The 55,491-nt window shown below is 67.5% G+C and carries 53 protein-coding genes and 1 tRNA gene (2 of these 54 only partly in view); 15 read left to right on the top strand and 39 right to left on the bottom strand.

What is annotated here, in order from left to right; all coding sequences use genetic code 11:
* The 12 genes from OR600_RS00795 to OR600_RS00740 form a co-directional block, all read right to left on the bottom strand.
* Window positions 1-614, bottom strand: partial view of an ABC transporter permease gene (locus tag OR600_RS00795; RefSeq protein WP_204406442.1) — the 5' portion only. The gene continues 199 nt to the left of window position 1, outside the view; only the first 614 of its 813 coding nucleotides appear in the window; it begins with the start codon at window positions 612-614; its stop codon lies beyond the left edge, outside the window.
* The gene (locus tag OR600_RS00790) at window positions 611-1,300 is read right to left on the bottom strand and encodes an ABC transporter ATP-binding protein (protein WP_265590463.1); all 690 of its coding nucleotides are present in this window, start codon (window positions 1,298-1,300) and stop codon (window positions 611-613) included. The genes OR600_RS00795 and OR600_RS00790 overlap by 4 nt, the downstream gene beginning before the upstream one ends.
* Window positions 1,301-1,431: 131 nt before the next feature.
* The gene (locus tag OR600_RS00785; RefSeq protein ID WP_265590462.1) at window positions 1,432-2,655 is read right to left on the bottom strand and encodes an MFS transporter; all 1,224 of its coding nucleotides are present in this window, start codon (window positions 2,653-2,655) and stop codon (window positions 1,432-1,434) included.
* 128 nt (window positions 2,656-2,783) lie between these two features.
* A complete protein-coding gene (locus tag OR600_RS00780) occupies window positions 2,784-3,644 on the bottom strand; it encodes a PTS system mannose/fructose/sorbose family transporter subunit IID (RefSeq protein ID WP_265590461.1) in 861 nt (286 codons plus the stop codon).
* Window positions 3,634-4,404 (bottom strand): PTS mannose/fructose/sorbose/N-acetylgalactosamine transporter subunit IIC, encoded by a 771-nt coding sequence (locus tag OR600_RS00775; protein ID WP_265590459.1) that lies wholly within the window; start codon window positions 4,402-4,404, stop codon window positions 3,634-3,636. Before OR600_RS00775 ends, OR600_RS00780 begins: the two co-directional genes overlap by 11 nt.
* Before the next feature lie 39 nt (window positions 4,405-4,443).
* Window positions 4,444-4,914 (bottom strand): PTS sugar transporter subunit IIB, encoded by a 471-nt coding sequence (locus OR600_RS00770; RefSeq protein ID WP_204406437.1) that lies wholly within the window; start codon window positions 4,912-4,914, stop codon window positions 4,444-4,446.
* A 64-nt stretch (window positions 4,915-4,978) separates the two neighbouring features.
* Window positions 4,979-5,395 (bottom strand): PTS sugar transporter subunit IIA, encoded by a 417-nt coding sequence (locus OR600_RS00765; RefSeq protein WP_204406436.1) that lies wholly within the window; start codon window positions 5,393-5,395, stop codon window positions 4,979-4,981.
* A 48-nt stretch (window positions 5,396-5,443) separates the two neighbouring features.
* Window positions 5,444-6,505 (bottom strand): SIS domain-containing protein, encoded by a 1,062-nt coding sequence (locus OR600_RS00760; protein ID WP_251173403.1) that lies wholly within the window; start codon window positions 6,503-6,505, stop codon window positions 5,444-5,446.
* Window positions 6,506-6,576: 71 nt separating this feature from the next.
* Entirely contained in the window at window positions 6,577-7,731 is a 1,155-nt protein-coding gene (locus OR600_RS00755; protein ID WP_265590458.1) for an SIS domain-containing protein, read from the bottom strand.
* Window positions 7,732-7,917: 186 nt separating this feature from the next.
* On the bottom strand, window positions 7,918-8,649 hold the full coding sequence (locus OR600_RS00750) for a GntR family transcriptional regulator (protein WP_265590457.1): 732 nt from the start codon (window positions 8,647-8,649) through the stop codon (window positions 7,918-7,920).
* Window positions 8,634-9,401, bottom strand: a complete 768-nt coding sequence (locus OR600_RS00745) for a GntR family transcriptional regulator (RefSeq protein WP_265590456.1) — start codon at window positions 9,399-9,401, stop codon at window positions 8,634-8,636. The genes OR600_RS00750 and OR600_RS00745 overlap by 16 nt, the downstream gene beginning before the upstream one ends.
* Window positions 9,386-9,913, bottom strand: coding sequence for a hypothetical protein (locus OR600_RS00740; RefSeq protein WP_265590454.1), 528 nt, complete (start codon window positions 9,911-9,913; stop codon window positions 9,386-9,388). Before OR600_RS00740 ends, OR600_RS00745 begins: the two co-directional genes overlap by 16 nt.
* An 86-nt stretch (window positions 9,914-9,999) precedes the next feature.
* Here OR600_RS00740 and OR600_RS00735 point away from each other — a divergent pair, with 86 nt between their 5' ends.
* Together OR600_RS00735 and OR600_RS00730 are read left to right on the top strand one after the other, a co-directional pair.
* On the top strand, window positions 10,000-10,689 hold the full coding sequence (locus OR600_RS00735) for an HAD family hydrolase (RefSeq protein WP_135977994.1): 690 nt from the start codon (window positions 10,000-10,002) through the stop codon (window positions 10,687-10,689).
* Between the two features lie 422 nt (window positions 10,690-11,111).
* Window positions 11,112-12,065: an NAD(P)-dependent oxidoreductase gene (locus tag OR600_RS00730; protein ID WP_135977993.1), complete on the top strand. Its 954-nt coding sequence runs from the start codon at window positions 11,112-11,114 to the stop codon at window positions 12,063-12,065.
* Window positions 12,066-12,217: 152 nt separating this feature from the next.
* Here the strand turns inward: OR600_RS00730 and ftsH are convergent, their stop codons facing one another.
* Genes ftsH through tilS form a run of 3 tightly spaced genes read right to left on the bottom strand, consistent with a single transcriptional unit; the run spans window position 12,218 to window position 16,488 of the window.
* Complete coding sequence (ftsH, locus tag OR600_RS00725; RefSeq protein ID WP_265590453.1) at window positions 12,218-14,356, bottom strand: ATP-dependent zinc metalloprotease FtsH; 2,139 nt, start codon at window positions 14,354-14,356, stop codon at window positions 12,218-12,220.
* Window positions 14,357-14,410: 54 nt separating this feature from the next.
* Window positions 14,411-14,959 carry a hypoxanthine phosphoribosyltransferase gene (gene hpt / locus OR600_RS00720; RefSeq protein ID WP_251164226.1) on the bottom strand — a complete coding sequence of 183 codons (549 nt, stop codon included), beginning with the start codon at window positions 14,957-14,959 and terminating at the stop codon, window positions 14,411-14,413.
* Between the two features lie 26 nt (window positions 14,960-14,985).
* Window positions 14,986-16,488, bottom strand: a complete 1,503-nt coding sequence (gene tilS, locus OR600_RS00715; RefSeq protein ID WP_265590452.1) for a tRNA lysidine(34) synthetase TilS — start codon at window positions 16,486-16,488, stop codon at window positions 14,986-14,988.
* Between the two features lie 93 nt (window positions 16,489-16,581).
* Here tilS and OR600_RS00710 point away from each other — a divergent pair, with 93 nt between their 5' ends.
* Entirely contained in the window at window positions 16,582-17,388 is an 807-nt protein-coding gene (locus OR600_RS00710; RefSeq protein ID WP_204408010.1) for an MBL fold metallo-hydrolase, read from the top strand.
* A 90-nt stretch (window positions 17,389-17,478) separates the two neighbouring features.
* Complete coding sequence (locus OR600_RS00705) at window positions 17,479-18,087, top strand: hypothetical protein (protein ID WP_265590451.1); 609 nt, start codon at window positions 17,479-17,481, stop codon at window positions 18,085-18,087.
* A 150-nt stretch (window positions 18,088-18,237) separates the two neighbouring features.
* Here OR600_RS00705 and OR600_RS00700 read toward each other — a convergent pair whose 3' ends face one another.
* The 3 genes from OR600_RS00700 to OR600_RS00690 all read right to left on the bottom strand — a co-directional run bounded on the left by OR600_RS00700 (window position 18,238) and on the right by OR600_RS00690 (window position 21,629).
* Entirely contained in the window at window positions 18,238-18,447 is a 210-nt protein-coding gene (locus OR600_RS00700) for a hypothetical protein (protein ID WP_135977987.1), read from the bottom strand.
* Window positions 18,444-20,120: a PASTA domain-containing protein gene (locus OR600_RS00695; protein ID WP_265590450.1), complete on the bottom strand. Its 1,677-nt coding sequence runs from the start codon at window positions 20,118-20,120 to the stop codon at window positions 18,444-18,446. Before OR600_RS00695 ends, OR600_RS00700 begins: the two co-directional genes overlap by 4 nt.
* Window positions 20,121-20,333: 213 nt before the next feature.
* The gene (locus OR600_RS00690) at window positions 20,334-21,629 is read right to left on the bottom strand and encodes an AAA family ATPase (protein ID WP_251164223.1); all 1,296 of its coding nucleotides are present in this window, start codon (window positions 21,627-21,629) and stop codon (window positions 20,334-20,336) included.
* Between the two features lie 439 nt (window positions 21,630-22,068).
* On the opposite strand from OR600_RS00690, the gene OR600_RS00685 reads away from it, so the two are divergent.
* Together OR600_RS00685 and OR600_RS00680 are read left to right on the top strand one after the other, a co-directional pair.
* Entirely contained in the window at window positions 22,069-22,698 is a 630-nt protein-coding gene (locus tag OR600_RS00685) for a DUF4417 domain-containing protein (RefSeq protein ID WP_168354025.1), read from the top strand.
* 392 nt (window positions 22,699-23,090) lie between these two features.
* Window positions 23,091-23,687, top strand: coding sequence for a hypothetical protein (locus tag OR600_RS00680; protein ID WP_135977983.1), 597 nt, complete (start codon window positions 23,091-23,093; stop codon window positions 23,685-23,687).
* A gap of 65 nt (window positions 23,688-23,752) precedes the next feature.
* On the opposite strand, the gene clpB is transcribed toward OR600_RS00680, so the two are convergent.
* The 5 genes from clpB to dnaK all read right to left on the bottom strand — a co-directional run bounded on the left by clpB (window position 23,753) and on the right by dnaK (window position 30,733).
* The gene (gene clpB, locus OR600_RS00675) at window positions 23,753-26,413 is read right to left on the bottom strand and encodes an ATP-dependent chaperone ClpB (RefSeq protein WP_135977982.1); all 2,661 of its coding nucleotides are present in this window, start codon (window positions 26,411-26,413) and stop codon (window positions 23,753-23,755) included.
* Window positions 26,414-26,484: 71 nt separating this feature from the next.
* A complete protein-coding gene (locus tag OR600_RS00670; protein WP_135977981.1) occupies window positions 26,485-26,913 on the bottom strand; it encodes a heat shock protein transcriptional repressor HspR in 429 nt (142 codons plus the stop codon).
* A gap of 40 nt (window positions 26,914-26,953) precedes the next feature.
* On the bottom strand, window positions 26,954-27,949 hold the full coding sequence (locus OR600_RS00665; RefSeq protein WP_135977980.1) for a DnaJ C-terminal domain-containing protein: 996 nt from the start codon (window positions 27,947-27,949) through the stop codon (window positions 26,954-26,956).
* A gap of 151 nt (window positions 27,950-28,100) precedes the next feature.
* Window positions 28,101-28,748: a nucleotide exchange factor GrpE gene (locus OR600_RS00660; RefSeq protein ID WP_251164221.1), complete on the bottom strand. Its 648-nt coding sequence runs from the start codon at window positions 28,746-28,748 to the stop codon at window positions 28,101-28,103.
* 74 nt (window positions 28,749-28,822) lie between these two features.
* Entirely contained in the window at window positions 28,823-30,733 is a 1,911-nt protein-coding gene (gene dnaK / locus OR600_RS00655) for a molecular chaperone DnaK (protein ID WP_265590449.1), read from the bottom strand.
* A 427-nt stretch (window positions 30,734-31,160) separates the two neighbouring features.
* Between dnaK and OR600_RS00650 the strand changes: the two genes are divergently transcribed.
* The 3 genes from OR600_RS00650 to OR600_RS00640 all read left to right on the top strand — a co-directional run bounded on the left by OR600_RS00650 (window position 31,161) and on the right by OR600_RS00640 (window position 33,233).
* Window positions 31,161-31,349 carry an ATP-binding protein gene (locus OR600_RS00650; RefSeq protein WP_135977978.1) on the top strand — a complete coding sequence of 63 codons (189 nt, stop codon included), beginning with the start codon at window positions 31,161-31,163 and terminating at the stop codon, window positions 31,347-31,349.
* Between the two features lie 168 nt (window positions 31,350-31,517).
* Window positions 31,518-32,105: a TetR/AcrR family transcriptional regulator gene (locus OR600_RS00645; protein WP_135977977.1), complete on the top strand. Its 588-nt coding sequence runs from the start codon at window positions 31,518-31,520 to the stop codon at window positions 32,103-32,105.
* A 12-nt stretch (window positions 32,106-32,117) separates the two neighbouring features.
* Window positions 32,118-33,233, top strand: coding sequence for a DUF5692 family protein (locus OR600_RS00640; RefSeq protein ID WP_251164220.1), 1,116 nt, complete (start codon window positions 32,118-32,120; stop codon window positions 33,231-33,233).
* Window positions 33,234-33,441: 208 nt separating this feature from the next.
* Here the strand turns inward: OR600_RS00640 and OR600_RS00635 are convergent, their stop codons facing one another.
* Together OR600_RS00635 and OR600_RS00630 are read right to left on the bottom strand one after the other, a co-directional pair.
* The gene (locus tag OR600_RS00635) at window positions 33,442-34,713 is read right to left on the bottom strand and encodes an O-acetylhomoserine aminocarboxypropyltransferase/cysteine synthase family protein (protein WP_265590448.1); all 1,272 of its coding nucleotides are present in this window, start codon (window positions 34,711-34,713) and stop codon (window positions 33,442-33,444) included.
* Between the two features lie 164 nt (window positions 34,714-34,877).
* Window positions 34,878-35,393, bottom strand: a complete 516-nt coding sequence (locus tag OR600_RS00630; RefSeq protein WP_204407529.1) for a DUF5067 domain-containing protein — start codon at window positions 35,391-35,393, stop codon at window positions 34,878-34,880.
* A gap of 355 nt (window positions 35,394-35,748) precedes the next feature.
* Here OR600_RS00630 and OR600_RS00625 point away from each other — a divergent pair, with 355 nt between their 5' ends.
* Window positions 35,749-36,186: an XRE family transcriptional regulator gene (locus tag OR600_RS00625; protein WP_135977974.1), complete on the top strand. Its 438-nt coding sequence runs from the start codon at window positions 35,749-35,751 to the stop codon at window positions 36,184-36,186.
* Window positions 36,187-36,244: 58 nt separating this feature from the next.
* The gene (locus tag OR600_RS00620; protein WP_168354024.1) at window positions 36,245-37,447 is read left to right on the top strand and encodes a serine/threonine-protein kinase; all 1,203 of its coding nucleotides are present in this window, start codon (window positions 36,245-36,247) and stop codon (window positions 37,445-37,447) included.
* Between the two features lie 267 nt (window positions 37,448-37,714).
* On the opposite strand, the gene OR600_RS00610 is transcribed toward OR600_RS00620, so the two are convergent.
* The 5 genes from OR600_RS00610 to OR600_RS00590 form a co-directional block, all read right to left on the bottom strand.
* Window positions 37,715-39,487 (bottom strand): [FeFe] hydrogenase, group A, encoded by a 1,773-nt coding sequence (locus OR600_RS00610; RefSeq protein WP_135977972.1) that lies wholly within the window; start codon window positions 39,485-39,487, stop codon window positions 37,715-37,717.
* On the bottom strand, window positions 39,481-41,304 hold the full coding sequence (locus OR600_RS00605; protein WP_265590447.1) for an NAD(P)-binding protein: 1,824 nt from the start codon (window positions 41,302-41,304) through the stop codon (window positions 39,481-39,483). The genes OR600_RS00610 and OR600_RS00605 overlap by 7 nt, the downstream gene beginning before the upstream one ends.
* A 250-nt stretch (window positions 41,305-41,554) precedes the next feature.
* Window positions 41,555-42,169 carry a hypothetical protein gene (locus OR600_RS00600; RefSeq protein WP_251173385.1) on the bottom strand — a complete coding sequence of 205 codons (615 nt, stop codon included), beginning with the start codon at window positions 42,167-42,169 and terminating at the stop codon, window positions 41,555-41,557.
* A 127-nt stretch (window positions 42,170-42,296) separates the two neighbouring features.
* Window positions 42,297-43,700: an asparagine--tRNA ligase gene (gene asnS / locus OR600_RS00595; RefSeq protein ID WP_265590446.1), complete on the bottom strand. Its 1,404-nt coding sequence runs from the start codon at window positions 43,698-43,700 to the stop codon at window positions 42,297-42,299.
* Window positions 43,701-43,851: 151 nt separating this feature from the next.
* Entirely contained in the window at window positions 43,852-44,874 is a 1,023-nt protein-coding gene (locus OR600_RS00590) for a Gfo/Idh/MocA family oxidoreductase (protein ID WP_265590445.1), read from the bottom strand.
* 218 nt (window positions 44,875-45,092) lie between these two features.
* Here OR600_RS00590 and OR600_RS00585 point away from each other — a divergent pair, with 218 nt between their 5' ends.
* Both OR600_RS00585 and yfcE read left to right on the top strand, forming a co-directional pair.
* Complete coding sequence (locus tag OR600_RS00585; RefSeq protein WP_204406553.1) at window positions 45,093-45,578, top strand: hypothetical protein; 486 nt, start codon at window positions 45,093-45,095, stop codon at window positions 45,576-45,578.
* Between the two features lie 121 nt (window positions 45,579-45,699).
* A complete protein-coding gene (gene yfcE / locus OR600_RS00580) occupies window positions 45,700-46,224 on the top strand; it encodes a phosphodiesterase (protein WP_251173382.1) in 525 nt (174 codons plus the stop codon).
* A gap of 222 nt (window positions 46,225-46,446) precedes the next feature.
* On the opposite strand, the gene OR600_RS00575 is transcribed toward yfcE, so the two are convergent.
* Both OR600_RS00575 and OR600_RS00570 read right to left on the bottom strand, forming a co-directional pair.
* Window positions 46,447-47,001, bottom strand: coding sequence for a LemA family protein (locus OR600_RS00575; RefSeq protein WP_135977965.1), 555 nt, complete (start codon window positions 46,999-47,001; stop codon window positions 46,447-46,449).
* A gap of 59 nt (window positions 47,002-47,060) precedes the next feature.
* Window positions 47,061-47,150, bottom strand: a tRNA-Ser gene (locus OR600_RS00570).
* Between the two features lie 52 nt (window positions 47,151-47,202).
* On the opposite strand from OR600_RS00570, the gene tadA reads away from it, so the two are divergent.
* Window positions 47,203-47,769 carry a tRNA adenosine(34) deaminase TadA gene (gene tadA, locus OR600_RS00565; protein WP_239654448.1) on the top strand — a complete coding sequence of 189 codons (567 nt, stop codon included), beginning with the start codon at window positions 47,203-47,205 and terminating at the stop codon, window positions 47,767-47,769.
* 16 nt (window positions 47,770-47,785) lie between these two features.
* On the opposite strand, the gene OR600_RS00560 is transcribed toward tadA, so the two are convergent.
* From OR600_RS00560 to OR600_RS00540, 6 genes are all read right to left on the bottom strand, one after another.
* Window positions 47,786-48,898: an ATP-binding protein gene (locus tag OR600_RS00560; protein WP_265590444.1), complete on the bottom strand. Its 1,113-nt coding sequence runs from the start codon at window positions 48,896-48,898 to the stop codon at window positions 47,786-47,788.
* Window positions 48,895-49,584 (bottom strand): response regulator transcription factor, encoded by a 690-nt coding sequence (locus OR600_RS09940; RefSeq protein ID WP_373871638.1) that lies wholly within the window; start codon window positions 49,582-49,584, stop codon window positions 48,895-48,897. Before OR600_RS09940 ends, OR600_RS00560 begins: the two co-directional genes overlap by 4 nt.
* A 446-nt stretch (window positions 49,585-50,030) precedes the next feature.
* Window positions 50,031-51,320 (bottom strand): class I SAM-dependent rRNA methyltransferase, encoded by a 1,290-nt coding sequence (locus OR600_RS00555; RefSeq protein WP_265590443.1) that lies wholly within the window; start codon window positions 51,318-51,320, stop codon window positions 50,031-50,033.
* Between the two features lie 114 nt (window positions 51,321-51,434).
* Window positions 51,435-52,706 (bottom strand): DEAD/DEAH box helicase, encoded by a 1,272-nt coding sequence (locus OR600_RS00550; RefSeq protein WP_135977961.1) that lies wholly within the window; start codon window positions 52,704-52,706, stop codon window positions 51,435-51,437.
* 150 nt (window positions 52,707-52,856) lie between these two features.
* A complete protein-coding gene (locus tag OR600_RS00545; RefSeq protein WP_135977960.1) occupies window positions 52,857-53,315 on the bottom strand; it encodes a hypothetical protein in 459 nt (152 codons plus the stop codon).
* Between the two features lie 15 nt (window positions 53,316-53,330).
* Window positions 53,331-53,705 carry a hypothetical protein gene (locus OR600_RS00540; protein WP_265590442.1) on the bottom strand — a complete coding sequence of 125 codons (375 nt, stop codon included), beginning with the start codon at window positions 53,703-53,705 and terminating at the stop codon, window positions 53,331-53,333.
* A gap of 263 nt (window positions 53,706-53,968) precedes the next feature.
* Here OR600_RS00540 and OR600_RS00535 point away from each other — a divergent pair, with 263 nt between their 5' ends.
* Complete coding sequence (locus OR600_RS00535) at window positions 53,969-54,943, top strand: homoserine O-succinyltransferase (protein ID WP_135977958.1); 975 nt, start codon at window positions 53,969-53,971, stop codon at window positions 54,941-54,943.
* A gap of 180 nt (window positions 54,944-55,123) precedes the next feature.
* On the opposite strand, the gene OR600_RS00530 is transcribed toward OR600_RS00535, so the two are convergent.
* A protein-coding gene (locus OR600_RS00530; protein WP_135977957.1) for a transaldolase family protein crosses the window boundary here: on the bottom strand, window positions 55,124-55,491 show its 3' portion. The gene runs 301 nt beyond the window's last position; the window shows 368 of its 669 coding nt (coding positions 302-669); its start codon lies beyond the right edge, outside the window — the gene reads right to left on this strand; its stop codon occupies window positions 55,124-55,126.

The raw sequence follows: 55,491 nt of genomic DNA, 5'->3' as shown, positions 1-55,491 counted from the left end.
CCCGGGATCTGCACGATACCCGCAGCGCACATGGTGGCGAGCGTGGGTGCCATGCCGGCGGAGACCGCGGCCTTGATGGACGGGAAGGCGGCCTCCCGCGGCGTGGCGCCGAGGGCCACCATGGCGTACATCTCCTGGCTCCGGGCGTCCATGCTGGAGAAGAGCCGCTCGATGGCCACGGAGACCGACGAGAGCGCGTTTCCCATCACCATGCCGAGGATGGGCACGAGCTGCTGCGCGTTCCACCACGGCTGGGCCCCGATGACGCCGTCCACCACCACGAGGGCCACGGAGACCGACGGCACGAAGATCGAGACGAACACGCTCGGGGCGACCCCACGCACCGTCTTGCGCGTGCGGTCGCAGGCAATCTGCGTGGCAGCCAGCGACATCACGGCCACGGCGAGGGCCACCCACCACACCGTCTGGTATCGGAACAGGTAACCGAGCACGAACCCGAGGGCCAGCAGCTGCACGAGGAGCCGCGCCGTGGACACGGCGATGGACCTCACGAGCCCCAGGCGCAGCCTCCACGACACGACGAGGTCCACGCCCATGAGCGCCACGGCCATGAGCAGCTCCGGGTACCCGATGTCGACGACTCCCCCGGTCATGACGCATCCCCTCCCCCGGTCTCGGTGCGGTCGATGACGCCGTCGGCGAGCACGAACACGGCGTCGGCCATGCCGTCGGGCGGCCGGTGGCGGATGCGCAGCACCGCACAGCCCTCCTCGGCAGCCAGGGAGCGGCAGAGCCGGCCCACGGCCATGGCGGAGTCGTCGTCCAGCGCGGCGTCCACCTCGTCGAGGAGGAGCACCCGCGGGCGCGTGGCGAAGGCCCGGAGCAGCGCCACGCGGGCCTGCTGGCCGCCGGAGAGCTGGGAGGCGTCCGTGCCGCACCCGACGTCGCCCAACTCCACGGCGCGGAGAAGGCGGGCGAGCTCCGCGTCATCCGGCGGCCTGGAGCCGGCGTTGATCCTGAGTGTCCAAGGGAGGCGCAGGTTGTCGCCCACGGTCCCGGGCACGAGCGTGCACTGCTGGGGGACGAGGCACACCCGCCGGCGCCACTGGGCCGGGGGCATCGACCCGGCATCCGCACCCTCGATCCTGAGGGTGCCGGAGGTTCTCGGCAGCATGCGGGCACACACCCTGAGCAGCGTGGTCTTGCCCGATCCCGAGGGACCGGTGAGGTCGTAGACACCGCCGGCCGAGAGCTCGAACGACACGTCGTCGAAGGGCGCGTGCGGCTCTCCCCGGCTCATGTAGGTCGTGCTGAGGTGCTCCGCATCGAACAGCGCCATACGGCCTCCCGTCTGTGGGCATCCCCAGAACGATAGCCCTCCCGGATGGCCCCCACAACGGGACGCGTGTGACAGATGGGTCAGGCACCGCTCTCGCGCGCGGCAGGCCGGCACCGGGCACCGCCCCTGGGTCACCTCTCCCGGCCGAAGCGCCACCACAGGCAGAACGCCGCACCCACCACCGCGATGACGCACGACGCCCCGAAGAGCACCGGTTGGACGCCGAAGGCGTCTGCCAGGAACGGGGCCGCCAGCAGGGGCAGCACGCCGGCGCTCATGAGGCCGAAGCGCACGAATCCCATGACGCGGCCAAGGGAGGCGATGGGCGTCTCCTGCTGCACCAGAGTCATCTGCACCGGCTCCAGGAAGCCCCAGGCGAACCCGTTGACGGCCTGACCGAGGACGGCCACCCACAGAATGTCGGTCCCCACGTAGACCATGGACCCCACACCCACCGCTAAGAGCGACTCCAGCAACAGCCCGAGGTCGACCCGGGAGGAGGGGACGCGGGTGAGGACCCACGCGCCCACCGACGAGGTGAGGCCCACCACGGCGGAGAGCCAACCCAGCCACACGATGTCGACCCGCAGCACGTCGCGGTAGAAAAGCGACTCGAGCGAGTCGAAGGCGCCGAAGGCGAAGAACCCCAGGAACCCGGAGACGAAGATGATGAGCAGGTCGTGGTTGGAGAAGGTGATGCGCGCACCCTCCATCATGCCGGAGACCACGCCCGCAGGCGCGTCGCCGTTCCCGGCGGGCCTCACCCGCTCCCGGCAGTCGCGGGCGAACAGGAAGGTCACGGCCATGACGGCCGCCATGAACAGGTAGACCGAGTTGGTGGGGAGCACGCCCACTAGAAGCCCTCCCGCAACCGGGCCCAAGGTGAAGGCGATGTTACTGTAGAACACCAGCAGGCCATTAAGCCGCTGCCTACCGTGCTCGTCCGGCTGGAGGTAGCCGGGGTACGCATGGGTGGTGGTGTTGAGAAACCCGCCGCAGAGCCCGAGGAAGACCGCCGCGAAGACAAGGGATGGCACACTGATGGGCACCACGCCCATCACGAGGCTCGACACCGCCGCCGCGGCCACCGTGACCATGGCCACCCGGCGCGGCCCGACCCGGTCGATGGCCGGCCCCGCCAAGGCGTTGCCCGCCGAGACGCAGAGGTTTCGCACGAGGGTGACAGCGGCGACGAGGAACGCCCCGCCGGCGAGATCGTAGGTGGCGGCACCGATGAGCCCCAGGAAGTAGACGGCGTTGTTGGCGCACCACTGGAGCGACTCGATCCAGATCAGGTCGACCTCCGCCCTCGAGAGGCGGTGCTCCGCCGTGGTGCCGTCGACGGTTCTTCTCATCTCATATCACGCGGCGCAGAGGCGCCCCTTTCCGCGGTGTCCCGCAACCCGTAGGCCGCATCCCTGCGGCCCGTTTCGGCAAAAAGGGCGGCGGCCGGCCCCAGCCGACCGCCGCCCGTCCTGGGGGGCTATGCCAAGAACCCGAAGTAGACGCCCACCACGCCGAGCAGCATCGAACCGACGATGAGCCAGGAGGGGCTGATCTTCTTGGAGAGAAGCCAGTAGTAGAGCCAGAACGCGGCCATGCCCAACATGCCCGGCATGATGCCGTCGAGGATGTCCTGGACCGTCTGCACGTTCTCGCCCACGCCGATCTCGATGGGGATGGACGCCCAGAACATGTCCACGCTCATGGCGCCCACCACCATGACGCCCACGATGGACACGGCCGTCATCACCTTGGTCATGAGGCCGTTCTCCTGGGTCTTGGCGAGGAAGTCCACGCCGAGGTCGTAGCCCTTCTGGACGCCCCAGACCCTCAGCCAGAAGCCGGGGACGTTGTAGATGAGCAGGAAGGCGATGGGGCCGAAGGGGTTGCCCGCCTGACAGAGGGCGATGCCCACAGCGGCGGCGATGACGCGGATGGTGGCAAGGAAGATGGAGTCACCGATGCCGGAGAGCGGGCCCATGAGCGCCGCCTTGACGTCGTTCACCGACTCCGGGTCGATCTCGCCCCTGGCCACGCGTTCCTCCATGGAGATGGCCACGCCGCCCACGAAGGGGGCGAACTGCACCGTGATGTTGAAGAAGGCGAGGTGCCGCTCGAGGGCGGCCTTGTAGCCCTCGGGGTCGTCACGGTAGATCTTCTTGAGCATATTGGCGATCATCAGGCAGAAGGCGATGTTCATCTGCTTGTAGTAGGTCCAGGAGAACTCCATGCCCAGGGACCCCACACCCAGGGCCGACTTGACGAGGTCCCTGTGGGTGATCTTGCCGTCGTCCTCGACCGTCGCGCCGGTGGCGCCGAGGTTCATCGCATCAGAAGTCATCGTCGTCATCCCCCTCGAGGGCCATCTGGGCGCCCGTGTTCATATTGATAAGGTCGAACTTTTCGATGCCGATGATGATGGCGAGGATGGCCACGCCCAGGACCGGCACCCCCATGTAGCTGCAGAGCAGGAAACCCAGGAAGTAGAAGGGGACGAGCTTCTTCGTGATCACGAGGCGGCCGAGCATGGCGAAGCCCATGGCCGGCAGAAGGTTCGCGGCCACTCCGAAGCCGTCGAGGATGAAGCTGGGGATCCAATCGAGGATGCCTTGCACGGCGTCCACGCCGAGGAGAAAGGCGCCCCCGCAAAGCAGGAAGTACTCGACGCAGCCCCACAGGCCGATACCCCAGTGCAGCGCGTAGATGCCCCTGAGGTCCCCCTTCTTGGCAAAGGCGTCGGCCTTGTCGACGAAGAAGGGCCAGATGGGCTGGAGCAGGTTGCCGATGGCCAGGGAGAGCACCGCGATGGGCATCGCCAGGGCGATGGCCGCCTCGGTCCCCTCGCCGAGCGAGATGGCGAACGCGCAGGCCAGCACGCCGCCGATGGTCTCGTTGGGCGGCACGTAGGCGCCGATGGAGATGGACCCCATGAACAGCAACTCGAGGCTGGCGCCCACGGCGAGGCCGGTCTGGAGGTCACCCAGGGCAAGGCCCACGAGGGGGCACATGACGATGGGCCTGAACATGTAGAGCGTTCCCAACTGGTAGTCGAGACACCCGAGGGCCCCGATGAGGCCGACGAGCACGGCTTGTACGATCATGGTTCCGCCAATCTGTGGAGTGGATGCAAAGGAGTGGCCTCAGAGCACGGAGGCGGCGTCGACCTTGGGGTCGTCGGCCAGGGGCCTGATCTCCACCTCGACGCCGCGGTCGACGAGCTCGCGGATCATGGCCTCCTCCTCGGGCTCGAGGAAGACTTGGCGGGAGACCTCCCGGGTCGTGGGGCTCGCCTTGGTGTTGCCGAGGTTGATGCTGGTCACCACCGGGCAGCGGTCGGCCAGCTCCTTGGCCTCGGCGATGGTCTGCACGCTGACGACCATGCGGTACTTGTCGGTGACGCCGGAGTTGATGGCCTCGACGGCATGGTCCATGTCCTTGATGACGAGCTTGCAGCCCGCGGGCTTGCCCAGCTTTAACGTGGTCTTCCACACGGGATCGTTGGCGACGTGGTCCCCGACGCAGAAGACGCAGTTGGCGCCCAGCCCCTGACACCACGACACGGCGACCTGCCCATGGAGCAACCGGTGGTCGACCCTCAGCAAAAGAATCATAGTTGATACCCCCAGGAACTAGAGACGAACGGACGGACGTGCGGTCCCGGCCTCGAGGCCGTTCTCAGAACTCCTCCTCCTCGGCGCCCTCGAACGCCACGAGGTCGTTCACGTACTTGGGTGCCGTATCCGGCGAGGTCACGGCCCGGCGCACCACCTCTCCCACCGGCTCGGCCGAGTCGGAGAAGAGCAGGGAGATCAGGAGCGGGAGGCTCATGTTGGCCACCACATGGAGGTTGGGGTGCCCGGCAAGGAGCTTGGTGAACTCGTTGCACACCGACCCCCCGAGGATGTCGCAGCACACCACGACCTCGTCGTCCCCGTCGCCCACGGCCTCCGCCGCCACCGCTGCCACGTCGTCGTTGCCGTCGACGAACAGGCACGCCGTCGTGAGGTCCTCGCGCTCCCCGACAAGGAAGGCCAGGGCCTCGGCGATTCCCTGGGCGAAGTGGGCATGGGATGCGATAACGAACCTTCTCATGGGACCCCCCTGCCCGTGGCCGGCACCCCGGCCGGCCACGGCTGCTGGCTAGTACTCGAACTGGTGGTAGTAGCGGCGATAGTTGAGGTTGTGCTTCGTGACGGTCTCGTAGTAGGCGGACACGCGGTCGGTCACCAGGGACGAGAGGATCCACGGACTCACGATGGTGCGGAACTCCTTGTCGATCGAGGGCGTCGCGAACTCGTCGACGTCGATGACGACAACGTCGTCGTCACCGGTGCGGCCGCTCTTGAGGAACGCCTCGACGCGGTCGTCGAGCTTGCGGTACTCGTCGACGCCCTTGAAGAGCACGACGGGGACGCCCTCCTCCACGAGCTCGAGGGTGCCGTGGAAGAAGTCGGCGGAGCTGATGTAGCGGGTGCGCTTCCACTGCATCTCCTCGAGAATGCACATGGCGAACAGGATGGTCTCGCCCCATAGGGCGCCGGAGCCCACGAACATGGTGTAGGGGGCGAGGGCGTAGGAGCGCGCGATCCTCTCGGCGACGGGCTCGAACCTCTTGCGGATGTCGACGAGGTCCGCCCAAATTCCGCGGCACTGCTCGATGAAGCGGTCAAAGGCCGGGAAGCTGCCGCGACGTTCGAGAAGCTTGAGCCCGAAGCAGTCGGCGAGGTAGTACCCGCCCTCGCAGCCGCCGCACCCGTGGCTGGACGCCATGGCCACGCAGTTCTCGGCACCAACCGCCTTGCCGATGGGGCCGTCGGGCTTGGTCATGGCCACCACGCGCACGCCCATCTCCTTGAGCTTGGCCACCGCCTCGAGGATCTCAGGCGTGGTGCCGCTCTCGGATGCGGTGAGTACCACGGAGCGCTCGGTCATGCGTTTGTGGCCCGCCACGAGCCACTCGGCTGCGTGGATGAGGTAGACCTCGAGGTCCTTGTCGCCGTACTTGTTCATCATGTACTCGAGCTGCATGAGCTCGTCCCATGTGCCGCCGACACCCATGAGGAAGACGGCGTCGTAGCCCTCGTCGGCCACCTTGTCGGCCATGGCGGCCATGCGCTTGCCGGTCTCGTGGAGAGCCTCGCCGTCGGCGAGGTACCCCTCCTGGTCGAAGTGCATGATCTCGACCTTCTCAGTCTCTTTCACGGTGCTCCTCTCATTCTCTCTCCGGTGGTACGGGGCGGCCGGGTACCGGCGGCCCCCCAAGGGACAGGCGCCTAGGGACGCGCCGTGTCTGCAGAAGTGGATGCCCGGCGCTCGAGCTCTGCCACGGCCTCGTCGTAGCCGGGGGCCTTGCTGCCGAGCTCGCCCTCGTGGGCCGCCAGGAACGGGTGGATGTCCCAGGAGTCCGTCGCCTGGGCGACCGTCGCCGCCACGACCTGGAAGAACCCCAGGTTGGGGATGGCGGTGCAGAGCGGGTCGGCGCAGGAAGGCAGGCGCACCTCGTAGGGCTCGCCGGCCGGGCAGGCCGTGAGCAGCCACGCCGACGGCGTCACCTGGGCCATGACCCGGGCGCAGCGGGCGAGGCGCGGCGACCCTGCGGGGTCGTCCTGGATGAAGACGAGGTGTCCGGGGGCCACCTGCATCTCGGGGCCGTGCACGAACTCCTCGCCCTCGAAGGGGGCGGCGGCGATCTTGAGCGTCTCCTGGAACTTGAGGGCGGCCTCCTCGGCAACGCCCCATGCGGGGCCGTTGCCCACGACCAGGGCAGGGGAGCGGCGGGAGAGATCGCCCATATGCCGCTCGACGAAGGCGTCGGCCGCGGGCAGGCAGGCTCCGTGGGCGGCCACGGCGTCCTCGACGGAGGCGAGACCCTCCATGAGGGACCGCTGCCCGATGGTCCCCGCCGCCTCTGCCCCGTAGAGCGAGAAGAGCATGAGGAACTCGACCAGGGTGAGCATGCCCTGGGTGACGAAGTCCACCGCCTCCAGACCGCACCCGTAGTCCACCGCCACGTCGGCGCGGTCCGCGACGGGCGAGCCGAGGTTCGCGGTGAGGGCGACCGCCGGCTGCCCGCCGTCATGCAGGAAATCGAGGGCCGCGAGCACGTTGGTGGAGTAGCCGCTCTGCGAGACCACCACGTTGAACGCGTTGGCGGGGTAGTTGTGGTCGAACGCCATGAACCGCTCCGGGGTCACGACGCACACCTGCTCCCCGAGGGTCCGGGCCATGAAGTCGCGGGCGCAGTCGGCCGCGTGGCGGGAGGACCCGGACGCGACGATCCTGACCGCCGGGCCGCCGGAGCGCCGGAGCGTCGCGGCATAGGAATCCACCAGCCAGCAGGTGAGCTCCGCCGAACGCCCGAGGTTCTCGGCCATGCGGTTCTGCGCCGACCGGGCGTAATCGAGCATCGTGGGGGTCTGCGACTTCACTGCTGCCCCTTCCCTTGAATCGACGGTTGGCGATAATGAGAATACAAGTGGCGACTTTTTGTGACCATTTGCTATACACAAGCTAACACTGTTTTGATACCAATTCTCGGTAACCAAGGGATACCGGCGAGCGGTAGAAAATGAGGGACAAGCGGTAGCGGAACCGCCCCCACCGCCCAACGGGCGTCAGTAGGTGTAGACGTAGCCCCCGCGGTCGCCCAGGTTGAGGGCCCTCACGTACTCCACGGCACGGCCCTCGCCGTCGTAGCTCACGCAGTCGAGGGTCAAGGCGGGGTCACCGGCCCGCACGCGGAACAGGCCGGCGTCGCGCGCCGAGAGCTCGGTCAGGCCGAGGACCTCCTGGGTGCCCACGACCTCGTGCCCGTACATCGCGTAGGTCTCGTAGAGGCTGAAGACGGCCACGTCCACCCCCTCGATGTCGGGGAAGAGCGAGAGCGGGATGAGCGCGCTCTCGATGGAGATCGGGACACCGTCGACGATGTTGAGCCGACGCACGCAGTAGAGCTCGTCCTCGGGCGCCACCCCGAACAGGTCCGAGAAGAGGGGGCCGGCGAGGCGCCGCGAACGCGACAGGATACGCACGGAGGGCTCGGCGTCGTGGGCCCGTATCATCTCGCGGAAGCCCATGCCGGCGGCCTCGGCCCCGTCCCAGAGGCTCACGACGAAGGCCCCCTTGCCCTGGATGCGCCGCACGAGACCGCGGTCCACGAGTTCCCCCACGGCGTTGCGCACCGTGAGGCGGGTGCAGCCGAACTCGTCCGCCAGCTCGTTCTCGGACGGCAGGGCGAGGCCGGCAGGATAGTCGCCGCGCTCGATTCGCTCTGCGATGACCCTGCGGATACTGAGGTAGACAGGCTCGTCCTCGGACGGGGCCTCGTCGGTCACGAGAAGAGCCACGGCTTCTTGCCCACCTTCCCCTTGAGGCGCTCGGGCAGGTCGTTGCTGGCGAAGTGGTAGCGGTCGGCCCGGATGATGTGGCGGCCGAACTCCACAGGACGACCCTCGGCGTCCTTCTCGACCGCCAGGAAGTAGAGCGCGGCGTCGCCGGGGGCGAGACCCAGCAGGGGGGCCTCGTCCTCGCGGACCCTCGTCACCGAGATGCGCTCCTCGCCATGGGAGATGCGGACGCCGTAATCGCGCTCAAGCACCTCGTAGAGGCTCTCCCGGGCATAGTCGTGGGCCTCGATGCCCGGGAAGCGTCCATGGTCGATCCAACCGGTCTCGATGGAGCTGGGCCTGCCGTCGGCGGTCCTCACCCGCTTGAGGAAGAAGACCGGGTCGCCAGGGGTCAGGGAGAGACGCTCCGCCACGTCGGCCGGGGCCCCCTCCACCCCGAAGGCGACCAGGAGGCTGCCCGGCGACATGCCCACGTCGCGCGCCGCGGCACCGTAGTTGTAGGTCTCTTGGAAGACCAAGAGCACCCGTGGGTCTGCCACATAGGTGCCCGACCCTTGGCGGCTCTCGAGCACGTTGCCGGCCACGAGCTCGGCGATGGCGCCCCTCAGAGCCGTGCGCGACACCCCCACGAGCTCGCAGAGCTCCCGCTCGGCCGGCAGGCGGTCCCCGGGACCGAGCCCCCGGGAGGTGATGAGCCAGCGGATACCCTCGGATGCGCGGTCCTTGGCCGGTATGGTCAACCCTGAGCCCATCCCTCGTGCCCCGCTCCCCCGGCCACCGCGGCCCCTCGTTCGATCACGGCGTCCATGCGCCCCTTTATTTCCCCAGCATAGCCACTCAGGCTCTCGAACGCCGGTGAGTCGCGGCGAACCTCCCTCGTTATGACGGGAATCTCCAGACGGGCAACCCCCTCCTCGCCGGAGCGCACCGCGAGCACCACCGAGATCCCCAGGCAGCGGCCCTTCCCGGCCGCGTTGGTCCGGGACACCGCGGCCGGGTTGGCCATGATGCGCGCCGCCAGCCCACGGTCGCCGCCATCGTAGACATCGGGCGCACGCTCGACGATGCGGCAGTCGAGGAGCTCGGAGTCGCGGAACACAACGGGGTCGCACCCGGGAAAGCGCACGGCCCAGAGACCCCGGGAGGAGTCCTCGACCACCCACGGAAGCAGCGACAGGCGCGGCGGCTCGAACAGGACCGACGTCACCGTGAAGTCGGGGCCGTCGAAGGCCCTCCGTGGATCCCTGCACCCGAACAACCCCATGACAACCCCCTTGAACAAGTCCTTTCTTTCTGTGATTGTAGACAATATAGCTATTTCTTAATACCAATTTTACGACAGGAGGGTTCATGGACACTGTTGCGGCCGTCGTGTTCGACCTTGACGGGGTCATCGTCGATACCGAGGCGGCCTACTGCCGCATCCTCGTTGACTTCTTCGGACGCCACGGGGTCCCGCTGGGATGGGACGAGGCGGGTGCCATCGTCGGGTGCGCCGCCCCCGTGTACCGCGAGCACCTGGAGCGGTGGCTCGCGAGGGTACCCAGCCCCGACCCCGCATGGGAGGGCATGGGCGCCGAGGAGGTGGTGGAGCCGGCCTTCTCCGTCCTCGACGGGAGGCTCGGCGAGCTGGCCATGGCCGGGTTGCACCGTTGCCTCGACGGGCTGCGCGACCGGGACGTCCCCTGCGCCGTGGCGTCGTGCTCCTCGCCGGCGGAGATAGAGGCGGCCCTCGATGGTTGCGGCGTGCGCGACCGGTTCGCAGCCGTGGCGAGCGGCCACGAGGTGGCCCGCTCCAAGCCGGCACCCGACGTCTACCTCGAGGCGACGCGCCTCCTCGGCGTGGACCCGCGGCGGTGTGTGGCCGTGGAGGACTCCGACACGGGGATCGAGGCGGCGAGGAGGGCGGGGCTCTTCGTGGTGGCGAGGAGGGAGACGCGGTTCGGCTTCTCGCAGGAGGGCGCGCACCGCATGGTGGACCGCCTCGACGAGGTTCCGGCCGTGGTGGACGGGCTCTCCGCCGGCGCCGCGGTGCGATGACCTCTCGGCCGGGGGTGGATGGCCGGGGGCATCCGCGAGCCGCGACGGGCCGTCATGGGCCCACCGGAACCGGCCTTGGGGTCGGGGCACACCCGAACTGCCGCGGCACACACCGAGGCCGCCCGGTAAGGGCTTCTCTACACGAGGGGGCCTCACCGGGCGGCCGACCGCTCCCCACGGGCCCCGTGTGCCGGAGTCCGTCCGCAGGGCCCTTCTCGCGTCGGGAGGGGCCCTATGGACGCACGGCAAGCCGCACCTGCGTCGAGGGCCCCTTACCGCGCGGCCTTGGTGCGCATAGACCATCAATCGGGCAATAGGCGAAGTGACAGATGGGCCAGGCACCGCTGTCACGCGCCGTCAGCTCCCCGTTGATGCATTACGCAACCCGGTGCGCTAGGATGCATCAGACGAAAGGAGCCCCCGTGAACATCGCCCTACTCGAGCCCCTCTCCGTGCCCGACAAGATCGTGGCCGAGCTCTCGGCTCCGCTTGTGGAGGCCGGCCACAGCTTCAAGGCCTTCCCCACCCGCACCACCGACCCCAATGAGCTGAGGGAACGCGCCGAGGGCGCCGACGTCGTCATCATCGCCAACACGCCGTTCCCGGCGAGCGTCATCGGCGCCCTACCCAAGCTCAAGCTCGTGGACGTGGCCTTCACCGGCGTGGACCTCGTGGACATCGAGGCCTGCCGCAACCAGGGCGTCACCGTGTGCAACTGCGCCGGCTACTCCGACGCCGCGGTGGCCGAGCTCGTCATGGGCCTCACCGTGGACGTGCTGCGCCGCGTGCCGTCGGGCCAGCAGGCTGTGCGCGACGGGGGGACCTCCGAGGGCCTCATGGGCACCGAGATCGCCGGCAAGACCGTGGGCGTCATCGGCACCGGCCGCATCGGCACCCGGGTGGCCCGGCTCTTCTCGGCCTTTGGGGCCAAGGTGCTGGGCTACGCCCGCCACCCCAACCCCGCCTGCATGGATGCCGGAGTGAGCTACCGGGGCCTCGACGCCCTGCTGGCCGAGTCCGACATCGTCACGCTGCACCTGCCGCTCACCGAGTCCACCCGCGGCTTCATCGACGCCGAGAAGATCGCCGCCATGAAGAAGGGGGCCGTGCTCGTGAACTGCGCCCGCGGGCCCATCGTGGATGCCACGGCGCTGGCCGACGCCCTCGTCTCGGGCCACCTGGGCGGCGCCGCCGTGGACGTGTTCGACCAGGAGCCGCCGCTGGACCCGTCATGCCCGCTCCTCTCGGCGCCCCGCATGGTGCTCACGCCCCACGTGGGCTACTACACCGCCGAGGCCATGGAGCGGCGCGCCAAGATCGCCTTCGCCAACGTGACCGCGTTCTGCGAGGGCAACCCTCAGAACGTGGTGGCGTGACGGGGGCCCGCTGCATAAATTGCGCAATGTGACAGAAGTGCCCGACCATTGGGACAAAAGTGTCCGACCAATGGGACAGGGATGACAGGAGGGCGGGCGCGACCGGATCGGTTCCGGCCGCGCCCGCCCTCTTCGGTGACGCTGTGTGACGGCTAGTCCTCGGGGTCCTCGGGGCTCTTGGGGTCCTTGGGGTCGAGCTCGTGGTCGATCCCCTCCTCGGACTCATGGGCCTCCTCGCTGCCCAGCTCGTCCAGGCCGCCGTCGCCCGTGGCGTCGCCGGCGGGCGCGACCACGTGGCCCACCTCGGCGGCCTCCTCGTTGACCTTCTCCTCGGGATGGGCCGCCAGGTACTCGTCCCAGGTGTCGTCGAGCAGGGCCTGCACGGCCTCGCCCTCCACGGTCTCGCGCTCCAGCAGCACGCCGGCCATGGTACGGATTTGGTCCGCGTGCTCCTCCAGGATGGCCTTGGCCTTCTCGTGGGCCTGGCGCATGATGCGGCTCACCTCGCCGTCGATGCGCAGGGCGGTCTCGGGCGAGTAGTCCTGCCTGTCGGCGTAGTCGCGGCCCAGGAACACCTCGTGCTGGGCCTCGCCGAACACCTGGGTGCCCAGCACCTTGGACATGCCGTAGCGGGTGACCATCTGGCGGGCCAGCTTGGTGGCGCGCTCGAGGTCGTTGGAGGCGCCGGTGGTGATGTCCTCGCAGAAGAGCTCCTCGGCGGTGCGGCCGCCCAGCAGCACCGCGATCTGCTCGAACATGGCGTTGCGGGTCTGGAGGAAGTGGTCCTCCTCGGGCAGGGACAGGGTGTAGCCCAGGGCCTGGCCACGGGGCACGATCGTGATCTTGTGCACCGGGTCGGCGTTGGAGAGGTAGTGGCCCACCAGCGCGTGGCCCGACTCGTGGAAGGCGATGGTGGTGCGCTCGAGCTCGGACACCACGCGGCTCTTGCGCTCGGGGCCGGCGATGACGCGCTCCATGGCCTCCTCGATCTCCTCCATGCCGATGGCGTCCTTGTCGCGCCGGGCGGCGAGGAGGGCGGCCTCGTTCATGAGGTTGGCGAGGTCGGCGCCGGTGAAGCCAGGGGTGAGCTTGGCGAGGGCGCCGTACTCCACGTCCGGCTCCAGAGGCTTGTTGGCGCTGTGCACCTGGAGGATTCTCTCGCGGCCCTTGACGTCGGGGCGGTCCACCGTGATCTGACGGTCGAAGCGCCCGGGGCGCAGCAGGGCCGGGTCGAGGACGTCGGGACGGTTGGTGGCGGCGATGAGGATGACCGTGGCGTTGCCCTCGAAGCCGTCCATCTCCACGAGGAGCTGGTTCAGGGTCTGCTCGCGCTCGTCGTGGCCGCCGCCCAGGCCGGCGCCGCGCTGACGGCCCACGGCGTCGATCTCGTCGATGAAGACGATGGCGGGCGCAGCGGCCTTGGCCTGCTTGAAGAGGTCGCGCACGCGGCTGGCGCCCACGCCCACGAACATCTCCACGAAGTCGGAGCCCGAGATGGAGAAGAAGGGCACCTGGGCCTCGCCGGCCACGGCCTTGGCGAGCAGCGTCTTGCCGGTGCCCGGAGGGCCCATGAGCAGCACGCCGTGGGGAATCTTGGCGCCCATGCGCTGGAAGCGCTCGGGGTTGACGAGGAAGTCGCGGATCTCGCGGATCTCGGCCACGGCCTCGTCGATGCCCGCCACGTCGGAGAACTTCACCGTGGGCCGGGTCTCCTCGGTGGTCTTGGCCTTGGTCTTGCCAAACTGCATGGCCCCGGAGTTCTGCCCCTGCATGCGGTTCATGAAGTAGAACATGAACACGATGATGATCACCGTGGGCAGGAGCGCGAAGAGGAAGTCCATGCCGGCCCTGGCGTCGCTCGTGTCGACGGTGAAGTCAGTGTCGGGGTGGGCGGCCATGAGCTCCTCGAGGGAGTCGGCCCCGGCATAGGAGCTGGTGAACGAGACAAGGTCGGACTCGCTGCCCACCTTGTCCTGCTCGGCCCAGTAGGTACCCGTGACCGTGCCCGACGAGGACGACCAGGTGGCGGCCTTCACGCGGCCGGAGTCGACGGCGGCCACGAACTCGCTTGTGGACAGCCGCCCGCCGTTCTTGGGCGCGGCCTGCTGGCTCTGGCCGGCGGCGTCACCGGTGGTCTGGGTCCCCTGGGGCTGGCCGACGCCGCCCATGGACCAGAACAGGTAAGCCGCGCAGGCCACGAGGATGAGAACGTAGAGAAGGCTCGAGCGGGACGGGCCGGGCCCCTTGCCCGACGGCCCCGTAGGTCTTCCCGTGGGTTTTTGATCGGCCATGTGGTTACCCCCTGCCGGTCCGAAGGGCCCTCCCCGTTGCTGGGCGCGCTCGCCCTAGGAGTAGCACTCCGGCTTGAGAACTCCGATGTATGGAAGGTTGCGGTAGCGCTCCGCATAGTCCAGACCATACCCGACGATGAACTCGTTTGGCACGTGGGCGCCCACGAACCTGGGGACCACGGAGCAATCACGGTCGTCGACGTCCTTGACGAGGAACGCGGCCACCTCCACGGAGGCGGGGCCGCGGGACTGCAGCATGTTGATGAGGTACGACAGGGTGAGGCCGGAGTCGAGGATGTCCTCGACGATGATGACGTGGCGGCCCTCGATGCGGGAGTCGAGGTCCTTGAGGATGCGCACGACGCCGGAGGACGACGTGGCGTCGCCATAGCTGGAGACGGCCATGAAGTCGATGGTCAGCGGCGCCCTGATGGCCCGCATGACGTCGGCCATGACGACCACGGCGCCCTTGAGGACGCAGACGACCAGCGGGTTCTTGTCGGCGTACTCCTCGGTGATCTCGCGGCCCATCTTCTCCACGATGGCCGCGATGTCCTCCTCCGAGAAGACCACGCGCTCGATGTCGGGGTGCAGCTCTGCCATGACGGCTTCCTCTCCTCGATGCCTCCTCATGCGCCGTGCAGGTTCAATACTAACAGGGTCTTTGTGGCGGGCCCCACACGGCTGCGCTCGTCGGCCCGCACGCCGGCCACCCATACCACGGGGCCTGTGGCACCGGTGCGCACCACCGGCACGGAGGCGCGATCGCGGGCCGGCACCCGGACGTCCTGGAGGAGGTCCGAGAGCCGCTTGGACTGGCCGTGCATGCCCAGGGGGCAGAGCACCTCGCCCGGCTGCGGCGACGCCACCCAGAGCCGGCCGCCTGTGGGCGACACGCAAGAGGCCTCGGCGTCGAGCATGGCCGAGGACGCGCCGCGCTCCGAGGCGAACGTGTGGGCGAGGCCGGGCGGGTCGTCGGCGCCCGAGACGGCCACGAGCGACGCCGTGAGGGTGCGGCCGTCGCCGAGGTCGAGGGTGCCCGGGACGTCGAGCCACGCGCCACGGAGCACGGCGACCCCCTCGCGGCCGCGAATGCGGAGCAGCCCGTACTGCACCGAGACGTCCACGCCGAGGGGCGCCGTGAACGACCCCTCCCCCGCCGTCACCAGTGCCAGCACCCGGGCGATGTGGCGGGCCTCCAGCCGGGCGCCCGGAGCCACCTCGAGCAGGGCCATGCGCACCACGCGGCGGGCGACGGCCACGTCCATGGCGGCGAGGCGCCCGGCGTCCAGGGTGCGGGCGCCGGGGTCCGCACGGCGGCAGACGTCGCGGAGGGCCCGGGCGGCCACGGAGGTCATGAAGGAGTCCTCGTCGGCCATGAGGTCGCACGAGGTGGCCACGGCCTCCACGAGGCGGGGGTTGCGCTCGGCCGCGGCGGGCACCACGACGTGGCGCACGTAGTTGCGCAGGTAGCGGGTGTCGGCGTTGGTGGCGTCCTCGCGCCAGACCACGCCGTGCATGCGCAGGTAGTCGCAGAGGTCGTCGTGGGTGCGGTCCAGAAGCGGGCGCACGATGCGGTTGCGGCGCCGGGGGATCGACGAGAGCCCCGACGGGCCCGCGCCCTTGAGCGCGTTCATGAAGAAGGTCTCGCAGCGGTCGTCGGCCGTGTGCCCGGTGAGGATGCGCGCGGCCGATCGGGGGCAGCCCACCTCGGCGCAGAGGCGGTTGGCGAGCCCCGTGGCCTCCTCGTAGCGCACCTGACGCGCCACGGACTCGAACGACTCTCCCGGCGTGGCGTCGGCGAGGGCGGGCACGTCCACGAACCGCACCGTGCATGGGATGCCGTGGCGGGCCGCGAGGTCGGCCACGAACTCGGCATCCTCCTCGGCGTCGATGCCGCGGAGGCCGTGGTTCACATGGAGCACGTGCAGGCGCTCACGGGCGATGGGGGCGCAGCCGCGGCCGTCGTCGACGTCGAGGCTCGATGTAGCCGCCATGAGGAGCAGGGCACAGGAGTCCGCCCCACCGGAGACCATGAGCACCACGGGGGCGCGCAGGGCGGGGTCGCCGGCGGGAGCGGGGCGCGAGAAGCGCGCGGTACCGGTGCCGTAGCGTTTGGCGACGCTGGTCATGGGGTCCTCCTCGGGCGGACGCGGGGCTCAGGGACAGCATTGAAGTGTAGTCTTGTGGGGCCCGAGACACCGCCCCGCCCGCGAGGAGGCCCCATGGAACGCCTGCTGACCTTGCACGTCCTGGCCTCCGGGTCCAAGGGCAACGCCTACCTGGTCGAGGGGCCCGACGGCTCCCTGCTGGTGGACGACGGCCTCTCGCGCAGGGAGCTCCTGCGCCGCGGGGCCGAGCTGGGCGTGGACGTGGAGGCGGCCTCCGCCTGCGTGGTGACCCACGAGCACGGCGACCATGTGCGCGGCCTGGCCGTATGGTGCCGCCATTGGCGCGGTCGCCTGGTCTCGAGCGAGGGCACGGCCACGGCGCGGCCGGCCATGGAGGCCCTGCCCTTTGAGACCGTCGTGCCCGGCGAGGGCTTCTCGGTGGCGGGGCTGGAGGTCTCCACGTTCCCCACGAGCCACGACGTGCGCCAGCCCATGGGCGTGACGGTGCGCTGCGGTGGCGACGCCGTGGGCATCTGCACCGACACCGGCGTGCTGACCCCCGAGGCCGCCCGCGCCCTGGTCTCCGTGCGCATCCTCGCCCTGGAGTCCAACCACGACGAGGCCATGCTCCGGAACGGGTCCTACCCCGCCTACCTCAAGGCCCGCGTGGCCGGCGAGCGCGGGCACCTCTCCAACGCCCAGGCGGCCGCGGCGCTGCCGTCTTTGGTCACCCCCGAGACCGAGGCCGTGGTGGCCATGCACCTCTCGCAGGAGAACAACCGGCCCTCCGTTGCCGTGCGGTGCCTGGCGGCCGCGGTGGGCGCCGAGCCGCTGGACGCGCTGGGAGTGCACGCCGCCACGCCCGACGGCCGCCTGCGGGTGCTCGCGGCGGCGCAGGACGCGCCCGTGTCGGTTTTCTAGCGGGTGCCTGGAGGAGCGTCGCCCGCGGCGGGGCTCTTCTAGAATGACGTGAACACACCAAGCCGAGCGGCACCGGGGACGGGAGCGACCATGGCAGAGCACGAGCGGACCGAGCGACCCACCACGGGGCCCGCCATCCCCAACCTGGGGCGCACCCAGCGCGTCACCGGCCTCGACCTGCCGGACTTCGACGACGAGCCGCCCACCGTCTCGGTCCCCACGCCGGAGGACGACCTCTCGGCCGTGGACCCTGCCTTCGAGGGCGACCTCGACCACCGCTCCCCCGACCCCGAGCTCGCCCGTCCGACCAACGCCGCCCCGCGCCACGCCACCCCGGCGCCGTCCATGGGCCGCGGCCGCGAGGCCTTCGTGCGCGAGCCGGTGCCCCACGTGACCCAGCCCGCGGTGGACCTCATGGAGGAGGACGACACCGAGGGCGCCATCGACTACGCCCACGAGTCGGGCTTCACCACGCGCCGCGGTCCCGTGCTCTCCGGCGCCGGGTACCGCCGCAGCCGCGCCGACGAGAAGCGCTTCAAGAAGGACCTCAGGTACGGCCAGTACCTGAGTGTGCCCAAGGGCCGGCGCGACCTCTTCTCCTCCAAGCGCCAGACGCAGCGGCGCCGCGTGACCATGGCCCTGGCGGCCGTGATCGCCCTTGCGGTGGTGGCGCTGGTCGTGTGGCTGGTCGTCCGCTAGGACGCCGGGGCCGCCGCCGGCAGACGGCGCGTGCCAGCGGCGCCTCGTGACAGCGGTGCCTGGCCCATCTGTCACTTCGATTATTTTACTATTGATAAACCCCGTGCCCCCGGGCCTCGCACCCCGTCTTCTCTCAAGGGAGGCGGGCCGTCACGCCCAGGGGTCCTCCTCCCAGAGGGGCTCCGGCTCCGGCCGACGGTCGCTCCAAGGGTCGTAGCCGTCGTCGTCCTCGTTCTCCGCGCGGCAGAACTCCCGGTCGCGGCGTTCGGTCCCGCGGTGCTCGCCCTCGCTCCGCCGCCGGTCGCCGCCCGGCGCACCGGCGGCCCCCGGCACGGCCGCGGTCCCGTGGCCCGCCGTCACCGCCCAGCCTCCCCCACGATGTAGGACGCCGCCAGGTTGGCCATGGAGTCGCCGTAGTGCCCCAGGTCCACCGACTCCTTCTTGAGGTTGCCCTCCAGCGCCTCGGTGGGCGCCGCGCACACGGCGGCCTGCACCGCGTCGCCCTGGCGCCACACCACCACGGCCCACACGGTGTCGCCCGAGGTGCCGGCCTTGGCCACGAAGTCGGGGGCGTCCTTCATCTTGGGCGTCACGGTCTGCGGCGTGGCCACCGTCGTGGTGCCCGACGACGCCTTGAGGCCGCAAGCATTCATGAGCGCGTTGACGCACGACTGGTCCACCTTGAGGGTGCCGACGTCGGCGGGGGCGCTCTCCTGCGTGACCTGCAGGCGCACGCCGTCGACGGAGGCGCCGGCGGCCAGGGCGTCCGTGGCCCAGAACTGGAAGCCCTCGTAGCGGGCGAAGGGGTTGGGCCCCACCACGACCTCGGGGTCGGCCGCGGGTCCGGCCCACGTCATGGTGGCGGCGTTGTCCTTGGAGGCGCCGTAGCGTATGGAGTAGCCGCGATCGCGCAGGTAGGTGGAGAGGTCCTGCGGCCGGCAGGAGAGGTACTCGGTCACGGCGTAGGGGGTGGAGGGGTACGGCGAGCTCACGTTGAGCGTGACCGTGGCGCCCTGCTTGAGGGTGGCGCCGGCGCCGGGGTCGGTGGACACCACGGTGCCCGACTCCTCGTCGGAGGCCACGAGCACCTCCTTGGGCGTGAGCCCGGCCCGCGCCACGGCCTCATGGGCCTCCTCGCTCGAGAGGCCCGCGACGTCGGGCACGGTGTAGGGCTGGGCCACCACGAGGGTCACGACGTCGTTCTCGGTCACCACGGTGCCGGCGGCGGGCGACGCCGAGATGACCGTGCCCTCCTCGCTGTCGGAGTTCTCGTACTCGATGCGCAGGCGCGCGATGCCCCGCTTCTCCAGGGCCTGCTTGGCGTCGTCGAGGTTCATGCCCTCCACGTCGGGGACGGAGCGCTCCACGCCCACGCCCAGCGCGACCACGGTGCCGGGGTCCACACGGCGGCCGGGGGCCGGATCCTGCTCCACGACCTTGCCCACGTTGCCGTCGGAGACCACGTCGGACGTCGCCACCGAGAAGCCCCCGTCCTGCAGGAGCTGGGTGGCCTGGGCCTGGTCCATGCCCACGGTGTCGGGCAGGGTGCGGCCGCCCCAGAGCTCCATTCGCCAGGTGACGAAGGCCGCGAGCAGCGCCAGGGCGGCGAGGAACACGGCGACGGCCGAAACGAGCCCGAGCCGGGACGAGCGACTTTTGGCAGCGGCGGGCTCCGGGGGCACGGGGAAGACCGGGGCGGTCTCTCCGGGGAAGGCGCCCGTGGCGGCGGGGTCGAACGGGACCTCGACGGTGTCGCCGGCGGCCTCGTCGAGGTCCCGCGGACGGGCCTGCTCGCGGGTGACCTCGAGGCCGTCCGGCACCGGGGCCGGCTCGGCCTTGGGGATGGACGCCGTGGGCGGGACGCCGTCGGTCTCGGGGGCCGAGGACGCCTCCCGGGGCGCGCCCGTCAGGTCGCCGGCGTCGCTCTTGTCGGCCGGGGTATCGTCGGCAGGCGCCGGTGTCACCGGCCGCCCGCACTCGGGGCAGAACTTGGCGTTGTCAGGCAGCCCGTGGCCGCAGCCGTCGCAGATCATGCAGTCCTCCAGCCGACTCCGTGCGGCACACGCGTTGAAGAATCCGGGGCAATTATCCCGCTAACGGCCCTCTCACGGTAGCCCGGCACGGGACCGCCCGAGGGCCTCCACCCCTTCATTCCCGTTCCGGGGCGCCCCGCAGCATGCGAGGAGGGGCCCGCGCCACCAGGCACGGGCCCCTCCTCGCGACGATTGACGTATATAGTCGAATTACTATCGATATACCTCTTCCATATATAGCTTGAGGATATCCGAGTCTGTTCTTGTCCGTGGATGCTTCCCGATGCAAACAACCTCCGACCCTTCCGTAGGGTCCTTGCTGCACACCCAAAGTTCATCCCTGCGCATGGAGTCATCGCTCATGAGCAGAAGGTCGTGGGTCGTAAAGATGAGCTGGTGCCTCGTGTTGCTGTTGCACGAATCCAGGTATTCGCGCACCAAACCTAAGGTCATTGACGTGTGAAAGCTCCGTCCCAGCTCGTCAATAAGCCACACAAGCTCGTGACTGTGTTCCGGCGTTCCTTTGGCGCACAAGTCGAAAAAAATCGGAAGTAGCTCGACGAGCCTTTGAGTGCCGGTCGATTCCTCTCCCATCTCGAATCGTATTCCTTCTCCGTCAGAGCACCGGTGACGCAATGTGGCCTTATAGTAATCAGCGAAAGAGTCACGAACCATAATTATATAAATTTCAGGCCCCTTTGCATCCCCCTTGTCGACCCGTATTTGAATGGACCCCTCTTCCCCTGGCGGAACAGCTGCAAGAGCAGAATCGAGAAACTCGACCGGAACCCCGATGGCCTCTTTTGGAACATGATCGAGGCTCAACTCCTCTGCTCCGGTCCCGTAGTCTCTCAGCTTCTCATTGATAAACTGACGAAAGTCGTCTCTCACCAACACGCTGGTGTACGGAGCGCCATGGTCCTCTACGCCCTCGATCCTCAATACAGCGGCGAACCAATCAAAGGCAGGCCGAAACGACTCGGCATTTTGCTCCACAGCGTTATGTAGAAAGAGTTGATTTCTCCTTGTACTTTCCGCAATGAAACGATGCCTTTCGGTGTCGTACATTTTTCCAAACTCGACCCTGTCGCCCAATCTGCTAAAAATCAGCTCCTCACTTCGCGTACGCTCCAGAAAGAGCTGCTCCTTCTCAACATACCCCCGCGTCAGGGACACTGCATATCGATATATATGGCCTTCCTTAACGATTCTTAATTCAATAAAAGTAGGAGCGTGAGAACACTCTTGATCGAGCTGGTAACTCCTCACCGGAATTGCCTGATTGACCTGAGTGCCAATAACCACAAGATTCTTTAAAAAGCTAAGCGCCTCAAGAAGCGAGGTCTTACCTGCGGCGTTATATCCAAAAATGGCCGCCGCAGGAAGCACTCTCCTCTTCCCATACATGGAAGACAGCCGCGCCACCTGATTGGAGTGCTTTCTCTCTCTTGACGCCTCCATGGAGAAGGTGACTTCGTTTTTGAACGTCTTCCAATTCTTGATCTTCATCGTCAGGAGCATAGTCCCTCATCCTCTGCGAAGAGCTGTTTCGGATAGACATATTTTACATGTCGACTCTCTTTATTTGTAGTCAGTAAATCGGAAATATCGATTTATATTGCACAGCACCATCTAAAGAGGTACCGTGGACCCAGGAAAGGAGGGACTACCTATGACATGACCGCCCAGACAAAAACGGCTCGCCCCTGCGCCAACAGGAACGAGCCCAACGAGGCCCAAGACCCCAATCACATCAGCAGTGTACGGTCGACGCCACCTGTCGGTCAACTGCTTCGCAGGGCCTCGTCTTCCAATCAGTGTGAAGATGGGAGGCTAAACAATGTTTCAACCATCTCTGTTCGAAGCGAAGCCCGCGACAAAGGGCTCCTCGAAACAAAACGCTTCAAAGGGCATGCGCAAGCGCAGTCGCATCGCGGCAGGAAGCGGCATGCATTCAGAGCTTGCAGACAATGCCCGGCTCGTCGGGCCAATGGGGATTCCCCAGATGATGGAGTGCCCAGCCCCCGACATCCCCTCGCGACTTGTCCCCTTCGATCGAGCAGCAGCGGAGCTTCGAAATGGCAGGTCTCACGGCTATGTCCACTTTTTCATCAAGGACAGTTTATTTAACGGCATCGTCGACAACCTTGCATCGGCGATACCCATCCTCTCCTCTTTCGATGGAATCCTGACCCCTGACTTCAGTCTGGAGAGACCCAGCGTCAACTGCCTAAACGCCTGCTCGGTCTTTTACAGCAGGGCGGTTGGCTTCCAATGCCAAAGACACAACATCCCTGTGATTCCCACTGTCCGCTGGTCGGATGAAGCAAGCTTTAGCTATTGCTTTGACGGCTTGGTTCACGGCGGAATAGTCGCCGTTGGCACATACGGAGTATGCAAGTCCCATAAACAGCAAGATTTCTTCCTGACTGGCCTCACAAAGATGATAGAGACTGTCTCTCCGTCAACCGTGCTTGTATATGGCGCTCGTCCTGGTCGCATTTTTGAAGGACTACAAGATAGGACAAAGTTTGTTTATTACCCCGACTGGACAACCGAGCACCGGGCCAAGGGGTGAGCAGCAATGGGAGAGGACAACACTGGAAACACCTTTCCAACCAGCGGCCTTCTAAACAACGTCGACGGCATGCTGCGCCTTTATCCGATCAACAACGGACTGTTTGGTGTTCAGGGCCTGAGCAGAGACCCGTCGATTCGTAACATCGTCTCAGACGCGCCCCTAGAAACCGCAACCGACTTCTACTTACGTATATCGTCAGGCGGCGTTGAACAACCACTCCCCGGGGGCAACGGGGTCCGGACAACCCTCGTCGACGGCTCCGTCATTACCTTCCGTAAGGTAAGTACCAGTGACGGTTCACCCGCCATCAGCATTAACGTACGTAGGTCCACCGGGTCAGGGGAAATACGGAGTCAGAAAATCCACTTTGTAATCCGCAGGGAGGCGAGATGACCGTGCCAACGACCACTATCATCGACCAGACTATCCCCCAGAAGACCCTGAATCAGCTCAAGGGCCTTATCGGACAGCAGCTCGTAGCATGCTGCCATGACAGGCTCCTCTACAACCCCATCTCCTACCGTGGCACCGAGGTCCAAATCGGAGCAGAGCGTTGGCTTATCGTTACCGAGCTCGAGACCATCGACTACTTAGGCTCTCGTGAGGAGGTCAGCCGACTGTTTGCATTCGACCTGACCGCCGACGAGGCAAACGACCTCGATGGCGCCTTCGATGTGCGGATGACCATCGGCAAGCCCATAAACGACATCGTTGCGGTGACCGACATCGTCAAATACTACGACCACGAAACACTGACGTGGGAGTCGCGACACACCCAAGCCTTGGCGTTTCTCACCGATGGCAAACAAATAGCGTTAGAACGAGCCGACCGTTTTGAGGAGGGCGTGGCCGTCCTCCAATCGCCCAACGTCCTCGACAGACTGACGCCACTTTCCAACGAGCTTTTTGAAACGTCTCCAGGATGCAGGCTGGAAGGCACGCGCATCTTGACCAGCCTTACTGAGGAGCAAAGGGCGTTGGACTAGGAAGGAGGAGGGGCCCGCGCCACCGGGCACGGACCCCTCCTCGGCAATTCGATGCGACCAGGGAGCTACTCCTGGATGTGCACGTCGTCGGGCTCCACGGCCTCCTCGACGTCGGCCTCCGCCTCCTCGGGCGTGGCGTCGTCGAGCCTGGCGTGGAAGCCGTTGGCCTCGTCCACGTCCACACACACGGTGTCGCCCTCGCGCACGCGGCCGTTGATGACGAGCGTGGCCACGTTGTCCACGACCTGGCGCTGGATGAGGCGCTTGAGCGGGCGGGCGCCGAAGACCGGGTCGAGGCCCTCGAGGGCCAGGGCCTGGACGGCGGCCGGGGTCAGGCGCAGCTTGATGCGCTGGTTGGCCAGGCGGTCGCGCACGTCGGCGAGCTGGATGTCCACGATCTTCTCGATGTCGTCGAGCATGAGGGCGTGGAAGACCACGACGTCGTCGATGCGGTTGAGGAACTCGGGCTTGAACGTGGCGCGCAGGGCCTCGTTCACCTGCTCGGTGACCTCCTCCGGGTGGGCGATGGCGTTGGCGCTCGCGATGTACTGGGAGCCCACGTTGCTCGTCATGATGATGATCGTGTTCTTGAAGCTCACCACACGGCCCTGGCCGTCGGTGAGGCGGCCGTCGTCGAGCACCTGGAGCAGGATGTTGAAGACGTCGGGGTTGGCCTTCTCCATCTCGTCGAGCAGGATGACCGAGTAGGGGCGCCTGCGGACGGCCTCGGTGAGCTGGCCGCCCTCGTCGTATCCCACGTATCCCGGAGGGGCGCCGATGAGGCGCTGGACGCTGAACTTCTCCATGTACTCGGACATGTCGATACGCACCAAGGCGTGCTCATCGTCGAAGAGGTACTCGGCGAGGGCCTTGGCGAGCTCGGTCTTGCCCACGCCGGTGGGCCCGAGGAAGAAGAAGCTGCCGATGGGGCGGTCGGGGTCGGACAGGCCGGCACGGCTACGACGCACGGCGGCGGCCACGGCCTTGACGGCGTCGTCCTGACCGATGACGCGGCGGTGCAGCTCCTCCTCGAGGTTCTGCAGCTTGTCCATCTCGCCCTGCATCATCTTGGTCACGGGCACGCCGGTCCAGCTGGAGACCACGTCGGCGATCTCGCCGGTGGTGACCTCCTCCTTGAGCATGCCGTCGTCGGTCTTGTCCTCGAGGAGCTTCTCGGCCTCGTCGTACTGGCGCTGGAGCTCGGGGATGGTGGCGTAACGCAACTCGGAGGCGCGGGCGAGGTCGCCGGAGCGCGTGGCGCGCTCCTCCTCGCTGTGGGCCTCGTCGATCTGGCGCTTGAGGTCCTGTACGCGGTCGATGGCGCCCTTCTCGTTCTGCCAGGCGGCCTTCACGCCGTCCAGCTTCTCGCGCATGCCGGCCATCTCGCGGCGCAGCTGCTCCAGGCGGTCCTTAGAGGCGGCGTCCTCCTCCTTCATGAGGGCCTGCTCCTCGATCTGCATCTGGGTCATCTGGCGGTCGAGGGCGTCGATCTCGGCCGGCATGGAGTCGAGCTCCATGCGCAGGCGGCTGGCCGCCTCGTCGACGAGGTCGATGGCCTTGTCGGGCAGAAAGCGGTCGGAGATGTAGCGGTTGGAGAGGTCGGCGGCCGAGACGAGGGCGGCGTCCGTGATGCGCACGCCGTGATGCATCTCGTACTTCTCCTTGAGGCCGCGGAGGATGGAGATGGTGTCCTCCACCGTGGGCTCGGAGACGAGCACGGTCTGGAAGCGGCGGGCCAGGGCGGCGTCCTTCTCGATGTACTTGCGGTACTCGTCGAGGGTGGTGGCGCCGATGGCGCGCAGCTCGCCACGGGCGAGGGCCGGCTTGAGGATGTTGCCGGCGTCCATGGAACCCTCGGTGGCCCCGGCGCCCACGATGGTGTGCAGCTCGTCGATGAACAGGATCACCTGGCCGTCGGACTTCTGCACCTCCTTGACCACGCTCTTGAGGCGCTCCTCGAACTCGCCGCGGTACTTGGCGCCGGCGACGAGGGCGCTCATGTCGAGCTCGACGATGTCCTTGTCCTTGAGGGTGGAGGGCACGTCGCCGGCCACGATGCGCTCGGCCAGGCCCTCGACGATGGCTGTCTTGCCCACGCCGGGCTCGCCGATGAGGACGGGGTTGTTCTTGGTGCGGCGCGAGAGCACCTGGACGGTGCGGCGGATCTCCTCCACACGGCCGATCACCGGGTCGAGCTTGCCCATGCGGGCGAGCTCGGTGACGTTGCGGCCGTAGCGCTCGAGGGCCTCGAACTCCGGCTTGGCGTCGGCGCTCGTGACGTGCTCGTCGCCGCGGAGCTCCTCGTAGGCGGCCTGGACGCGCTTGGCGGTGAGGCCGGCACCGTTGAGGATGGAGCCGGCGGCACCCTTGTCCTCGCAGAGGGCCACGAGAAGGTGCTCGGTGGTCACGTAGGAGTCGCCCATCTTGGCGGCGAGCTTCTCGGCCTCGTCGAAGACCTTCACGAGGCCGCGCGAGAGCCCCATCTGCGACAGGCCCGAGCCGGAGACCTTGGGCTCCTTGGCGATGGCGTCGTCGGCCTGGTGCTCGAGGGAGCGGGGGTTGGCGCCGATCTTCTCGATGATGGAGTCGAGGTTGCGCTCGCCTGAGGCCAGGAGCGCCTTGAGCAGGTGCACCGGCTCGCAGGCGCTTGCGTCGACGTCGGTCGCGATGCCGAGGGCCGTCTGGAGGGCCTCGGCCGCGGTGACGGCGAGCTTGTTGACGTTCATGCGATACCTCCCATTACACGTATCGATGGGGTTCTGTGGGGGCTTCTGCCCCCGAACCCGGGTCTTTTGAATCAGTCACCCACGTCGCCCCGAAGAAATCCACGGAGGACCTGCTCGGGCCCTTTGCCGTCGTAGGGGGCGAGGGCGGTTATGCGGACCTGGGTGCGGAACTCGCTGACCTGGTCCTCCAGCTCGCGGACGCGCGCCCGCAGCTGGTCGATCTCGTCGTCCCGGGCCTCGGCGCGCTCACGCATCTCGAGGATGCGCACCACGCCGGCCAGGTTGATGCCCTCGTCGGTGAGCCTGCCGATGAGGTGCAGCCGGTCGATGTCCGCCTGGCTGTACAGCCTGGTGTTGCCCCGGGAGCGGCCGGGGCTGACGAGGCCCTTCTGCTCGTAGACCCTGAGGGTCTGCGGGTGCATGCCGGTGAGCTCGGCGGCCACCGAGATCATGTAGAGGGGCTTGGTGCGGTTGGCCTTGGGGCCCTGCGGTTCTTTCATCGTTGCCTCCTCCAGAGATTCGAGGCCTGCCCGGAGGCCGTTACTTGGACTTGGACTCCTTGGCCGCGTCCTTGACGAGCTTCTCTATGTCGCGGCGGTAGTCGTGGTGGTCGGCGGCCTGGGCCTCCTCGAGCGCGCCACGCTCCTCCTTGGAGAGGCGCGTGGGCACCTCCACCTTCACCGTCACGTACAGGGCGCCCTTGGCGCCCTTCTTCTTGACGTTGGGCGCGCCCAGGTCCTTGAAGCGGAAGACCTTGCCGTCCTGGGTGGCCTTGGGCACCTTGAGACGCACGGTCTTGCCCTCGGGGGTGGGGATCTCCACCGTGGCGCCGAGGGCGGCCTCGTAGATGGAGATGGGCAGGTCCATACGGACGTCGGCGCCGTCGCGCTTGAAGACGGGGTGCTCGGCCACGCGAGTGGTGATCACGAGGTCGCCGCGCTCGCCACCGTTGCGCCCGAACTCGCCGCGCTTGCGATAGCGCAGCTTGCCACCGTTGACGGCGCCGGCCGGAATCTTGACCGTGAGGCTCTGCTCCTCGCCCGTGGACGGGATGCGGTAGGTGACCTTGCGCTGGGCGCCCGTGAGGGCCTCCTCGAAGGTCACGTCGATGGACATGGTAAGGTCCCCGCCCTTTTGGACGCGGTTCCCGGGGTTGCCCCCGCCGAAGATCGACGAGAAGTCGAAGCCGCCAAAGCCGCCGTCGTCCTGGGCTGAGGCGGCGCCGCCGCCGAAGCCGCTGAAGATGTCGGAGAAGTCGAAGCCGCCGTCCGTGTAGGTGTAGGCTCGGCCGCGGCCGCCGTCGCCGCCGAAGTCGGCGCCGGGGATGCCCCCGAACATCAGGACCTGGTCGTACTCCTTGCGCTTCTCGGGGTCGGAGAGCGTCTCGTACGCCTCGGAGATCTCCTTGAACTTCTGCTCGTCTCCACCGGCGTCGGGATGGTGCTTCTGAGCCAGCTTGCGGAAGGATTTCTTGATCTCGTCGGCCGACGCGTCGCGGGAGACGCCCAGCACGTCGTAGAAGTTCTTCTTAGGCATCGAGTTCGCACCCCCTTTCTTTGGGTTCTCGCGAAAGCGCGCCCGGGACGATGCTCGGCCCGGGCGCGCTTGGTTCGGGTTGTTCCGTCACCGGGGCATGTACCCCCGATGGCCGTGCGGGTGCCGTGGCGACCCGCGCGTCAAGCGGGTCCTAGGCGGTTTCCCCGCCGTCGTCGGCGGGGGCCGGGCGCTTGGGGCCGCCCACGGTCACGGAGACCATGGCCGGTCGGATCACCTTGCCGCCCATGGCGTACCCGCGCCGCAGCACCTGGGCCACGGAGTCGTCGTAGGCCTCGGCGTCCTGCACCTGGCCCACGGCCTGCTCACGCAAGGGGTCGAAGGCCTCGCCGGGGCGGTCGATGACCTCGACGCCCTCGCGCTCGAGGACGCCCACGATCTTGGCGTGGACGTTGGCGATGCCGGCGCCCAGCTCCTTCACCTGGGCGTCGTCGATGCCCTGGGCGTGCTCCACGGCGCGCTCGAGGTCGTCGATGGCCGGGAGCAGGCTCTCCACGAGCTTCTCGGTGGCGCGGGCGCGCTCGGCCACGCGCTCCGCGGCCGTGCGCTTGCGGTAGTTGTCCCAGTCGGCTTGCAGACGGGCCACGCGGGCCGCGGCGTCGGCCGCCTCGGTCTGGGCCTTCTGGACCTCGTCTTGGGCGTCGGCCAGCTGCCTCTGCAGCTCGTCGCGCTCGGCGCGCATCTTGTCGGCGTCCTTGGCGAGGTCGTCCTTGGCGGCCTGCTCGCCAGCACGGATGGCAGCCTCGACCATCTCGGGGTCGAGCTCCTCGTTCTGATCCACGGTTGTCGCCTCCTCCAAAGGGACGTCCCGGGGCACGGGGCCCCGGGACGGGTCGTGCGGCGTGTCAGGGCCTCTTACTTCTCGTCCTCGTCGTCGACGACCTCGTAATCGGCGTCGACCACGTCGTCGTCGGAGGAGCCGGCGTCCTGGGCGGCGCCGTCCTGGGCGCTGGAGTAGACGACCTCGGCCAGCTTGTGGCCGACCTCCTGGAGCTTGTCGCCGGCGGCCTTGATGGCGTCGATGTCCTGACCCTCGAGGGCCTTCTTGGCCTCCTCGACGGCGGCGTCGGCCTCGGACTTCATGTCGGCGGGCACCTTGTCGCCGAGGTCCTTCAGGGTCTCCTCGGTGGAGTAGGCCAGGCTGTCGACCTGGTTGCGGACCTCGATGTCGGCCTTGCGCTGCTTGTCCTCCTCGGCGTTGGCCTCGGCGTCCTTGACCATGCGGTCGACTTCCTCGTCGGACAGGGCGGTGGAGCCGGAGATGGTGATCTGCTGCTCCTTGCCGGTGCCGAGGTCCTTGGCGGAGACCTTCACGATGCCGTTGGCGTCGATATCGAAGGTGACCTCGATCTTCGGGGTGCCGCGGCGGGCGGCCGGGATGCCGGTGAGCTGGAAGCGGCCGAGGCTCTTGTTGTCGGCGGCGAACTCGCGCTCGCCCTGGAGCACGTTGATCTCGACGGAGGTCTGGTTGTCGGCGGCCGTGGAGTAGATCTCGGTCTTGGAGGTCGGGATCGTGGTGTTGCGGTCGATCATCTTGGTCATGACGCCGCCCATGGTCTCGACGCCGAGGGACAGCGGGGTGACGTCCAGCAGCAGGATGCCGTCGACGTCGCCGGTGAGCACGCCGCCCTGGACGGCGGCGCCGTCGGCCACGACCTCGTCGGGGTTCACGGACATGTTCGGCTTCTTGCCGGTGATCTTCTGCACGAGCTCCTGCACGGCGGGCATGCGGGTGGAGCCGCCCACGAGGATGACCTCGTCGATGTCGGAGATGTTGAGGCCGGCGTCCTTGAGGGCCTTGGTCACAGGCTCCTTGCAGCGGTCGAGCAGGTCACGGGTGAGGCGCTCGAACTCGGCGCGGGTGAGCGTGTAGTCGAGGTGCTTGGGCGCGTTGTCGACCGAGGTGATGAAGGGCAGGTTGATGGTGGCCTGCTGGGCGCTGGAGAGCTCCTTCTTGGCGTTCTCGGCGGCCTCCTTCAGGCGCTGCAGGGCCATGGGGTCCTTGCGAAGGTCGACGCCCTCCTCCTTCTGGAACTTGTCGGCGGCCCAGTCGATGATGCGCTGGTCCCAGTCGTCGCCGCCCAGGTGGTTGTCGCCGTTGGTGGCGAGGACCTCGGTCACACCGTCGGCGAGCTCGAGCAGGGAGACGTCGAAGGTGCCGCCGCCCAGGTCGAAGACCAGGATCTTCTGGTCGCCATCGGCCTTCTCGAGGCCGTAGGCGAGGGCGGCCGCGGTGGGCTCGTTGACGATGCGCTTGACCTCGAGGCCGGCGATCTTGCCGGCGTCCTTGGTGGCCTGGCGCTGGGCGTCGTTGAAGTAGGCGGGGACGGTGATGACGGCCTCGGTGATGGTCTCGCCGAGGTACTTCTCGGCGTCGGCCTTCATCTTGGCGAGGGTCATGGCGCTAATCTGCTCGGGGGTGTAGTCGGTGCCCTCGATGTCGATGACCACGCGGCCGTCCTTGCCCGGCTTCACGGTGTAGGGGACGGTCTTGATCTCGCTCTGGACCTCGTCGAACTTGCGGCCCATGAAGCGCTTGACGGAGAAGACGGTGTTCTGCGGGTTGGTGACGGCGCGGTTCTTGGCCGCCTTGCCCACGAGACGCTCGCCGTCGGGCTGGAACGACACCACGGACGGGGTGGTGCGGTCGCCCTCGGCGTTCACGATGATGGTGGGCTCGCCGCCCTCCAGGACCGCCATGGCGGAGTTGGTGGTGCCGAGGTCGATGCCCAGAATCTTGTTTGCCATAACTGGCCTTCCTTTCATGCCTGCCTCGTGGTGCAGGGCCCTGTGGCGGCCGAGGGGGCCGTCGATGCCGGCATTACACTGGTGAGGCTTATATCCTTTGCGGAACATACTACACATAATCTAAGTCTGGGCAACATATATTTTCTGGTTCTCCACAACTCAGAGTGCCGGAGCATGCGCAGATGGCCTCATGGAGCCTTATCACCGCTGGTGGAAGCCGCTAACAGGGGACCGGCAACCGTGAACGCGTTGTGTGGGGAGCAAATACCTGTAGACAGGTGGTATATAAACCATGTACCTGCAACTTTGGCTAACTTTTTGGCGGTGGACACGATGCGGAAAAGTCCAGAACCTATTCTTGCAAAGCCCGCCATTCTTGCTATATTCACTTCACACGGGGCCCGCGCGCGCCGCGGGCCGACTACCCCGACGATCGGAGAGAACCATGGCCCATCCTGTTATCGATGCCGACGAGTGCATCTGCTGCGGCGTGTGCGTCGACACCTGCCCCACCGACACCCTCGAGCTCGGCGACGAGTGCGCCGTCGTGGCCAACGAGGACAACTGCATCGCCTGCGGCCAGTGCATGGAGGCCTGCCCCACCGGTGCCATCACCGAGATCGTCGAGGACTAGCCCTCCCGACGGCATCCAGCCCCACCAGACGCCCCCGGACGCCCAGCGCACCCGGGGGCGTTTCTTGTGGGGGACCCCGCCGGAGGACCGTTGACGAATTGCCAAATCTGTATATTGACAGCGCGTCAAACCGAGTCCTAGGCTGATGTCGATTTGAAAGGGGAGTCCATGGGCCGGCAAAAGGATAGGGGGCGCGACCGGCGACGGGAGGAACTCCTCTGTGCCGCCCGCGACCTCTACCAGGAGAAGGGGCTGGCCCGCACCTCCATCCAGGACATCACCGACCGCGTTGGCGTCACACGGTCGCTTTTCTACCATTACTTCAGCGACAAGGACGCCGTTACCTCCGCGGTGCTCGACGACTACGTGGGCGACTACGTGGAGGCCCTCTCCTACTGGAACGAGCGGCGCCGGAAGGGCGACGTGGACGAGGCCCTCCTATCGGTGGTGCGCCTCGTGCGAAACGCCATCCTCGAGAGGGACTCGTTCAGGTCCGACCTCAACTCCACCGAGAACACCTCGCTCTACCTTGGTTTCATCCACCGGGTGGTCGACCACACCGCCCACTACCTCATAGACACCACCGTGAAGGACTACGGGAGCCTCCACACCATAGAGATCGACCACCTCTACGAGACCCTCTACATGCTCATCACCGGTGTCATCGGGCTCCTGCGCAACAACCCGTCCGTCGACGACGAGATGGCGGCCGACATCGTCGCGCAGACGCTCCATATAGACAGGTCCCACGATTAAGGGAGGAAGCGAATGTTGTTTTCCGTGTACGGGCCGAACGCGCTCTACCAATGGCTGGGGCTGTTCATGGTCCTGGGGGCCCTCATCGGCCTCAACGAGTTCGCCCGGAGGAGCAAGACCGGCGGCATCGTCATGTTCTTCGGTGTGTGCGGCGTCATGACGGTCTACTGCCTGGCCGTCGAGATCGGCGCGGCCATGGGCGCCGAGTGGGCGCTCAACAACCCCACGCACACCGACATGAACAGCTGGTTCCACTACGCCAAGGTCTATGCGGCCACGGCGGGGTGCATCGGCTTCATGATGCTCAAGTACGGCTGGGGCAAGATCGGCCGCTCCCACTGGTTCAAGGCGTTCCCCTTCATCATCGTGGCCATCAACATCCTGATCGCCGTGGTGAGCGACTTCGAGAGCGCCTTCCGCGCCTTCGGCACCACGTGGGTCTCCACCGAGGGCGTGACCCTCTACGGCGGCTGGCACAACGTCTTCAACGGCATCGCCGGCCTCATCAACATCTTCTGCATGACCGGCTGGTTTGGCATCTACATCTCCAAGAAGCGCCAGGACATGCTGTGGCCCGACATGACGTGGGTGTTCATCATCGCCTACGACCTGTGGAACTTCTGCTACACCTACAACAACCTGCCCACCCACTCCTGGTACTGCGGCGTGGCCCTGCTGTTTGCCCCGACCATCGCCGGCCTGTGGTGGAACAAGGGCGGCTGGATCCAGAACCGCGCCTTCACCCTCTCCATCTGGTGTATGTTCTGCCAGATGGTGCCGATGTTCGCCAACGACTCCGTCTTCGCGGCCGACTCCGTGAACAACCCCAACGTGAACCTCGTCGTCTCGATCGTGGCCCTCGTCGCCAACGTCGCGGCCCTCGCCTACATCCTCTACCGCGCCAAGAAGCTCGGCGTGAACCCCTACAAGCAGGAGGTCTTCGTGGGGACCAAGGACTTCCGCGAGGCCATGGAGCGCCGCGCCAGCACCGAGTACCTGCTCGAGACCGAGCCCAAGAGCGCCACGCCCGCCGAGATCGCCGAGATGGTGGCCTACAACTCCCTGCCCGCCGAGGGCACCCCGGGCTTCGTCTACGTGGCCGAGGAGAACGTCACCCGGCAGGGCTAGCACCCATACGGCAAGGAGCCACCGGGCGGCGTCGCATCACCGCCTCCAGGCCCGCCGACGGCACCGGCCGCCGGCGGGCCTTTCCATATGCGCCTGGCGTGACAAAGGTGCCTGGCCCATCTGTCACTTATCCTATTACGTGATTGATGATGGGACAGAAGTGTCCGACCATTGGGACAAAAGTGTCCGGGTGGTGGGACAGGGGGCGTCAGGCGATGGCGGCCAGGGCCTGTTCCAGGTCGGCGATGATGGCCTCGGGGCTCTCTAGGCCGCAGGACAGGCGCACGAGGCCCGGCCCCACGCCCGCGGCGGCGAGCTGGTCGTCGGTGAGCTGGCGGTGGGTGGAGCTCGCCGGGTGCAGGGCGCAGGTCTGGGAGTCGGCCACGTGCACCTCGATGCGCACCATCTCCAGGGCGTCGAGCAGCGCCGCGGCACGCTCGCGGCCGCCGGAGAGCACGAACGAGATGACCCCGCAGCAGCCGTTCGGCAGGTACTTTCCGGCGAGGTCGTGGTCGGGGCTCGACTCCAGCCCCGGGAAGCTCACCGACTCAACCTCGGGACGGCCCTCGAGCCAGCGGGCCACGGTCAGGGCGTTGGACCCGTGCTGGGCCATGCGCAGGGGCAGGGTCTCCAGGGTCTCGTTGAGGATGAACGCGTTGGTGGCCGGCGGGTAGCAGCCGAGGTCGCGCATGAGCTGCACGCGGGCCTTCACGATGTAGGCCGAGTCGCCGAAGTCGCGGGTGTAGACGGTGCCGTGGTAGCTCTCGTCGGGCTCGGTGAGGCCCGGGAAGCGGCCGGAGACCTCCCAGTCGAACCGCCCGGAGTCCACGACGACGCCGCCCACGGTCATGGCATGGCCGTCGATGTACTTGGTGGTGGAGTGGGTGACGATATCGGCACCCCAGTCCATGGGCCGACAGAGCACCGGCGTGGGGAAGGTGTTGTCCACGATCAGGGGCAGGCCGGCCCGATGGGCGGCCGCGGCGAAGGTCTCGATGTCGAGCACGTCGAGGGCCGGGTTGGCCACGGTCTCGCCGAAGACCGCCTTGGTGGTTTCGTCCACGGCGGAGAGGATCTCGTCCTCGGTGGCGCGGGGCCCCACGTAGCGGGTCTCGATGCCAAAGCGCTTGAGCGTGACCGAGAAGAGGTTCACCGTGCCGCCGTAGATGGCGCTCGACGCCACGATGGAGTCGCCGGCCGAGGCCACGTTGAGCACGGCGATGAGGTTGGCGGCCTGGCCCGAGCTCGTGAGCAGGGCCCCGACGCCGCCCTCGAGGGCGGCGATCTTGCGCTCCACGGCGTCGCACGTGGGATTGGCGATGCGCGAGTAGAAGAAGCCCTCCTCCGAGAGGTCGAAGAGCCGCGCCACCTGCTCGCAGGAGTCGTAGGGGTAGGTGGTGCTCAGCGCGATGGGCAGCGTGCGCGGCTGCCCGTTACCGGCCTGGTACCCGGCGTGGATGCACTCGGTGTTGAAGTCCATGGGCCCTCCTCGGTCTGTTTCTTAAAAGCTACCAAGGTGGCGGCCGGGGTGTCGGGCGGTGGCCGCCCTTTTCACAGGGGTGAAAACGGGGCGCCGGGACGGATGGCGGCCCCGCAGGTCGGACGACCCACGGGGCCGCACGGCCCACGGGCTCGGACGGTGCCCTAGGAGAGGTCGAAGGTCTTCTCGGCGAGGACGGTCCCGTCGAGGTTGAAGAGCTCGGCGACCTCCACCTCCACGGGGGAGGTGGTGTTGGCCAGCTCGTAGACGCCGTCGACGGTGATGGACGACCCCGCCTTCACCTTGCTCATGGAGTTGCCGTAGTTCGCGGGGCTTTCCGCGGGCATGGCGATCTCCTGCTCCACGCCGTCCTGGTAGACGGTGACGCGGGTGGCGGTGCCGAAGGCCTCGGCCTCGTCGGAGTTGTTCGTGAAGGTGAAGGTGATGCAGACGGCGTCGCCGCCGTCGTACGTCTTCACGACCTGGGCGCTGTCGATGGTGACCTGGTACGGGGCGTCCTCGGCGGGCTCGGCCTGCTGGGCCTGCTGTTCCTGGGACCCCTGACCGTTGCCGGGATCGGTGGTGCCCGAGCCGGTGTCCGAGCCGCCTCCGCAGGCCCCCAGGGAGAGGGCGAGCAGGCAGGCGCAGGCCGCGGCGCCGAGCTTCGCTGTATGGGTCATGATGCGCTCCTTACCGATGGGCCCGGCGGGGCGGCACGGGGTCGCCCCGCCGGGCCGGACGGCATCCTTGATTAAGCATGTTTTCAGACAAACGGCATTCTAAAAAACGTATCCCGGGTGACGCATTAGCTGGTGGCTAATGCGCGCAGCGATGAAAGGTGGTAGGTTCCATAGGCCTCATGACTGCATGAAAACGACGGTCAACGCGGGGCGGGATGGCCGTGCATCATCGGGGGCAGACTCCTCGACACCGGCGTTTCTCGACGGTAGGGCCCATGGCCGTCCCCAAAATCCCCCACATGTCCCATATGTGATACCATCTCAATGGTTAAGTTTCATAGATATTGGAGCGACCATGGCGCACACCACGGAGAACCTCATGGCCCGTCTGGAGGAGGCCTGCACGCTGGACGGGTACCTGGCCGAGCTCAAGGCGTCGGGAAAGCAGGCGCCCGCCACCCTGTCCGCCTACCTCGACACCCTCCTGGCAGCCCAGCCGCTCACGAGGCCTGAGGTCATCCGCGAGGCCGGGCTCAACGCCACCTTCGGCTACCAGGTGTTCCAGGGCACCCGCCGCATCACCCGCAACAACGCGCTGCTGCTCTCCCGCGCGCTCGGCTGCACGCTCACCCAGACCCAACGGCTGCTCGCGCTGGCCAACCAGGGGCGGCTCGCGCCCCAGGACCCCCGCGACGCCGTCGTGATCTGGTGCATCCGGCACGGGCTCTCCTGCCAGCGCACCGACGAGGAGCTCTACCGCCGCGGGATGGGGACGCTCTCCCCCGCCCGATGAGGCGCCCGACGCCAACCGCCCACGCCCCCGCAACCGCCCCCTGCCGATGAAGGCCCCCATGGACACACCCATCGTGAGACCCATCCCACCGCTGACACGGCTCAAGGAGCTGGCACGACGCTCCGAGCACGACGCCACCCTGCTGGTGAGCGACGGCGCCGACCGGGTGTTCGTGCAGAAGCTCGTCCCCGCGGAGACGGCCAACCCGGAGGTGTGGGACGCCCTCTCCCGGACGTCCCACCCGGCCCTGGTGAGGGTGTGGCAGGTGGACCGGGAGCCCTGGGGCCTCTCCGTGCTCATGGACTACGTGCCGGGCCCCACCCTCGAGCAGGTCGTGGAGGCCCAGGGCGCCCTCGCCCCCAAGGACGTCGTCCCGCTGATCGGCCAAGTGGCCCAAGGGGCGGCCGAGCTCCACAGGCTGGGCATCGTCCACCGGGACCTCTCCTGCGCGAACGTCGTCGTGGGGCCCCTCGGCGCCTGCATCATCGACGCGGGCATCGCCCGGCGCCCGGGCCCCGATACCAAGCGCCACGACACCGTCGTGCTGGGCACGCGGGGCTTCGCGGCCCCCGAGCAGTACGGGTTTGCCGAGACGGACCCCCGCACGGACGTGTACGCCCTGGGCAGACTCGCCGCCTTCCTGCTCACGGGGCTGTCGCCCGCATCGCCCATCTGCGAGGAGGCCCTCGACGACCCCGCGGTGGTGCCCGCACCCCTACGCCGGGTCATCGAGCGGGCGTGCTCCCTCTCCCCCGCCGACCGTCCGGCCACCGCCCTCGATTTCGCCCGGAACCTGGAGCGCGCCGTCGGCGAGGGCTCCGCCGAGGCGCACCGGCCCGAACGCCCGACGGCCTCTCCCGCAGGTCACGACGGGCGGGATCGTCGGCCTACGGCGCAGGGGACGATCCACCCTTCGCCCGCGGGGACGCCCCGAGGGGGCGGCGCCCCTCCCGCCTGGCGTCGACGCCTGGCCACCGCCGCCACCGTGGTAGGGGCGCTGTTCTGCGCGCTCATGGCCTGCGGCCTCCTCATGACCCCGTCGCACCCCGGGATGGGCAAGCCGCTCTGGGACTTCCAGTGCCTCTCCATCGGCGTGTGCATGGGCCTGGTGCCGGGCCTTCTCACCCGGTGGTTCCTCAGAGGCGAGCGGCGCTTCTCGACCGCCCGGCACCCCGCCGTTCTCTGGGTCGCCCTTCTCGGGGCCTGTTTTGTGGCGACGCTGCTGCTGGTGGGCATCTCGTCCGCATTGTTCGAGGGGTGAGGGCGCACCCGGACCCCGAAAACCGCGGCAGCCACGGCATCCACGGCACCTGAACACGGTTGAGGGCGACTTCGGACACGAAACGGGCCCGGAAATCACCCTCGCCTGTGTTCAGGTGTGCAAAATCCACCCCCGAACACGTTCAGGTGCCGGAGGGGGTGTCCTCAACCGTGTTCAGGTGCGGAGGGGGGTGCGGGAAGACAGGAAGCGGCCCCCGCACCGGGTGCGGGGGCCGCCGCTCGGTCGTCGCGCCTGTGCCTACGAGGCCTACACCTCGTTGGGCATCTTCCACGCGTGGTGGTCGGTGTGGAGCAGCTCGTGGGAGCGGTGGCTCAGAGGCTCGCCGAAGTAGTCTCGGTAGGCGGCCTGCACCTGCGGGTTCTCGTGGGACTTCCGCAGGGGCATGGCACGGTCCAGGCCCCAGAGCACGTCGCCGCGCTCGTCGGCCAGCTCGCAGCCGTCATGGATGGGCTGTCCGCCGCCGCCTGCGCAGCCGCCGGGGCAGGCCATGACCTCCACAAAGTGGTAGCTCGCCTCGCCCGCCTCCACGGCCTCGATGAGCCGCTCGGCGTTGGACAGGCCGCTCACCACGGCCACCGACAGGGGCATGCCGCCCATGTCGAACACAGCCTCCTTCCAGCCGTCCATGCCGCGGACGTCCGAGAAGGCGTCGGCGTCGGCCTCCTCGCCCGTGGTGAGGGCATGGGCCGTGCGCAGGGCAGCCTCCATGACGCCGCCGGTGGCGCCGAAGATCACGCCGGCACCGGTGAAGGTACCCAGGGGCTGGTCGAGCTCGCCCTCGGGCAGCGACGCCACATCGATGCATGCCGCCCGGAACATGCGGTCCATCTCGCGGGTGGTGAGCGAGACATCCACGTCGGGGTCGCCACAGGCGTCGTTCATGGGCCCGTAGGCCACCTCGGCCTTCTTGGCCAGGCACGGCATGACCTCCACGGAGAAGATCCTGTGGGGGTCGAGCCCGGCGTTCTCGGCAAACCAGCTCTTGGTGACGGCACCGAACATCTGCCCCGGCGACTTGGCCGTGGACAGCTGGTCCACGAGCTCCGGGTGGTGGGCCTTGGCGTAGCGCACCCAGCCGGGGCAGCAGCTCGTGAACATGGGGAAGCGCGGGGCGTCCGGGTGGTCCGGCCCTAGCTCAAGCGCCTCGGCCACCTTGGCGAGGAGCTCGCTGCCCTCCTCCATGATGGTGAGGTCGGCGCTCCAACTGGTGTCGAAGACGTAGTCGACGCCGACCTCGCGCAGCGCGGCGGCCATCCGCTCGATGGTGGCCTCCCCGTGGGAGAGGCCGAGCGACTCGCCCCAGGCCGCGCGCACGGCCGGGGCCACCTGCACCACCACGGTGGTGTCGGGGTCGGCGATGGCATCGAAGACGCGCTCGGTGTCGTCGCGCTCGCGCAGGGCGCCCGTGGGGCAGTGGGTCACGCACTGGCCGCAGAGAGTGCAGTCGGTCTGCTCGATGGGGGCGCCGCCGGCCACGCCCACGCAGGTGTGGCTGCTGCGGTTGGTGAGGTCCCACACACCCGTGTTCTGCACCTTGTCGCACACCTGGATGCAGCGCAGGCAGTGGATGCACTTGTCGGCGTCGCGGATGAGCGGGAAGTCCTGGTTCCACGGGGTGCAGGTGAGCTCCTTCCTGTAGGGGAGCTCCGAGATGCCGAACTGGTTGGCCAGCGACTGCAGCGAGCAGTTGCCCGAGCGCACGCAGCTCGTGCAGGTGGAGTCGTGGCGGGAGAGCAGGAACTCCAGGTTGGCCTTGCGGGCGGCGCGCACGCGGGGGCTGTTGGTGCGCACGGTCATGCCGTCGAGGGCCACGTTGTTGCAGGAGGCCACGAGCTGCTCGGTGCCCTCGATCTCGACCAGGCAGACGCGGCAGGCGCCGATCTCGTTGAGGTCCTTGAGGTAGCAGAGCGTGGGCACTTGGGCGCCGGCGGCCTGGGCGGCCTCGAGGATGGTGGAGCCGTCGGGCACCTCCACCGCACGGCCGTCGACGGTCACGGTCACGGTCTTGGTCCCTACCATTGGTCGATCCTCCCTCCGCGGAACGCGCCGAAGCCGAAGTGGTCGCAGCGCAGGCAGCGCCCGGCCTCTTGGTGGGCCTCCTCGGCCGTGAGGCCGTGCTCCACCAGGTCGAAGTCGCCGATGCGGTCGCTCGCCTCGCGCTCGGTCATCTCGCAGCGGGCGCAGCTGGTCTTGCCCTTGAACTGCACGTGGGGCAGCTCGACGTCGAAGCCCACGGTGTGGTTGAAGCCGAGGTGGTTGTCGATGTTGCCCGCGGCCACCTTGCCGGCGTTGACGGCGCGGATGACCGTGGCCGGGCCGCTCTGGCAGTCGCCGCCGGCGAACACACCGGGGAAGCCCTCGATGGAGCCGTCCTCGGCGGCCTGGATGCGGCCCCACTTGCAGGGGATGCCCTGCTCGGCGAAGGTGTCGCTCTGGATGGCCTGGCCGATGGCCACGGCCACGACGTCGCAGGGGACGAGCACCTCGGACGCCTCGGCGGCGCGGGGCGCGGGGCGGCCGCGCTTGAGGCCGCCGATGATCTGGGGCTGCACCACCACGCCGGCCACATGGCCGGAGGCGTCGCACTCGATGCGCACGGGCGCGTTGAGCTCGAGGAGCTCGCACCCCTCGGCCTGGGCGCCGGCGATCTCCTCGTCCTGAGCCGTCATGTCGGCCACGCGGCGGCGGTAGACGATGGTGACCTTCTCGGCGCCGCAGCGCACGGCGGAGCGGGCCACGTCCATGGCCACGTTGCCGCCGCCGATGACGGCCACGCGCTTGCCGGTGAAGTCGGGGGCCTCGCCGTCGCCCACGGCCCGGAGCATCTCCACGGCGCTGATCACGCCCGGGGAGTCCTCGCCGGGAAGGCCCAAGCGGTTGTCGCCGTGGGCACCGATGGCCAGGTAGACCGCGTCGAAACCGTCGCGCAGGGGGCGCAGGTCGTCGATGGGGCACTCGAGCTCCACCTTGATGCCGCAGTCGAGGATCCACTGAATCTCGCCGTCGAGCAGGTCGTGGGGCAGGCGGTAGTTGGGGATGCCGTAGCGCAGCATGCCGCCCAGGTGCTTGCGGGCCTCGAAGATGGTGACGTCGTGGCCCATGATGGCCAGGTAGTAGGCCGCCGAGAGACCAGCGGGGCCGCCGCCCACCACGGCCACGCGCTTGCCGGTGGCGGGCGCGGTCCAGGGGCGGTAGTCGCTCTCCATGTGGTCCACGGCAAAGCGCTTGAGGCCGCGGATGTTCATGGGGTCGTCCACCATGCCGCGGCGGCAGTACATCTCGCAGGGATGCTCACACACGTAGCCGCACACGAGGGGCAGCGGGTTGTCCTTGCGGATGAGGCGCACGGCGTCGGTGTAGCGGCCGGCCTCCACGAGGCTGATGTAGCCGGGGATGTCCACGCCGGCCGGGCAGCCGGAAACGCAGGGCACGAGCTCAGACTGCTTGAAGCCGCAGACGTGGTTCTCCACGTGGCTCCTGAAGTCATCCGCGAAGCCCTGGACGGCCGTGAGGGCCATGGCCCCGGCCTCGTAGCCGATGGCACAGTCGGCCGACAGGTAGATGCTGCGCGCGGTGCGCTCGATGAGGTCGAGGGTCGCCGGGGTGGCGCGGTTCTCGAGCACCTCGTCGAACAGGTCGTGCAACGCGTTGAGGCCCACACGGCAAGGGGTGCACTTGCCGCAGCTCTGGGTCGCGCACATGGCGATGTAGGCGGCGGTGAACTCAACGGGGCACGGGGCCAGCGAGCTCACCGACAGCCGCCCTTCGAGGGCGCGGTGCAGGCCGTCCATGACGGCCTGGGCCTCGCTCCTCTCCATGACGTGCAGTCGTGCCATTCCTGCTCCTCTCTGGGGATGCGTGCGACTGACATTTCAGTAGCACGCACCATCATAGACCAAGCGAGCCTGAAAGCATCGACGGGGCAGGGTGCGTGTGACGGAGGTGCCCGGTGTGACAGAGGTGCCTGGCCCATCTGTCACTTCGCCTATCAAAAGAATGATGGAGCCCGGGGCGGTCCGAGCGGCAAGGTGGGACAAAAGTGCCCGAGTGATGGGACAAAAGTGTCCGGGTGGTGGGACAGGGGCGTCAGGAGGCGTGGGGCCCCAGGCGGTCGAGGAGCCGCTGCAGCGGCGAGGGGCACCAGCCCTCCCCGTGGCCCGGGCGTGGCGCCTCGTGAAGGGCCTCCGACACGGCGGGGTCGGTGAGGCGCAGGACCAGGGCGTAGGTGTAGCCGGCGGAGCCGGAGAGGGCCCAGACGTACCAGCTCAGGCCCGATGTGAGCAGCAGGAACGAGAAGATGTCGCGCGCGACGTCGGAGGCGAGGTCGTCCAGCACCTCGTCCCAGGGGAGCACCCCGTCGAGGGCCACGTGGAACGCGACGCCGCACACGAAGACCAGCAGCCATCCGAGCGCGTAGCTCCAGCCGCGGCGCACCTCCACGGTGCGGCGGCCGCGGCGGTCGCGGTCGCCGGTGCGCCGCACGCGCACGTGGGTGGTCTGGAACCAGCCGATGGCCATGCCCACGGGCACCGCCAGGAAGACCCACGGCCACTGGGCGGGGTCGTGGACGAGCGTGACCACGGCCATGACGAGGGAGTACGTGGGGATGCCCACCTGGGCGAGGCGAGACGCCGGCTTGTACCCGAACGACTCGGACACCACGTAGAGGACGCCTATGACGAGGACGACGAGGAAGAGCACGGTGCCTCCTGGGACGACGCGGCCAGCGGGAGGTACCTACCCCCATACGGGGGCGCCGACCCGCCGTGGGACGGGTCGGCGCCGGAGCGTCCGTGAATCGCGGGGCAGGGGCCGAACTCCGTGGGGCCTAGAAGTCGGCGTTGCCCACGGTGCGGGGGTGCGGCAGGACGTCGCGGATGTTGTCGATGCCGGTGAGGTACATCACCAGGCGCTCGAAACCCAGGCCGAAGCCCGCGTGCTCGCAGGTGCCGTAGCGGCGGAGGTCCAGGTAGTAGCGGTACTGCTCGGGATCCATGCCCAGCTCCTCGATGCGGGCCTGGAGCAGCTCCAGGCGCTCCTCGCGCTGGGAGCCGCCGATGATCTCGCCGATGCCCGGCACGAGGCAGTCCACCGCGGCCACGGTCCTGCCGTCGTCGTTGGCGCGCATGTAGAAGGCCTTGATCTCACGCGGGTAGTCGGTGACGAAGGTCGGGCGGCGGAAGTGCTCCTCGGTGAGGTAGCGCTCGTGCTCGGTCTGGAGGTCGATGCCCCAGCTCACCGGGTACTCGAACGCGTGGCCGGCGGCCTGGGCCTCCTCGAGGATGCTCACGGCCTCGGTGTAGGTGACCCGGGCGAAGTCGGAGGAGGCCACGTGCTCCAGGCGCTCGCGCAGGCCCTTGTCCACGAACTTGTTGAACATCTCCATCTCGTCGGGGCAGGAGTCCACGACCTCGCGGATGACGTACTTGAGCATGGCCTCGGCCACCTCCATGTCGCCCTCGAGGTCGCAGAAGGCCATCTCCGGCTCGATCATCCAGAACTCGGCGGCATGGCGGCGGGTGTTGGAGTTCTCGGCACGGAAGGTGGGGCCGAAGGTGTAGACGTCGCCGAAGCTCATGGCAAAGTTCTCGGCCTGGAGCTGGCCCGACACCGTGAGGTTGGTGGCCTTGCCGAAGAAGTCCTGGCTCCAGTCGACCTCGCCCGACTCCGTGCGGGGCGGGTTGTCCACGTCGAGGGTGGTGACGCGGAACATCTCGCCGGCGCCCTCGGCGTCACTGGCCGTGATGATGGGGGTGGTCACGTACACGAAGCCGCGCTCCTGGAAGAAGCGGTGGATGGCGAAGGCCGCCACCGAGCGCACGCGGAACACGGCGCGGAAAAGGTTGGTGCGGCTGCGCAGGTGCTGGTGGGTGCGGAGGAACTCGCGGGTGGCGCGCTTCTTCTGCATGGGGTAGTCGGGCGCGCTCTCGCCCAGCACGGTGATGGAGGTGGCCTTGAGCTCAAAGGGCTGCGGGCGGTCGGGGGTGAGGGCCACGACGCCGCTGACGAGCAGGGCCGAGCCGGTGCCGCATGCCGCGACCTCGGCGTAGTTGCCCACCTCGCCCACGTTCATGACCACCTGGAGATCCTTGAAGCAGCTGCCGTCGTTGAGGGTGACGAAGCCGAAGTTCTTCATGTCGCGCACCGAGCGGGTCCACCCGGCCACGGTGACGTCATGGTCGGCGAAGGCTTGGGGGTCGGCGTAGATCCGGGCGATGGTTGTCCTCTTCATGGGCGGCCTTTCTGGCGTGACGTGCGGGTTTCACGGCCCCCATTGTAGGACGGCGCCGCACGGCGGGCCGGCGCGCGTGCGGCGGGCGGCGCGGGCCCTTCTGGGCCGGGGACAGCGCCGGAGGCCGGCGGCGAGCAGCCCCGCGAGCCCCCTACTCCCCCACGCGCACGGGACACCCCTCGCGGAGCGACCGGATGGCGCTCTCCACCAGCATGAGGGCCATCTTGCCGTCGTGGCCCGCGACCTCGGGCTCCGTGCCGTCGTGGACGCAGCGCACGAAGGCTGCGTCCTCCTCCATGTAGGCTGCCGAGAAGAGCGTGCGCCACGTGGGCATGGAGTCCTCCACCAGCTGGCCGTCGCCGCGGGCGAGCACCACGCTGTTGACCTGCTGCGTGCCCACGGACAGGTGGTCCGTGGTTCCGAGCACCTCCGCGCGGGCGTCGTAGCCGTAGCGCACGTACTGGGAGCCCTCCACCATGCCGAGCGCGCCGTTCTCGAACTCGAGGAGGCAGGCGGCGGTGTCGTAGTAGTCGGGGTACGCGGCGGCCACCTCGGGGCTGCGGAAGTTGTGGCCCACGGCGTGCACCCACGCGACCTCGGAGCCGGCGAGCCAGCGCAGGGTGTCGAAGTCGTGGCTGTTGACCTCGGCGAGGGGGCCGCCGCTGCGGGAGACGTCGTACATCCGGTCCTGGGGCTCGCTGGGGCCGTGGGTGAGCGACTTCACGAGGGTGGGCTCGCCCGCCTCGCCGGCGTCCAGCAGCTCCTTCATGCGGCGGAAGCCCGGGTCGAACCGCCGCATGAAGCCGATCTGCAGCTTTACCCCGGCGGTCTCGCACGCGGCGATCATCTCGTCGCACTGCGCGGGGCTCGCGGCCATGGGCTTCTCGCAGAGCACATGCTTGCCGGCCGCGGCGGCGGCCGGCACGACGTCGCGGTGGGCGTCCGTGGGCGTGACCACCACGACGGCGTCCACGGCCGGGTCCTCCAGGGCGTCCTCGTAGCGCTCGTAGCATGCGGGGTAGCCGAGCTCCTCCGCGGCCTCGCGCAGGCGGTCGGGCGCCGGGTCGCAGATGGCGGCCAGGCGGGCGCCCGAGACGGAACCCTTGAACGAGTGGGCGTGGATCATGCCGGCGCGGCCGCAGCCGATGACGCAGATCCCGAGGGCGCGGTCCATGGGGGCTCCTTTCGCACGGGGGTCGAGGCGGGGTGCCTGCAATGTGTCCCTTAGTAATGGCACGGCGGTACAATAGGCAGACGGTTTTCTGACAATCCGCGGACCGGGCGTCCGGCGCAGACGGGATAAAGGGGTTCCTTGCCGATGGCTGAATGCCGGGCGGGGTACACAACGCACGTCTGCTACGACCTAACGGGCCCCGTGCAAAAGGAGTCGCCATGAACGCCCAAGTCACCCGCAACCGCATCAACGAGCGGCTGCTCACTATCATCGCCTTCATCTTCGCCGCCGCCTACGTGCTGTACTGCGCCATCTTCTGGGGCGGCCAGATCGCGGGCGGCAACGACGTGGCCGTCCTGGCCGTCTACATCCTCATGCCGCACCTAATCGCCACCGTGGTGGCCTTCGTTCTCACCGCCCTGGCCCTGTTCCTGGGCAAGAGCTGGTGGAACCTGGCCGCCGGCATCGTCTACATCGTGGCCATCTGCTGCTTCCCGGCCTACTGGTTCTTCCTCGTCGTGCCCTGCGTGCTGTCGTTCTTTGCCTTCTGGCACATGCATCGGCAGGAGAAGACGGCCGCCCCGCAGTTCCAAGAAGCGCTCGACCAGGAGCTCGACGCCCAGTCCGTGGACTCCCCCAACAAGGCCATGGAGGAGCTCGCAGACGAGGCGGACGCCCGGTCCGAGGCCGGATCCGACAAGTAGCGCCGGTCGCGCGACCCCTCCCGCAACCGATGGGGTACCGAGAAGCGATGGGCTTCTCGGTACCTTTTTTGTGGCGGCCGGGTGCGACAATGGGGTCAGCCACCGCGACCTAGGAGCGTCCATGAAGTACCTCATCGCCAGCGACATCCACGGCTCCGCCTACTGGTGCGGCCGCCTGATGGAGCGCGTCGAGGCCGAGCGGCCCGACAAGATCCTGATCCTCGGCGACGTCCTCTACCACGGACCGCGCAACGCGCTGCCCCGCGACTACGACCCCAAGGGCGTCATCGCCATGCTCAACCCCCTCGCGCCTGCCATCGTGGCCGTGCGCGGCAACTGCGAGGCCGAGGTGGACCAGATGGTCCTCGACTTCCCCTGCATGGCCGACTACGCCGAGATCGTCGACCCGGGCGGCCGCACCCTCTGGCTCACCCACGGCCACCTGTGGAACCCCGGCAACCTGCCGCCGCTGCAACCGGGCAGCGCCTTCCTCTACGGCCACACCCACGTGAAGGTGCTCGAGGAGGTCGAGGGCGGCGTCACGGTCTTCAACCCGGGCAGCGTGTCGATCCCCAAGGATGGCAGCCACTCCTTTGGCGTCTACGAGAACGGCAGGTTCCGCCTCGAGCTGCTCGAGGAGGGGTAGGAAGCGGGCGGCCCCTCGTTCGGTGAGTGGGCACAGGCCGCTCGATGAGCGCTTTTCCGCACACGGAAGCTTCGGTGAGCGGCCGATCCGCTCACCGAAGGGGCCGACGCCACTCACTGAAGAGCCACCTGCATGCGCCAGCCCACGCCGCCGCATGGCAGCCAAGAGAAAAGGGCCCCTCCGCGGAGGGGCCCTTCGTCATGGCGGGATGTGGCGGCGGTCCTAGAACCTGACCTCGGGGGCGTCGCGCACGGAGTCGTCCGCGACGTTGAAGCCGTCCTTGGCCGTGAAGTGGCCGACGCCCGCCACGAGGTTGCCGGGGAAGGTCTGGATGGCCGTGTTGTAGAGGTAGACGCAGTCGTTGTACGACTGGCGCGCGTAGACGATGCGGTTCTCGGTCTCGTCCAGCTGCTGCTGGAGGTTGATGAAGTTGGCCGACGCCTTGAGGTCGGGGTAGCCCTCGGCCACGGCGAAGAGCTGGCGCAGGGCCCCGGTGAGCATGTCGCTCGCCTCCATGGCGGCTTGCGGGTCGGGGGCGGCCGCCACGGCGGCGCGGGCCTCGGTCACGGCCTCGAAGGTGCCGCTCTCGTGCTTGGCGTAGCCCTTGACGGCCTCGACGAGGTTGGGGATGAGGTCGTTGCGGCGCTGCAGGTTGGCGTCGATGTTCTGCCAAGCGTTGTCCACGCGGTTGCGCTTCTGGACGATGCCGTTGTAGATGGAGATGCAGGCGACCACCAGCACGACCACGATGACGAGAATGACGATGACGGCGACCATGGTTGCTCCTTCCGGAGGGTGACGACGGGCCACGCTCGCGGCCCGGCGGAACTCGTACCTGGCGGGGAGAGGGGGATTCGAACCCCCGGGACGTTTGCGCGCCCGGCGGTTTTCAAGACCGCTGCATTCGACCGCTCTGCCATCTCCCCGGGTCCTGTTATCCTACCGCATATCCCCAAGATTCAAACCGAAAGGCGGCCGGTGGACGTTTCTGCAGCTCAGGCCCAAGACGAGAGGTTCATGGCCCTGGCCTTGGGCGAGGCGGCGAAGGCCGCCGAGGAGGGCGAGGTGCCCATCGGCGCCGTGGTGGTGTGCGACGGCGAGGTCGTGGCGGCAGCCCACAACCGCCGAGAGACCGACCGCGACCCCAGCGCCCACGCGGAGTTCTCGGCCATGGTGGCCGCCGCGCAGGCCCTGGACCGCTGGCGGCTCACCGGCTGCACCGTGTACGTGACCCTGGAGCCCTGCCTCATGTGCGCCGGCCTCATGGTGAACGCGCGAGTGGACCGCTGCGTCTTTGGCGCCCCCGACCCCAAGGGCGGGGCCGTGGGGACCCTCTACGACGTGAGCGGCGATGCGCGCCTCAACCACGCGTTCGAGGTCTGTGGCGGCGTGCTGGAGGAGGAGTGCGCCGGGATGCTGCGGGAGTTCTTCCGCGCACGGCGGCGGGCGGCGAAGGAGGCGCGGCGGGACGCGGCAAAGGCCGCAAGCACGCTCGTCTCGGCACTCGCGGACCCTGCGACTGACGGCGCACCCCCCTCCGCCTGAAAGCAGAGACGAGGGGTTAAGGACAGAGAGTAATCTTCACCCGAACGCGACCATCCTCCTTGCTGACGTCAAAAGCTCCTCCTTGCTGCTCGACGAGCAACGCAGCAAGGTCGAGCCCAAGCCCGTAGCCCTCGGGCATAGTCGCCGTGTCGTCCAGCGCCGCTGCAAGGGAAAGTGCGCCACCCTCCCAAGAGGCCACTACAGAAGAGCAGCCCCCTCCTTCCAATATATTAAATAGAGCAATGATATAATCCTCATCACAGATAGCTGTAGCCTCATCGGGCACCGACTTTTGTTCTATCCTGACGCCCTCTAAATGAGGAGCGACGGCATCGAGCAAGTCGCATACCTTTCGCCGATTCAAATCCGGACCAACGGCACCCTCCTCCACCAGTGCTTTTTGCAATACCTGGTTTGCCATGGCCGCGGCACGGCGAACCTCATCCGATATGGCCGCCACAGCCTCGTCCCGATTCACTACGCCGTCTTCAAGGCCATCTGCACACCCTTGAATCACGGCCAAAGGCGCCTTCATCGAATGGGATGCCCGCGAAAACGCATGCCTCGCGCGGTCGCGCTCCCCCGCCAGCGCGCCTCGGGCCTGCCTGCAGGCGTGGCGCACAGCAAGGGACGCAAGGGCAGCCATAGCAGCCAAGACTGCTGTGGATGCACGGACGGCAAAAACGGGAAAGGTGGTATCCACCCAACATGCCCACAGGCCGCCGGTCTCAAAAGAGAAAAGGTCGCCGTCGAACGCGTAGTACCAGCCGCTCACCAAGCCATCTTCGTAAGGCCTTATCTCGTCCATGACGAGGGTGCCCGCCTCTTGGTCATGGAGGATATGGGAGAACAGGTTCACTTGGAGCATGCCGGCCGAGTCCGGCCCGCTATAGGTAATGTCGGTTACAGGCCCCATGTGGTAAGGCGGATAGCCCAGGCCCAAAACCGCGGTATTTTGCGCCGCCATAAGGGAGCGTCGAGCCTGTACGTTAACAAGCCCAGTCGCCAACAGCGCATAAAGGAGCACGATAACAGCGGCCACGAACGGCGTCCATCGGGCCAAATCCATGAGACGGTCCAGAGAAGACCGTGTTTTTGGGGAGACCTGATTGCTTCGATTCGACTTCATTGGGCATCCCTTTCATCTGACCCCTCCAAGCAAAAACCCCTTCCCCACAAAGTGCAAACCTGCACAGCGGACCCGGCATCCTCCAAAGCCCGACGAAGGCGTCGCACAGACTCATCCATCGCATGGGAGCTGCCGGCCCTAGAGCCCCAGACTGCAGAAGCTAGGTGCTCACGGGTCTTTGCACTCCCGTCGTTTGACATGAGGACAAGCAGCAGTCTCCGTTCCCGCGGGGCCAAGAGAAGCCGCACCCCTCGGCACAGGAAATCCCCGGTGACGGGGTCCACCCTCAGATCGCCGTAGGAAAGGCTAGCCGTCGCCGGACCCTGTGCCGCACGCCGAAGCAACGCATCCACATGGGAAACAAGCACCATGGGGCGGAACGGCTTGGACAAAAAGAGGTCCGCACCGGTAGCAATTGCCTGAGTGCAGTCGAGGTCGGCGCTCCGAGCGGTAAGTACCACAAGTGGAACTGAAGAGCGTTCGCGAACGCGACCTATGACCGTCAGACCATCCATTCCGGGCAGCCCCAAGTCAAGGAGAACGAGGTCGCAAGGTACCGTCCCTATGGATTCAATGAGCTCCTCCCCAGTGGAGAGGAGCCGCACATCATGGCCCGCCCGCGCAAGATAGCGGCCAACGAGGGAGGCCAACCGCACTTCGTCTTCCACATAGAGGACGGATGCCATGGTGGCCCCCTTCGTTGAACCGTTATTCATCAATCGACTTTAATTACTATGTTTTATAATTACATTTCACAGTAGGTGTCCAAGACCTCTTCGAGACGCGCGCGGCGCATCTCTGCAGCCTCTGACACCTTGGGGCAGGGGAGAAGGGCCCCTGCCGCAGCAAGGGAAAGAATCTGGAGAAACTCGCGCCTCCCGTACCTCGAAAGCGCCAACCGCTCACTCAAACCGCCACTGGACATCTTGCATCTCCCTTCTTTGATTGGACGTGTTCTAATTATTTACGGCCAGTCCTTTCAGCAGCATCACGGATCTCCCACGGCTGGACCACCGCTGGCCTGAAGGCGATTAAGGGTGCCCTCAATCGATTTCAGGCGCAGGTCAGACGCAGAATCAGGTAGAGGGATGACCTGGCACAGAGAGCTGGAGACAGAGGCGGGCGCGGAGCCCTACACCACCTGGAAGATCAGGAAGTCCAGGTAGTGGGTCTCGGGGATGCCCCAGACGATGGGGTGGTCGGGGGCCTGCTGGCGCTCCTCCACCTGGCGGAGTTGCACGTTGGCGTCGTGGGCCGCCTGGGCGACGGCATCCTTGAGGCGGTCGGCGTCCATGAAGTGGGAGCAGCTGCACGTGGCCAGGTAGCCGCCGCGGGGCAGCAGGCGCAGGGCTTGGTTGTTGATCTCGCGGTAACCGCGGGCGGCGGCGGACACGTTCTTGCGGCTCTTGGTGAAGGCCGGCGGGTCCAAAACAATGAGGTCGAAGGGGCCGCCCTCCTCGGTGCGGCGGCGCTTGTCGGCGATGAGGGCGTCCAGGTACTCGAAGACGTTGGCGCAGGTGAAGCCCATGACGTCCTCGAGGCCGTTCAGACGGGCATTGGCGGCGGCCAGGTCGCACGCCGCCTGCGATATGTCCACGCAGCGCACAAAAGCCGCCCCTCCCGCCGCGGCGTTGAGACCGAACGGGCCCACATGGGAGAAGCAGTCGAGCACGCGGCGGCCGGCCGCGATGTCGCGGACCGCGCGGCGGTTGTACTTCTGGTCGAGGAAGAAGCCCGTCTTCTGGGAGTGCACGAGGTCAAGGGCGTAAGCGACGCCGTTCTCGCGCGCCACCACGGAGGGCTCGCCGGGGTCGCAGGCACCGGGCTCGGGCCACCAGCCGGTGTAGGACGGCAGCCCCTCCTTGGCACGGCTGGCGATGTCGTTGCGCTCGTAGATGCCGCGGATGGCCTGGCCGCGGCCGCGAAGGGTGTCGAGGAGCGCGGGGCACACCGTGGGGCGGAGGCGCTCCATGCCCACAGTGCCCACCTGCGAGACGAGCACGTCCTCATAGCGGTCCACCGTAAGGCCCGGGAAGCCGTCCGCCTCGGAGAAGACCACGCGGCAGCAGTTGGTGTCGGGCTCTGCGCCGGGGAGGGCCCGGGCGCCCATGACGCACTCGCGGTAGTCCCAGGCCCAGGCAGCCTTGCGGCGCCAGAAGGCGTCGTCCACGCGGTCGTTGGCGTTGCGGGTGACCAGCCGCACGCGGATCTTGCTCTGCTCGGAAAGCAGACCCGTGCCAAGATAGGTGCCCTTCTCCTCGCGCACGTCCACCACACAGCCGTTGGTGGCCGCCTCCCCGGTGGCCGGCGACGGCTCCAGGGAGCGGACCTCTCCCTCGAAGACCCAGGGGTGTCCCGCCGAGATGGCCCGGGCGGCCTTCTTGGTGACGACCGCCTGGGGGTATGGGCGCAGCTGCTTCATGGTTCCTCCGGGGTCGCGGGCCGCGCGCGGCAAACACCGCGGGCAGGACAATCAGATTCTCAAGAGGCTAAGTGACAGATGGGCCAGGCACCGCTGTCACATCCGACGTGGCCGCTACGAGTGGCGGCCGAACCGCCCACCCGAGGGGCCGCGTCCGCGGGACCGGGAGCCCGAGAACATCGTGCGCCGGGGCTTCACCGTGGAGCGGCGGGGGTTGGGCACGATGCGCCCGGCGGCATATTCGAAACCCTCGAGGTCGGCCACCGGCACGAGCTTCTTCGTGAAGTACTCGATCTCGCGCAGGGGGCTGATCTCGTCGGGGGCCACAAAGGTGTAGGCGTGGCCCGTGGCGCCGGCGCGGCCCGTGCGGCCGATGCGGTGCACGTAGTCCTCCGGGTCCAACGGCACGTCGTAGTTGACCACGGCGTCGATGCCCGAGACGTCGATGCCGCGGCTCATGACATCGGTGGCCACGAGGATGCGCACGCGCCCGTCGCGGAAGCGCTCCAACGCGCGCTCACGGGCCTTCTGGGGGCGGTCGGCGTGCATGACGTCCACCTTGAAGCCGGCGTTCTTGAGGGAGCGCTCCAGCTGGTCAACTCGCGCCTTGGTGCGGCAGAACACGAGCACCCGCTCGAAGTCGTCGCGGCGCACGAGCTCCTCCAGAAGCGGCGTCTTCTGGCCCTGGACCACGGGCATGAGGGCCTCCTCCACCGTGGCGGCCGTCTCGCCCACCCGGGCGATCTCGATGACGTCGGGGTCGTGGAGCAGCGCGTTCACCGTCGACGAGATGGACGGCGGGAGGGTGGCCGAGAAGAGCAGCGTCTGCTTCTCCTCGGGCAGCGCGTGGATGATGCGGCGGACGCTGGGCCAGAAGCCCATGTCGAGCATGCGGTCGGCCTCGTCGAGGACGAGCACCTCCACGGCGTCGAGGTCCACGAGCCTGCGCTCCATGAGGTCGATGAGGCGCCCCGGGGTGGCCACGAGCAGGTCGCAGCCCTTCTCGAGCTTCTTGAGCTGGCTCTCGAACCGCGCCCCGCCCATGACGATGACGGCGTGCTGGCCGGTCTTGCCGCACACCACCGAGGCGACGTCCTCGATCTGCTGGGCCAGCTCGCGCGTGGGGGTGACCACGAGGGCCTGGGGCGCCGTGGCACCGGCGGGGCGTTTATCGGCTTGGGCGCTCTGGGCGATACGCTGGAGCACCGGCAACACGAAGGCGGCCGTCTTGCCCGTGCCGGTCTGGGCGGAGGCCACGACGTCGTGACCTGCAAGAACGCAGGGGATAGCGTCGGCTTGCACAGGGGTGGGCTGGGTGAAACCGAGGGCGTCGACGCCCGAGAGAATCTGCTCTGTGAGCCCGAGCTCGGCAAATGAAGTAGACATGTTCTCCAGTATGGGACAAACGCGCCGCAGCCACGCGCGAGACCAGCCAATTTGCACGAGGGCTGCCCACGGCACACGGGTCGGTACGGCAGGACGAAAAGCCCGCCGCCCAGGACAGTGGGCGGCGGGCTTAAAATCACTCGCTTGCACCTAGTGTTCTACAGCCGGCTCCTCCATGGCATCCAGATGCGTCTGAAGGTCAACAGCACATATGCGAAGCGCCGTGGAATACCTCTCGTTCTCTTGGCCCGAAGAGACCTCGACCAAAGCCCAAGACAAGGGTTCTAGGCATTCCAAATCAATGGAGTTGCCGCGCGCATCGGTGACCAACGTGGAGCCATCCACCATGAAGACCCTGAAGGGCTCCTCGTCCTCCGGGATGGGGTCGTGGGTCAATACTCGCGGGTCTTCGAGCACGATGCGCCCGTTTCCCACATGAGTGACGCGGCCTTTGAACTGCGCGACGCCCGGAGCACACTCGTTAGCAGGAGACTGGGTGACAAACTGGGGCGCATTGCTCGCAAGCGCCACCGTCGCTGCCCCAAGGAGAAGGAGCGAACCGAAGCCAAAAAGAAGCAGCGCACGCGACCTTGCACCATTGCGCTTCATGGTATCCCTCCCAACTTAAGGAAGAAGGCACTTCGTCTCGGTGTGCACACTTCCGTCTGCGAAGGTGTACCGAATAGTGAAGTCATGGCGAGCCCCACCATCAACCGCCCTGTAACTCACGGAATAGTTCTGGGAGGATGTGGGCTGGGTGGTCACCTGATAGGACAAAATCCCGCTGATTTTGTCCGACAAGATAGTGTAGGTAACCCAAATGCGAGCACCACAGTTGTAATAGAGCGTCTGGGTTGCCTGCATGGTGGGGCGCCTAGCAGGAGATTCCTGAGCAAAGGGGGCGATGGCCTCAGAGGCCATCGCAGGAGTGACGACAAAAGTGCCGCAACAGAGCGCCGCGGCAGCCAACAAGGGGAGGATCAGAATCCTTTTCTTCATTATTCTCTCCTTTTCATAATGCATAAACCATCGGAGAATGCTTACGACCTCCTCTCTTAGCTATCAGCTAATTATCCTTCTTCTACCTCATTTATAGCATTATTTCTTACCGTTAGTCCTTTAAAATAGGACTGAATATTATTTTTTGGCAAACAACCCGCAAGGCCCGATCTCCCACAATCGGTAAGAGCCGCAAGTCCGGAGGCGCACCTGATAGCATGGGTCCCTGTCAACCAACGTTCAGCCAGAGCGCCGGAGGTCCCATGCCCATCAAAGTCGCCGACGGCCTGCCCGCCAAGGAGATCCTGCGGCAGGAGCGCATCTTCGCCCTGGAGGAGGAGGTCGCCTCCAACCAGGACATCCGCCCGCTGCGCGTGGTCATCCTCAACCTCATGCCTACCAAGGTGGAGACGGAGACCCAGATCCTGCGGCTCATCTCCAAGAGCCCGCTGCAGGTGGACGTCGACTTCATGCGCGTCTCCAGCCACGAGTCCACCCATGTGAGCCAGGACCACCTGGTGAAGTTCTACGAGACGTTCGACGCCTTCCGCGACGGCTACTACGACGGCCTCGTGATCACCGGCGCGCCCGTGGAGCAGATGGCCTTCGAGGATGTGGACTACTGGGACGAGCTCTGCAAGATCATGGACTGGGCCCAGACACACGTGTTCTCCACCATGTACCTGTGCTGGGGCGCCATGGCCGGCCTCTACCACCTGCACGGCGTGCCCAAGCGCCTGCTGGGGGCCAAGCTCTTCGGCGTGTTCCCGCAGCGCCTGTGCGACGAGTACAACTTCCTCACCAACGGGTTCGACGAGGTGCACAACATGCCCCACTCGCGCCACGCCACGAGCGACCCCAACGCCATCGAGGCCGACCCGTCCCTGCAGGTGCTCTCCCGCGGCTTCACGAGCGGCCCGGCCCTCGTGGCCACGCCCCACTTCTTCGAGGTGTACGTGCTCGGGCACTTTGAGTACGGCCGCGACACCCTGGCCGGCGAGTACTGGCGCGACTTCAAGGCGGGGCTGCCCATCCAGCTGCCGGAGAACTACTTCCCCGACGACGACCCGGAGCGCCAGCCGATCTTCACCTGGCGCGCCCACGCCAACCTGCTGTGGCGCAACTGGCTCAACTACGTCTACCAGATGACGCCCTACGAGCTGGAGACGATGCCTGCGGTCAAGGCCCAACTGGCCGAGCAGGCCGCAGCCGAGCACGGCGTGCCCGCCAAGCTGTGACGTGACGAGGGGACGACGGCACCTGTCGCCCCACCCACCCGCACGGCGCATCTCCGTACCCGACGCACGGTCGAGGGGCCCCGACGCTTCGGCGCGTCGGGGCCCCTCGACATCAAACCCTTGTGGGACACAAGTGCCCGACCATTGGGACAGAAGTGTCCGACCGGTGGGACAGAGCGGCTAGGCCAGCAGGGTCTTGCGGCCGTAGGCGGCGTCCCAGTTGCGGGTGAACTCGTCCACGGCCATGGGGGTGCTGGGGATGTCGAGCATGTTCCAGGCCACGTCCACGGGGACGGTCACGGCCTCGATGCCGTTCTCGAGCAGCTCGTTGACCTGCTCCACGTTCTTGAACGAGGCGGCCACGATGCGGGTGTCCATGCGGGCCTGGTCGAGCATGGCCTGCAGGCGCACGACCTCGCCCACGCCGTCGCCCAGGTTGCACATGCGGTTGACGTAGGGAGCCAGGTAGTCGGCGCCGTTCTTGGCGGCCATGAAGCCCTGGCTGGCGGAGTAGATGGCGGTGGCCAGGACCCCCAGGCCCTCGGCCT

The organism is Granulimonas faecalis, assembly GCF_022834715.1.
Classification (GTDB): Bacteria; Actinomycetota; Coriobacteriia; order Coriobacteriales; family Atopobiaceae; genus Granulimonas; species Granulimonas faecalis.
This window is presented reverse-complemented; position numbering and strand designations above follow the sequence as displayed.

What these genes read in the sequence shown, in the direction of transcription:
- OR600_RS00765 (WP_204406436.1), bottom strand. Translation starts at nt 5,395, where the DNA reads ATGAGAAGGTTCGTTATCGCATCCCATGCCCACTTCGCCCAGGGAATC.
- yfcE (WP_251173382.1), top strand. Translation starts at nt 45,700, where the DNA reads ATGAAGTACCTCATCGCCAGCGACATCCACGGCTCCGCCTACTGGTGC.
- OR600_RS00740 (WP_265590454.1), bottom strand. Translation starts at nt 9,913, where the DNA reads ATGGGGTTGTTCGGGTGCAGGGATCCACGGAGGGCCTTCGACGGCCCC.
- OR600_RS00640 (WP_251164220.1), top strand. Translation starts at nt 32,118, where the DNA reads ATGTTGTTTTCCGTGTACGGGCCGAACGCGCTCTACCAATGGCTGGGG.
- OR600_RS00575 (WP_135977965.1), bottom strand. Translation starts at nt 47,001, where the DNA reads ATGGTCGCCGTCATCGTCATTCTCGTCATCGTGGTCGTGCTGGTGGTC.
- OR600_RS00645 (WP_135977977.1), top strand. Translation starts at nt 31,518, where the DNA reads ATGGGCCGGCAAAAGGATAGGGGGCGCGACCGGCGACGGGAGGAACTC.
- OR600_RS00780 (WP_265590461.1), bottom strand. Translation starts at nt 3,644, where the DNA reads ATGACTTCTGATGCGATGAACCTCGGCGCCACCGGCGCGACGGTCGAG.
- OR600_RS00710 (WP_204408010.1), top strand. Translation starts at nt 16,582, where the DNA reads ATGGAACGCCTGCTGACCTTGCACGTCCTGGCCTCCGGGTCCAAGGGC.
- OR600_RS00610 (WP_135977972.1), bottom strand. Translation starts at nt 39,487, where the DNA reads ATGGTAGGGACCAAGACCGTGACCGTGACCGTCGACGGCCGTGCGGTG.
- OR600_RS00545 (WP_135977960.1), bottom strand. Translation starts at nt 53,315, where the DNA reads ATGAAGCGCAATGGTGCAAGGTCGCGTGCGCTGCTTCTTTTTGGCTTC.
- OR600_RS00555 (WP_265590443.1), bottom strand. Translation starts at nt 51,320, where the DNA reads ATGAAGCAGCTGCGCCCATACCCCCAGGCGGTCGTCACCAAGAAGGCC.
- OR600_RS00650 (WP_135977978.1), top strand. Translation starts at nt 31,161, where the DNA reads ATGGCCCATCCTGTTATCGATGCCGACGAGTGCATCTGCTGCGGCGTG.
- OR600_RS00785 (WP_265590462.1), bottom strand. Translation starts at nt 2,655, where the DNA reads ATGAGAAGAACCGTCGACGGCACCACGGCGGAGCACCGCCTCTCGAGG.
- OR600_RS00550 (WP_135977961.1), bottom strand. Translation starts at nt 52,706, where the DNA reads ATGTCTACTTCATTTGCCGAGCTCGGGCTCACAGAGCAGATTCTCTCG.
- OR600_RS00540 (WP_265590442.1), bottom strand. Translation starts at nt 53,705, where the DNA reads ATGAAGAAAAGGATTCTGATCCTCCCCTTGTTGGCTGCCGCGGCGCTC.
- OR600_RS00635 (WP_265590448.1), bottom strand. Translation starts at nt 34,713, where the DNA reads ATGGACTTCAACACCGAGTGCATCCACGCCGGGTACCAGGCCGGTAAC.
- OR600_RS00630 (WP_204407529.1), bottom strand. Translation starts at nt 35,393, where the DNA reads ATGACCCATACAGCGAAGCTCGGCGCCGCGGCCTGCGCCTGCCTGCTC.
- OR600_RS09940 (WP_373871638.1), bottom strand. Translation starts at nt 49,584, where the DNA reads ATGGCATCCGTCCTCTATGTGGAAGACGAAGTGCGGTTGGCCTCCCTC.
- dnaK (WP_265590449.1), bottom strand. Translation starts at nt 30,733, where the DNA reads ATGAAAGGAAGGCCAGTTATGGCAAACAAGATTCTGGGCATCGACCTC.
- OR600_RS00775 (WP_265590459.1), bottom strand. Translation starts at nt 4,404, where the DNA reads ATGATCGTACAAGCCGTGCTCGTCGGCCTCATCGGGGCCCTCGGGTGT.
- OR600_RS00590 (WP_265590445.1), bottom strand. Translation starts at nt 44,874, where the DNA reads ATGGACCGCGCCCTCGGGATCTGCGTCATCGGCTGCGGCCGCGCCGGC.
- OR600_RS00770 (WP_204406437.1), bottom strand. Translation starts at nt 4,914, where the DNA reads ATGATTCTTTTGCTGAGGGTCGACCACCGGTTGCTCCATGGGCAGGTC.
- OR600_RS00605 (WP_265590447.1), bottom strand. Translation starts at nt 41,304, where the DNA reads ATGGCACGACTGCACGTCATGGAGAGGAGCGAGGCCCAGGCCGTCATG.
- OR600_RS00585 (WP_204406553.1), top strand. Translation starts at nt 45,093, where the DNA reads ATGAACGCCCAAGTCACCCGCAACCGCATCAACGAGCGGCTGCTCACT.
- OR600_RS00705 (WP_265590451.1), top strand. Translation starts at nt 17,479, where the DNA reads ATGGCAGAGCACGAGCGGACCGAGCGACCCACCACGGGGCCCGCCATC.
- hpt (WP_251164226.1), bottom strand. Translation starts at nt 14,959, where the DNA reads ATGGCAGAGCTGCACCCCGACATCGAGCGCGTGGTCTTCTCGGAGGAG.
- OR600_RS00680 (WP_135977983.1), top strand. Translation starts at nt 23,091, where the DNA reads ATGACCGTGCCAACGACCACTATCATCGACCAGACTATCCCCCAGAAG.
- OR600_RS00670 (WP_135977981.1), bottom strand. Translation starts at nt 26,913, where the DNA reads ATGAAAGAACCGCAGGGCCCCAAGGCCAACCGCACCAAGCCCCTCTAC.
- asnS (WP_265590446.1), bottom strand. Translation starts at nt 43,700, where the DNA reads ATGAAGAGGACAACCATCGCCCGGATCTACGCCGACCCCCAAGCCTTC.
- OR600_RS00620 (WP_168354024.1), top strand. Translation starts at nt 36,245, where the DNA reads ATGGACACACCCATCGTGAGACCCATCCCACCGCTGACACGGCTCAAG.
- tilS (WP_265590452.1), bottom strand. Translation starts at nt 16,488, where the DNA reads ATGACCAGCGTCGCCAAACGCTACGGCACCGGTACCGCGCGCTTCTCG.
- OR600_RS00685 (WP_168354025.1), top strand. Translation starts at nt 22,069, where the DNA reads ATGCATTCAGAGCTTGCAGACAATGCCCGGCTCGTCGGGCCAATGGGG.
- OR600_RS00790 (WP_265590463.1), bottom strand. Translation starts at nt 1,300, where the DNA reads ATGGCGCTGTTCGATGCGGAGCACCTCAGCACGACCTACATGAGCCGG.
- ftsH (WP_265590453.1), bottom strand. Translation starts at nt 14,356, where the DNA reads ATGGCCGATCAAAAACCCACGGGAAGACCTACGGGGCCGTCGGGCAAG.
- OR600_RS00745 (WP_265590456.1), bottom strand. Translation starts at nt 9,401, where the DNA reads ATGGGCTCAGGGTTGACCATACCGGCCAAGGACCGCGCATCCGAGGGT.
- OR600_RS00695 (WP_265590450.1), bottom strand. Translation starts at nt 20,120, where the DNA reads ATGATCTGCGACGGCTGCGGCCACGGGCTGCCTGACAACGCCAAGTTC.
- OR600_RS00625 (WP_135977974.1), top strand. Translation starts at nt 35,749, where the DNA reads ATGGCGCACACCACGGAGAACCTCATGGCCCGTCTGGAGGAGGCCTGC.
- OR600_RS00560 (WP_265590444.1), bottom strand. Translation starts at nt 48,898, where the DNA reads ATGAAGTCGAATCGAAGCAATCAGGTCTCCCCAAAAACACGGTCTTCT.
- clpB (WP_135977982.1), bottom strand. Translation starts at nt 26,413, where the DNA reads ATGAACGTCAACAAGCTCGCCGTCACCGCGGCCGAGGCCCTCCAGACG.
- OR600_RS00690 (WP_251164223.1), bottom strand. Translation starts at nt 21,629, where the DNA reads ATGAAGATCAAGAATTGGAAGACGTTCAAAAACGAAGTCACCTTCTCC.
- OR600_RS00535 (WP_135977958.1), top strand. Translation starts at nt 53,969, where the DNA reads ATGCCCATCAAAGTCGCCGACGGCCTGCCCGCCAAGGAGATCCTGCGG.
- OR600_RS00665 (WP_135977980.1), bottom strand. Translation starts at nt 27,949, where the DNA reads ATGCCTAAGAAGAACTTCTACGACGTGCTGGGCGTCTCCCGCGACGCG.
- OR600_RS00735 (WP_135977994.1), top strand. Translation starts at nt 10,000, where the DNA reads ATGGACACTGTTGCGGCCGTCGTGTTCGACCTTGACGGGGTCATCGTC.